The sequence below is a fragment of the Rahnella sp. AN3-3W3 genome, assembly GCF_003263545.1.
In the GTDB taxonomy this organism is placed as follows: Bacteria; Pseudomonadota; Gammaproteobacteria; order Enterobacterales; family Enterobacteriaceae; genus Rahnella; species Rahnella variigena.
The window spans coordinates 57,672-115,342 of sequence record NZ_JYDG01000045.1 but is presented as its reverse complement, the minus strand read 5'-3'; the positions used below and the strand labels follow the sequence as shown (position 1 = coordinate 115,342).

Here is a 57,671-nt window from a genome sequence, read left to right as displayed (position 1 = left end):
GAGCAATGCGCCTTGCTGACTGTTACTGAGATCCTGCAACAACGTCATCGCCAGCGTATTAAGACCAGTCAGCGCACCACGGTTATCCACCTGCGTTTGCTGGATATTAAGCTGGCTGGCCTGCACGGTGCCGCTGTTGGTCAGCCGGTTACCGTTCAGCGCGAGGTTGCCTTCACTGAGCAGGGAACCGCTGTTTTCCAGCGTTTCTGCGCTGATTTCCATCGCGCCATGGCTCATCAGTTTGCCGGTATTATCAAGCTGATGGCTGACCGTGGCCTCAAGTGATTGCTGCCCCAGCACGCTGCCACTGTTGGTAAAATCTGTGGCGAAGAGACGGGCGTTTTCACCCTGAATGATGCCGGCGTTGCCCAGTTGCGTCGCGCTGAGCCTCAGATCTGCGCCGCTCAGCAGACGACCCGACGCCGCATTGCCGAGCGTGTCGGCATGGATATCCAGCAGGGAAGAGCCCTGAATTGTGCCGGTGTTATTGAGTGAATCTGAGATCAGGGAGAAGCTGTCCGCCAGCAGCAAACCGGCATTATTGAGTTGTGGCAGAGTAAGATCGAGCGCGCCACCGGTGACAATCTGGCCGCTGCTCAGGTTATTCAGCGAGGCGACATCCAGTTGCATGGCGCTGTTGCCCTGAAGGATCCCGCTGTTGATGAGTGAATCCGTGCTCAGACGCAACGTCTCAGCCGACACGTTGCCGCCGTTACTCAGGTTTTCCGCGCGCAGGCTGGCATGTTGTGCCGCCGTTTGTCCCTTATGATTAAGCGTAACGGCCTGAACCGCCAGATTGTCCGCGGCGACCTGGGTCCCCTGCAAATCAGCCGATTCTTTCAGCGTTAAGGTCATGTCCTGTTGCGACTGCAATTGCGCCTGCGTGCCGGTCACCAGCCGGTCTGCGTTGAGTGTCAGCGTACCGAGTGAGGCCAGCTGGCCGTCAATTTGTGCATCGGACAGATGAAGCGACAACCCGCCGTCGCTGGTCAGTGAACTGTTCTGTGAACCGGTAAAACGATCGCCCTGAAGGGAGACCAGATTGTTTCCTTTGGCGGTACCGGCCAGAGAAAACTGACTGAACGTCAGCCCCAGATCATGTCCCGCAAGCAACTGCCCGTCAGCGTTCAGGCTCAGGGACGAACCGGTAAACGTGAGATCTTCTCCTGCGCTGACCATCCCGCTGAGCGCAGCCGTTTGTGCGTTTATCGCCAGCGACCCGCCTGACAGCAACTGTCCGGAATTATTCAGGGTGCTCAATTCCAGAGTAAAATCGCCCTGAGACTGAATTTTTCCGTTATTTTCCAGCGTGGTAGCGCGAAGGGCGGTGTTGCGGCTGGCGGTAATATTTCCCTGATTACTCAGCTTATTACCCGTGAGCCGGACATCCTGCCCGGCAGTCAGGTTACCCTGCAAGGCAAGGTCGCCGTTGCTGGTCAGCTCCACATCACGCTGTGCATCGATATGCGTACTGTTATCCGCCGTTAACCGGGCGCTTTGCATTTTCACCGTTTGACCAGAGGTTATCTGGCTGCCACTTGCCTGCAACTGACCACTGCTGGTCAGGGTGAGATTCTCGTTGCTGGTGATGGTGGCGTTTTGCAGCTGCATTTCGCCCTGGCTGTTCATCGCGAGGGACTGCGCCTGATGCTTTCCGCTGAGCTGAATGTCCTGCGCATTGGCAGCGAGCGAACCTGCCGTCGCGCTGTTGCTGAGTGTCAGCCTGCCATTGGCGTCAAGCTGCATATCGCCCTGACGCGCATTGATATTGCTGAGATTGACGCCGACGCCTTTATCGCTTGAAACCAGTTTAATGCGGTTGGCATACATGCCGCCCAGCGCGCCGGTGTCGATGGCGACACGCGGTGCGTCGCCTTTGCCCGCTAACGGCGTGACCTTGCCGCTGGCGTCAACGCGGTTGGCTCCTGCGATCACGGTCAGATCCTGCGCATTAAGTTGCGCATTGATTTCTGTTGCGCGGGAAATCAGAGAGAAATAGCCACTCTGGCTGGCGTCCAGCCCTTTGCCTTCAACGGTGATCGCGCCTTGCGTGACTTCCAGGGATTGCAGCTTGCCGTCAGCACCCAGTACCGGTTTACCGGTGGTCAGGGTGGCATTCGGCGTATTGATAAATCCGCAGCCGTTACAGGTGATGCCGTAAGGGTTGGCAACCATCACGCTGGCGCCTTTCCCCGCCACTTCCATATATCCGTTCAGTTGTGAACGGTTTGCCGACGTGACTTCGTTAATGATGGCTTTGGCTTCCTGCCCGGCCTTCAGATTAGGGTTGTTCTGGATCAGGCCGCCGAGCTGGCTTTGGGTCAGCCGGTCTGTGCCGTTATTGAGGATTAAGCCTTCGGTGCCGACGTTGAAATTCTGATACTGGTTATGGGATACGCCCGCCTGATTCGGTGTCGCGATGTTAACCACCGGCACGCCGTTTCCGGCCTGATCGACCTGCGTTGCGCCGTTTGCCACCTGCACACCTGCCGCCACGGCAGGCATCACCGGCTGAATGGCGAGAAAGGTCATCAGGGTGTAACTCATCAGACGACGCCAGACAGCGACCGGCGGTAACGTATTCTTTTCCATTTTCGATATCCTTATCAGAAATTACAGCACGACATTCAGGTGGTAATACACCGTGACGCGGTCAGGCGCTAAGTCGCCGGGGTAACGCAGGGGCCAGCCGACGGTAAACTGGCTGGAGAGATGACCGGCGCTGCTGCTGAGTCCTACCGCGCCGCCCCACAGCGTGCCTGCCGCGTTAACGTCGTGATTGTCATGATGCAGATATCCGCCATCCACGGCAGCCACCGCGCTGACTGCGCCCAGCAAAGGCATACTGAACAGCGCCGTGTTGAGTTCGTTGCGCCAGTAACCGCCGTTATCACCGGAAAGGTATTGCTCTTTGAAGCCACGCACCGAGCTTTCGCCGCCAATCGTCAGGCGTTCGTTGCCGTAAAGACGGTCGCCGGTCCACTGACCGTAAACGCTGGAAAGGAAGGTGACTTTCTGGCTGACCGGCTTGTAGTAACTGCCGGACAGTGACCATTTGGAGAACTCTGCTTTGGGCGCATCGTCAGGTTTATGCTGATCGTCTTCCGCGCCTAACCAGGGCACGCCGCGGCTGAATGTCGGGTTCAGCGTGGACAATCCGCCCCACAGTTTCTGGCTATGGTTGATGCCCACGCTGACATTGCTGAGCTTGCGGCTGCTGCTGGCCAGCGGAGCATCATTGAGATAGTTACGCGCCATATTGTTGCTGATCCCGACAGATACGCCGGTTTTGATATCGCTGTTTCGAAATACGACGCGCGAAAGATTGACGCGATGGGTTTGGGAATCGCCGGTTGACCGCCAGCCGAAGCCCTGAGAATTCACCGTGCTGAGATAATCGCTGTAGCTGTAACTGTAATTCATCAGCCAGTAGCCATAAGGCACGCTCATGCCAGCCTGCACGCTGCGGGCGTCGTGGCTGCTGGAGAAATCGCTGCTTTTCGCGCCGCTGACAAACCACTGATCTGCCAGTCCGAGCACATTACTGGCGATCAGCGAGCCGTTCATCTGGCCGGTGCCGGTGCTTTTTTGCCCGCTGTTATCGAATCCCACACCCAGGCTGAGTGGAAACTCCGGCGTGGCGGTTAAATTCACAATGGAGTAACCCGGTTGTTCAGCCGGAAGGATCTCTATCTGGACCGGTGTCTGGCGCAACCGGTTGATCTGTTCCATGCCCTGTTCGATATCGCGCAGATTGAGGATTTTGCCTTTAAGGCCAGGGAAAGCCATCACCAAAATACGTTCGCTGTGTTTATCTAATTGAATATCCTGAAGCTTGCCTTCCATCACGGTAATATTCAGCTCTCCCCGTGAGAGATCCTGCTCGGGAAGAAAAGCACGGCTGGTGATATAACCGCGTTCGATATAGGTATCAGATATTTCCTGCACGAGCTGGGTAATTCTCTTAATGCCTAAACACTTTCCAATTAAAGGTTTCGTTAACTTTTCTTGAGTGCTGGAAGATAAATGATTGGCTTGAGTAATATTTATGGTGGAAATAGTAAAGCACGGTTTTTCGTCAGCGTTAACCGGGGCGGGGGCGGGTAAAGAGAGCGTCTGGCTTCTTTCCAGCTCATCACGCTGCATTTGCTGTTGTTGCAGGCGATCTCTTTGTTGTTGCTCAATATTGTCCCTGTCTGCCGGACTGAGCAAAGCGGCATGCACCGGAAAGGTTGCCAGAACGATAGCCCAGCAGAGGGCTTTAATATTCATTGTAAATGTCCTTATTTACGAATCAATTAGTTTTAGTTATGCGTCAAAGGCCTGATGCCGTCTTTATATCAGTTTACGTTTCATTACACAAAACCTCATTTCTTAATATTTCTAAAACGCGGATTTTTATTTCAGATAAATAGAAAATCATTAGTATTCTTAGTATTTTATGGAAATGCTTAATTAAACGATTGAATAAAAAGATCTGATAACCGAAAAACAAAGTTAACTCTCCGGCGGGATGAGGATGTCTTCTGGCCCTGCCTCTTTTCTTTTCTGTCCTTTCAATCCTTTCCAAATCAACGCAAAATCTCAACCCTGACAGGCGATAACAAGGGATGCGGGCGTGAATTCAGGTTTGATGGTATTACACGGAAATCACTCAGAAGCGCTGAGGGACGTGCTGGTCTCGTGGATGGCGGCGCATCCGCTTTCACCGCTGGAAAACGAAGTGATTCTGGTGCAGAGCAACGGCATCAATCAGTGGCTGAAACTGGCGCTGGCGCGCGATGTGGCAGAAGGCGGTTGCGGCATTGCGGCGGCGCTGGATATCAAACTACCGGCGCGCTTTTTCTGGCAGGTTTACCGTGCGGTGCTCGGCAAAGAACAGGTGCCGGAATCGTCGCCGTTCGACCGTCCGCTGCTGACCTGGCGCCTGATCCGCCTGTTGCCCGAACTGCTTGCCGAACCGGTGTTTGCGCCGCTGGCCCGTTTCTTAAAAGATGACGGCGATATGCGCAAGCTGCATCAGCTTTCACAACGTCTGGCGGATTTATTCGACCAGTATCAGGTTTACCGCGCTGACTGGCTGGAAGACTGGGGCAACGGGCTGGACGTGCTGCGCACCAGCCGCACAGGCAGCGAGCCGTTGCCGGAAAACCTGCTGTGGCAGCCGCAACTGTGGCGTGCGCTGCTGGCGGATGTGCCTGAAAACGAGCGCAACACCAGCCGTGCGGCGCTGCATCAGCGGTTCCTGCAACACGCGCAAACCCTTCCTGAAGACCAGCGTCCGGCCGGTTTACCCGCGCGGCTGGTGGTGTTTGGCATCTCCTCGTTACCGCAACAATCTCTTGAAGTGCTGGCAGTGCTGGGCCGCTGGACACACATCTTCATGTGCGTGCATAACCCGTGCGAGCACGACTGGAGCGATATCATCGCCGATAAGGATCTGCTGCGTGCGGAACGCAAACGCCAGTTGCGTAAGCCCGGCATGCCGCAGGTGATGGCCGAAGATGAACTCCATCAGCATGCCCATCCGCTGCTGGCGGCGTGGGGCAAGCAGGGGCGCGACTATATCGGTCTGCTCAATGAATATGACAACCACGAATCCTATGCCTCGCAGCTGGCGCCGGTGATCCCGCGCATCGATCTCTTTACGTCGAACGGTACCGATACCCTGTTGCATCAGCTGCAGGAAGATATTTTGCAGCTGCGCCCGCTGGCTGAAACGATCGATGAATGGCCTCCGGCAGATGTTCAGCATGACGATTCCCTGCGTTTTTATATTACCCACAGCGCCCAGCGTGAAGTGGAAGTGCTGCACGACCGTCTGCTGGCGGCGCTGGCGGCAGATCCGACGCTGAAAGCCCGCGATATCATCGTGATGGTGCCGGATATTAACGGCTATGCACCGCACATTCAGGCGGTATTCGGCCTGACGGAGCGCAGCGATCCGCGCTACATCCCGTTCACCGTTGCCGATCAGGGACCGCGCCAGAACAATTCGTTACTCGGTGCGCTGGAAAGCCTGCTGGAACTGCCGCAGTCGCGTTTTGCGGTCAGCGATTTGCTGGATTTACTCGACGTACCGTCTGTGCGTCAGCGTTTCGGCATTGAGGAAGAACAACTCCCGCTGCTGCACCGCTGGATCCGCGCCGCCAATGTGCGCTGGGGGCTGCATGCGGAACAGCGTCAGAGCCTTGAACTGCCGTTATCGCCGGAACAGAACAGCTGGTTCTTTGGCCTGCAACGTATGCTGCTGGGTTACGCGGTAGGCAGTGGCGAAGCCTGGGAAAACATCGAGCCGCTGGATGAAATCGGCGGACTGGATGCGGCGCTGATCGGTCCGCTGTCGCATCTGCTGAACTGCCTTGATGACACCTGGCGTCAGTTGCGGGAGCCTGCCGCACCGCAGGTATGGGGCGAGCGCCTGCGTACTATTCTTTCTCAATACTTTGCCGAAGATGACGGAGAAGACGGCTTTATTTTAGTGCGTCTGCATGGCGAGCTGGAAACCTGGCTGGAAGCCTGCGAGAGCGTCGATCTGCAGGCCGAACTGCCGCTGTCGGTGGTGCGCGATCACTGGCTGGCGCAGTTTGACCAGTCCGGCCTGACACAACCGTTTTTCGGCGGCGCGGTGACCTTCGCCACGCTGATGCCAATGCGTGCCATTCCTTTCCGCCACGTCTATCTGCTGGGGATGAACGACGGTGATTATCCGCGTAACCGCGTGCCGATGGATTTCGATCTGATGGGGCGCGATTACCGCCCCGGCGACCGTTCGCGTCGTGAAGATGACCGCTATCTGTTCCTCGAAGCGCTGCTTTCAGCGCGTGAACGCTTACATATCAGCTGGGTAGGCCGCAGCATTCATGACAACACCGAACGCCCGCCGTCCGTGCTGGTGGCGCAGTTGCGTGATCATCTGGCGGCAGGCTGGAAAGCCGAAAACGGCGAAGATTTGCTGCATGCGCTGACCGTAGAGCATCGCCTGCAACCGTTCAACCGCGACTATTTCAGTCAGGAAAGTTCGTTGTTCAGCTATGCCCACGAATGGCGTGCCGGACTGGAAGCGGAAGCTGCGTCCGTGGCCGCACAACCGCTGCAACCGGTGGAACAGGAAGGTGCGCTGACGCTGCGTCAGTTGTCGGATTTTCTGTCGGATCCGGTGCGCAGTTTCTTCCGTCAGCGGCTGAATATCTATTTCGAACTGGAAGATCCCGGCAGTGAAGATCAGGAGCCGTTCGACATTAATGCGCTGGAAAACTGGCGCTTGCAGGACGAACTGATCCGCGCGCAGAAATGGGCGCTGGAAGCGGGTGTTTCGCGTCAGGACGTATTACGTCAGCAACTCGAACGCATTGAGCGGCGCGGCGAGCTGGCACCGGGGGAATTTGCTGCGGTGCTGAGTGAAGATCTGGCCGAGCCGATGGACACCTTGTTTGCCAGTTATCAGCAGGTGCTCGATAACTGGCCGCAACCGCTGGCAAATGAGGCGCTGGAAGATGACACCGGCGGCGTGATGTTCTCCGGCTGGCTGAGTGAACTGCGGGCAAATGCGGCGGGCGACCGTGCGCGCGTGGTGCTGGAAAGTATCGGCATCATGACGAAGGAGCGCAGTTACCGCTTCGACCGGCTGCTGCCTTACTGGGTCGCGCATATCGCGGGGCATCTCGACGGAAAGCCGATGCACACCGTGATTGTCAGTAAAAACGGCACGGCTGAATTGCCGCCGCTGGATATTGAACAGGCGCGCAATTTATGGGAAACGCTGATTGAAACGTGGAAAGCGGGTCAGCTGCGTCCGTTGCCGCTGGCAGTGAAAACCGGGTTTGTCTGGCTGAAAAAAGAGGGCACGGAGCACAGCGCACCCGACAGCGATGCCTGGTTTGCCGCCCGCGACAATTATGAAAATCATGACCCGGCGAACATGAAATTTGGTGAGCGTGACAGTAACGCCTATCTGGCCCGCGCGTGGCCGGATTTCGCCGCACTCTGGTCGGACGGTGAATTTGCCCGTCTCGCCGATACCCTGCTGGCACCGCTGAGAAATCACCTGGCACGCAGCAAAAAAGGAGCGAAGGAATGACGGAGCAGACGTTGCCATCCACCCTGAACGTGCTGAGTTTTCCGCTGACAGGCAGCCGCCTGATTGAAGCCAGCGCCGGTACCGGCAAAACCTTTACCATCGCCGCGCTGTATGTGCGGCTGGTGCTCGGGCACGGCGGGGATAATGCTTTCAGCCGTCCGCTGACGCCGCCGGAAATTCTGGTGGTGACCTTCACCGATGCGGCGACCAAAGAGCTGCGTGACCGTATCCGTGCGCGCTTGTCGCAAGCGGCGGGGTATTTTTTAGGTAATCCTGAAGCGGAAAAAGACAGCGACGAATTTTTGCAAAATTTGCGCGAGGAATATTCACCGGAGCAATGGCCGGGTTGTGCCCGTAAGCTGCAACTGGCGGCGGAATGGATGGATGAATCCGCCGTTTCCACCATTCACGGCTGGTGTAACCGTATGCTCGGCGAGCACGCGTTCGACAGCGACAGCCTGTTTACCCAGACGCTGGAAACCGATCAGACCGAACTGCTGATGAACGTGGTGCGCGATTACTGGCGCAGTTTCTATTTTCCGCTGAGTGAGCAGGAAATCCGCACGCTGCGTGGCTGGTGGCGTGCGCCGGAAGATTTACACCGCAGCGTGATGCCGTTGCTGGAATACGCTGAAGAGCTCGGCTCAGAGCAGACGCCAGCCGACGTGGTCGAAACGGTGAACAACCAGAAAGCGGCTGAACTGGCCGCGCTGAAACAAGACTGGCCGCAATGGACGCAGGAACTGCGCACCCTGCTGGAAGGCGCAGTGGCGGCGAAAGTGGTCGATGGCAAAAAAATTCAGGCGCGATTTTTCAATCCGTGGCTGGAAAAGCTGTACACCTGGGCAACCACAGATGACGTTAAACCTGATTTAGGCAAAGGCTGGGATCGTCTGACTCATGCGGGATTAAAAGATGCGTGGAAGCAGGGCGAACCGCCAGCGCATCCGGCGCTGACCGCGATGGAAACCCTGAAATCCCGCCTTGAAAGTTTGCCGGATGCGCGCAGCGGTTTGCTGCAACATGCCTGCCGCTGGATAAAAAATCGTTTTGACCTCGAGCAGCAGAAACGCGCGCAAATGGGCTTCAACGATTTACTGACCCGTCTGGATTCTGCCCTGCGCAGCGACAACGGTGCGCGGCTGGCGGAGATCATTCGCACGCAATTTCCGGTGGCGATGATCGACGAATTCCAGGACACCGATCCGCTGCAATACCGCATTTTTGATACCGTCTACGGTGTGGCAGAAAACGTGCCGGAGCAGGGACTGATCCTGATCGGCGATCCGAAACAGGCGATTTACGCCTTCCGTGGTGCGGACATTTATACCTATCTGCGCGCCCGCCGCGATACCGGCGGGCGCCACTACACACTGGCGACCAACTTCCGTTCCACCCGCGCCATGGTAGCGGCAGTTAATGAAGTGTTCGAATTAGCCGAAAACCGCCGCGCCGGCGAGGGCGCTTTCCTTTTCCGTCAGGGTGATGAAAATCAGGTGCCGTTCCTGCCGGTAGCAGCCAAAGGACGAGCCGACACGCTGGTCATTGACGATGCCGAAGCCACTGCGCTGACATTGTGGTATCCCGAAAATCAGACGGAAACGCTGCCTAAAACGCAATACGTTCAGCTGATGGCAGAAGGCTGTGCGGCGAAAATCGTCCAGTTGCTGCGCCTTGGCCAGCAGGGTTCCGCCGGTTTCGGTCAGCCTGGTGAAATATTAAAACCGGTGATGCCGGGGGATATCGCGGTGCTGGTGAATACCGGCCGTGAAGCGGCGGCGATACGCCTCGCGCTGTCGAAAAGTGGCGTGCGCAGCGTGTATCTTTCTGACAAAGAATCGATTTTTGAAAGTGCGCAGGCAGGCGAATTACAGTACTGGCTGGCGGCCTGTGCCGCGCCGGAAAACGATCGTCTGCTGCGCGCGGCTCTCGGGACGCCTTCGCTGAACCTGAGCTGGGAAGCGCTGGACCGGCTGAATCAGGATGAAAACGAGTGGGAACGCTACGTTCAGCAGTTTCAGGCATTGCGTACCTGCTGGCGCAAACAGGGCATTCTGCCGATGCTGCGCCGACTGATGTGGGAATTCGACGTGCCGCGCCGTCTGCTCGGGCGCGGTGACGAACGCGCGCTGACTGATTTGCTGCATCTTTCTGAACTGCTGCAACAGGCCAGCGTGCAGCTCGATGGTGAACATGCGCTGATCCGTTATCTGGCGGAGCAATGTCAGGACGAACATCAGGGCGGCGATGCCCGCAAACTGCGTCTCGAAAGCGATGCGGATCTGGTGAAAGTGGTTACCGTGCATAAATCCAAAGGTCTGGAATATCCGCTGGTATTCCTGCCCTTTGCCTGTGCATTCCGCGCCGTGAAAAAGCAGGATTCACCGCTGAAATGGCATACGCCTGAAGGTGAGCTGGAAGTGGCACTGAGTGCATCTGATGAGCAACTGGTGCTGGCTGACCGCGAGCGTCTGGGAGAAGACCTGCGTAAGTTTTACGTGGCGCTGACCCGTTCGCGTTACGCGCTGTGGCTGGGCATGGCCCCGCTGAAAGAGTTTGAAAAGAGCGCACCCGGTTATTTATTTTTCAGTGACCTTTTTAACGGCGGCGAGACGATGGATGCAGAGGCGCTTCCTGCCAGTTTGCAGGCACTGGAAACGGCGCATATTCGCGCTTGGCCGTTGCCGGTATCTGACGGCGCGGTGTATCGCAGCCAGCAGACATTACCGGAACTCGGGCCGCGTCCGCCGCTGCGTCTGCATAAAGGGCCGCGCTGGTGGGTGTCGAGTTTCTCCGGTCTGCAAATTGCGCCGGCAGGCACGTATATCATGCCGGAGACCCTGAACCGCGAGCCGCAGAGAGAAATCGAAAGCGCCGCGCAGGACAGTTATCTGGAAGATCAGAAAACGCAAAACAGTGCGAAGGAGCCAGTGAAGGATCCGCTGCATGAACTGTCGCAGCCTATGACCGGCGAGAATTTGTATGACTTCCCGCGCGGGCCTGCACCGGGTAATTTCCTGCACGGTTTGCTGGAATGGGCGGGTGACGAAGGGTTTGCGGCGCTGGCGGCAGACCCGGAAAGGATTGCCGATCAGGTTGCGCGACGTTGCAATACGCGTGGCTGGGAAAAGTGGATTGTGCCGCTGACTGGCTGGCTGACCGCGATGCTGACGCAGCCTTTACCGCTGCCGGGAGGCAATACGTTTACGCTGGCAAAACTGCCGCCGTATCAGGTTGAAATGGAGTTCTGGTTCTCGCTGACAAAGGTGCCGACACGACGTCTCGACACGCTGGTTCAGCAATATACGCTGGACGGTGCGGAGCGTGCGCCGTTACTGGCGGAAGACCTCAACGGTATGCTGAAAGGCTTTATCGATCTGGTGTTCGAACATGACGGGCGTTATTACGTGCTGGATTACAAATCCAACTGGCTCGGTGATGACGCCAGCGGCTACGACCAGGAAAATATGACGCAGTCCATGCGCGATCACCGCTATGACTTGCAGTTCTCACTGTATCTGTTTGCGCTGCATCGCCTGCTGAAATCCCGCATACCGGATTACGATTACGACCGGCATATCGGCGGCGCAGTCTATTTATTCCTGCGCGGCAGCCACGCGCCGGGTAACGGCGTCTGCGTTCAGCGACCGGATAAAGCCTTAATGGAACAACTCGACGCTCTGTTCAGCGGCACGGAGGAACACGCATGAAAATCAACAGCCGTGAAGCGCTTGCGCAACTGCTGGCGAGCTGGGTGGAATGTGGCTGGCTGCGGGAACTGGATCGCGCACTGGTGACGTTTCTGGCAAAAGAAGCACCGGAGGCGCATCCGTTGTTATTGCTGGCGACCGCACTGACCAGCTATCAGCTGGGGCGCGGGCATGTGTGTCTGGATTTGCAGGCCACGCTCGACGACAGCGCATTTTCACTCTCGCTGCCACCGGAAGGCGATCACGCTGACGGCGCGGTGATCCGCCCTGCGGCAGTGCTGGACGACCTGAGTTTGCAGGAATGGCTGGCGGCGTTGGCGCACCCGACACTGGTCGGGCACGGTGAGGGAAATTCTCCGCTGGTGCTGAGCGGGCAGCGCCTGTATCTGCGCCGTTACTGGCAGTACGAACAGAATGTGCGCGCAGCGATAGAACAGCGTCTGACCCGCAGTGCCCTGCACACGTTACCGGCGCAAACCTTACAGGCACCCCTGACGGCATTATTCCCGGCGGTGAATTCTGCCACCGTTAACTGGCAGAAACTGGCCTGTGCGCTGGCGGCGGTCAACGCGTTCAGCATCATTACCGGCGGACCGGGCACCGGGAAAACCACGACGGTGGTGCGTCTGCTGGCGCTGTTGCAAACACTGGCGCTGGAGGATACCGGCCAGCCGCTGCGTATCCGCCTTGCCGCACCAACCGGTAAGGCGGCGGCGCGTCTGAATGAGTCGATTGCCGGTGCGGTCTCTAAGCTGGATCTCAGCGGGCTCGGTAACGCCAATGATGTGCGTGAGAGTATTAATACGGAAGTGGTCACGCTGCACCGTTTGCTGGGCAGCCGCCCGGATACCCGCCATTTCCGCCATCATCCGGGAAATCCGCTGATGCTGGATGTGCTGGTGGTAGACGAAGCATCGATGGTCGATCTGGAAATGATGGCGGCACTGCTGGCGGCATTGCCAGATCATGCGCGCCTGATCCTGCTCGGTGATAAAGATCAGCTGGCGTCGGTAGAAGCGGGCGCATTGCTGAGTGAATTATGTCAGCGTGCGGCGGGCGGACATTATCTGCCGCAAACCCGCGACTGGCTGCAAAGTGCGACCGGTGAGCAGATCCCGGATACGCTGGTGGATCCGCAAGGCACAGCGATGGATCAGGCGGTCGTCATGCTGCGCCACAGTTACCGTTTTGATGCACAGAGCGGCATCGGTCAGCTGGCGGAAACGGTCAACGACGGGGACGTTAGCGCGCTGAGACAGGTCTGGAAACACGGATATGCCGATCTCGCACAACTGACGTTAAGCGCTGACGATGACAGCGAACTGCGCAACTGGGTGGTTAAGGGCAGCGCAGCACTGTTTCCTGCGGCGGCAAAACGCGAAGGCACCGAGCCGCCGGTCGGTTATCAGCATTATCTCAATGTGATGATCAGGGAGCGGCCTGCGGACAACGAACCGCCGGAAGCCTTCAACCGCTGGGCGACCAAAGTGCTGCTGGCCTACAGTCAGTTCCAGTTGCTGTGTGCCTTACGTGGCGGGCGCTGGGGCGTGGAAGGACTTAATAAGCGCATCGCTGAAATTTTGTATAAAGAAGGATTGCTCAAAGCTTCGATCGGCTGGTATCCGGGACGTCCGGTGCTGGTGACCCGTAACGATTACAGCCAGCGCCTGATGAATGGCGACATCGGCATCACGCTGGAAATTCCGCAACGGCTGGCAGACGGTTCTGTCGTGCCGGTGCTGCGGGTGGCGTTTCTGGCCGGAGACGGTACGCAGGATATCCGCTGGGTCATGCCGGGGCGTTTGCAGGCGGTGGAAACGGTGTTTGCTATGACAGTGCATAAATCGCAGGGATCGGAATTCACCCACACCGCGTTGCTTCTGCCGGAAAATCTGAGCCCGATTTTAACCCGCGAGCTGATCTACACCGGCATTACACGTGCGCGTCACTGGTTCAGTCTGGGATGTGCCGGAGGCGTGAATGCGGTATTGCCGGAGGCCGTGAAGCGGCGGGTGTTACGTGCCAGCGGATTGATCGAAAGCGAGTAAGGCTTTGCAGAAGAGAAGCAATCAGTATTCGTATGCGTGAATTCTGACGGGTTTACGCAGCGTGCGGGCCTTGTCGCCCGCCACTTTGGTGGCTTTGTCCGGATCGCCTGCGACAAATTCCAGCGTCGGTGAGTAATAAAAAGGCAGCCAGCCGCCGTATCCATTTTCCCACTCCCAGCGAACCGGGCAGGGCCACAGAATGTCTTCGTACATAATGTAATAGGTCCATCGCCCGTGTGGACGACGAGGTTTGCGGTTATTCATAAGCAGGCGGCAGGCTCTTAAAAAACACTAAGGATATTCTGGCTTGCGCAGCAGAAGGTTTCAAGCCCGCCGGCCGGGTTGTTGATTATTTAACCAGTGGTTATGGGGCAAATTTGCAAAACTTTACCCCCAGATCATCGCCGCCCAGCGCAACAGCATCAATGCGCCACAGATACACAGCAGTACTACAACCATTTTCCAGTGTTTGGTCATCATCCTTTTCGTTACCATAACTCCTCCTGCCATCAGGGCATTTTAGTGCGCCATGTGTTCATCCACATAGTGAATAACCTGCTCTTTCAGTTCAGGCACCGCCTGATCTGCCAGCCATTCGAACGCGATTAGCAGCAGGGCTGCGGCGAGAATCACTGACAAAAGTATAACGGCTTTATTACGTGCTTCCATTGTTCTCATTGTTTCTATTTTGCCTGTTTTTTAGTCTGCCAGAAAAAGTGGCTTCCGGCAGATATTCAGGCATCTGGTTCCGGAAAGGTTTAGGAAATTATACCTTTCCAGCCGTTTCTAAACTTTGATCCTGTTCCTGCTCATTAGGATTTTGTGCAGTTTTGTCATGGCGGGCACCGGGCATGAAGCCGTGCTTTTTAGCGCGCCAGGCAATAATCAGTCCTGCCGCCAGCAGAATCAGCATTGTCTGCGGAAAAGTTTTAACACCGGCGGTTTCCAGCAAAATCCCTCCGGTTAAGCCGCCGCCCGCAATCGCGAGATTCCACGCCACGACCACCATCGACTGCGCCATATCGGCGTGTTCACCGGTGGCATCTGCGATAGCCGTTTGCAGTAAGGTCGCCGCGCCGCCGAACGTCAGTCCCCACAGCGCCACGCATAAAACCACCATCACGGGAGTCTGACTGAAAAACACCAGCGTCAGCGAAATCAGTGCGAACAGCAGAAGGCTGAACAGCAGAGTCTGGCGTAAGCGCCGGTCAACCAGCAGGCCGGTGATACCAATGCCTGCCAGCGCGCCAATGCCGAAGACCAGTAATATCTGGTCTGCCCGTGCGCTAAGACCGGATAAGTGCAGGAACGGCACAATGTAGGTGTAGAGCAGATTGTGCGTCAGCATCCACAGCAGGATCACCAGCAAAATACTGCGCACGCCAGGCATCATCACCACATGAAGCAACGACTGGCGCTGACTGGCGGCCTGTCCGGGATAGTCCGGTACTTTTTTGATAACCCAGACCACCAGAAACAGCGTGAGTGCTGACATCACGCCGAACGCCATCCGCCAGCCGAGCAGAGAACCCATCCAGGTGCCGAGCGGGACACCCACGGACAGCGCCAGCGGTGTGCCGACCATCGCTACTGACAATGCCCGCCCTTGCTGCTCAACCGGCACCATCCGCCGCGCATAGCCTGCCAGCAAACCCCACGCCAGCCCGGCCGCTGCTCCGGCCATCCAGCGGGCAACAAGCGTCAGGATGTAATGCGTGGAAAAAGTGGTGAGGGTGTTGAAAACCAGAAAGCCGACGATGGCGGTCAATAACGCCGTGCGGCGGTTCCAGCTCCGGGTCAGCGCCGCAAGCGGGATCACCGCCATCAGCGAACCGGCGGCATACAGCGTGATTAACTGTCCGGCCATGGCCTGCGAAACATTCAGACCGGCGGCGATTTGCGGCAGTAATCCGGCGGGCAGGGTTTCGGTCATGATGGCGATAAAGCCAGTCAGCGCCATCGCCAGTAAAGCCGAAAGCGGCAGCGGGGATTTTTGTACAGCAGTATTCATGGCGTCTCTCAGTTTCTGAAAAAGTTAAATCACGATAGAGAACTCCCTGTTGCGGAAAAAGTAGGGTAGATTTCCAGAGTATGCGGACGCTGATGTCCGCAATCGGAGGTGAGGGTGGAAAGTCTTAGCAGCCTGAATACGTTTGTGCATGTGGCGGAAACCCGCAGCTTTGTCGCCGCCGGGCGTATCTTAGGGATTTCCGCGTCGGCGGTGGGGAAAAGCATTTCGCGGATGGAAACCAAACTGAATATGCGGCTGTTTCACCGCAGTACCCGCAGCGTCACGCTGACGGCGGAAGGTTCGCTGTTTCTCGAGCGTTGCCGGCGCATTGTGGCGGAGCTCGAAGCGGCAGAAAGTGAGCTGTCGCAACTGGCGGAATGTCCGCGCGGCAGGCTGCGGCTGAGTCTGCCGCAGGTCAGCACCCTGCTGTTGCCGGTGCTGGGCGAGTTTATGCGCCGTTATCCCGACATTGAACTGGATCTGGATTTCACCGATCGCATTGTTGACGTGGTGGAAGAAGGTTTCGACGCCGTGGTGCGGACGGGGCAGATGGCTGATTCACGGTTATCGATGCGCAAGCTCGGCACTTTCCATCATCTGCTGGTCGGCGCACCGGCTTACTTTGAGCAGTATGGCAGGCCTGCGAAACCGCATGATCTGGCCGATCACCGTTGTCTGCATTTCCGCTTTCCGAATAGCGGAAAACTCGAATCCTGGCCTTTGCCGGAATATCAGGATTTAGCGCTGCCTGTTTCGATGGTTTGCAATAATATAGAAACGCGTCATTGCTTTGCCCTGCAGGGGTTGGGCATCGCCTGTCTGCCGGATTTCAGTATCCGCAAAAAACTGGCCCGCGGGCAGCTGGTGACCGTGCTGGATGAGTACGTGAAGCGCAGTGCCGACTTTTTTATTTTGTGGCCGTCGGGCGGTTATATGACACCGAAACTTCGGGTATTGATCGACTTTTTCAGCGAGCGGGTATTCCCTGAAAACCCGGAGCTGGCACTGCTGTGTCCTAATTAAACTCAGGGAGTGTGCTATGAATCATTCTGTTTTAATTGAACGCTTTTCTGCCGCAGACCAGCGCGGCGTGATTGATGTGATTTTGCCGATTCAGAATCAGGAATTTGGTATTCCGATAAGCGAACAGCAGCAACCAGATTTGCACGATATTCCGCAGTTTTATCAGCGCGGAACCGGGGATTTCTGGATCGCCCGCTGTGACGGAAAAGTGGTGGGGACGCTGGGCCTGAAAGATATCGGCAATGCCCAGGCGGCGCTGCGCAAAATGTTTGTGAGCGCGCCTTATCGTGGCCGCGATTACGGCGTGGCGGCATTATTGCTGAAGGCGTTACTGCAACATGCACAGGCTGAAAAAGTGAAAGACGTTTTTCTGGGCACGACCGACAAATTTCTGGCGGCCCATCGTTTTTATGAAAAGAACGGTTTTCAGGAGATACAGGTATCCGCGTTGCCGGAAGCTTTTCCGCTGATGGCGGTAGACAGTAAGTTTTACCGGCTAACTTTCTGATCACTAAGGCTGTCAGCGGGCTGTCGCGTCTGTGTCAGGTTGCTGTCGTGTTGATTTCTGATCCGGCGTTGCATGCTGATTAGGTGTTCAACATTCACTCTAAGGATTAATTATGAATCAGAGCAAAATCAGGCAACTTCGGATTTCCCGTGCATGGTCTCAGGAACAACTGGCAGAGCTTTCTTCGCTCAGCGTTCGCACAGTGCAGCGCATTGAGAACGGCGAACAGGCCAGCCTCGACACGCTTGGTGCTATCGCAGCAGCGTTTGACATCAAAGTTTCAGAACTGACGGAAAACGATACGCGAGATGGCAATTCGCCGGAACACGCGCTTGACGATCAGATTGAAAGAGCCAGGCAACAGGTGGCGGAGGAAAGCAGTTTTTACCGCTCTGTTCTGTTGTGGGCGGTGGTCAATGCGGGTCTGTTCGCGCTTAACCATTACACCTCGCCGGATTCCTTCTGGTTCGCATGGCCACTATGTATCTGGGGTGGTATTCTGCTGCTGCGCGGTTTACGCATTTTTGTTTTCCGGGGAACTGTAGAGCGCTGGCAGAAGGCGCGTTTACAGAAGTTAATCCGCAAACCCTGAGCAGTAAAAAGGCCAATGTGCAATTTTTAATCGCCAGTAAAACCGTCCTGACTGCGGCATATCAAAACCATGAGTAAACATACTGCTATCCTCTGTAATATTCGTGGTCATTTGCTCAACGGACAGAGAATGCGGCAGCACCGGCGGTTTGCTTTTGATCTTAAGAGATTGATATTGCTTCTGGCGCTGGTGAGTACGGTTATTACCTTGCTCACCAGTTATCTGGCAATTTTTCAGGTAGAAAAAAAACTTCTCATCGAATCTTCATTGCGGGCGAGTCAGTCGTATGCGGCCAGACTGTCGCTGACGGCCGATCTGTTTTTCAATGCGGCAAAAAAACAGGTGGCCTACAGCGCGGACTTGCTGGGTGATGAATTTGATAATAGTGATGCCATCACCGAAGAAGCTGACCGTTTACAGGTACAGAGCAAGCGTTTCAGCTCGGTGCTGGTGGTGGATAAAACCGGTGTGGTGCGCGCGGCTTCCAGAAATTCGGCGGAGATGGTCGGTTTAAAACTGGTATCCGGCGCCAATACAGCAGCACTTTCAACCCAAAATCCGGTGCTCAGTTCGCCGTTTCGCACCGCGCAAGGCAATCACATCATGGTGCTTTCCTCGCCCATTCGTAATCCGCGCGGCGGTTATCTGGGGTACCTGGCGACTGAAATTGATCTCAGCAAAAGCAGTATCGTCGATACGCTGATTAATGCCCGCAATTACCGCAAAGACGCCTATATCTATGTCATAGACCGCGAGGGCGATGTGTTGTATCGCGACGCATCAGGATGGATCGAAAGCGTGCCGCAGAGCCATGTGAATAAGGCGCTGTTAGGCGATCGTGAGCAGGGTTTTCTGCTTATGGACAATCTGCAAGGCGAGGTGTCGCTGGCGGGTTTCGCCACCATAGAAGTGGCGGGCTGGACGGTGCTGGTGCTGCATCCCGCCAGGGCCGATGTGGTGCTGCTGTATAATGTGATGATGCAGGTATTGCTCTACACGCTGCCGATTGTGATTCTGGTGTTCATCTGCATCTGGTTGCTGACGCGCTATATTTCGATGCCGCTTCGTCAGCTCGCGTCACGTGCTGACACGATGGATTCAGAGGACGTTTCTCAGGAAATTGAGCAGATCAACGCCTGGTATTATGAATCGTCTAAGCTGAAAACCGTGATGTTGCAGGGGATACGACTGTTGCATCAGCGCATCGAAAAGCTCAGCACCGAAGCGCATACCGACCCGATGACCGGTCTGCTGAACCGGCGCGGTTTTTATGAGTTAGTGGATAAACAACTGACAGAGGTTTCACGGATTGCGGTCATTACGCTGGATATCGATCACTTCAAAAAAATTAATGACACTTACGGCCATGACGTCGGTGACGTGGTGATTACACAGCTTGCACGCCTGATTCTGGACAGCTCAAGGGAAGGGGATTTGCTGTGCCGCATGGGCGGCGAAGAATTCCTTTTACTGCTGCCCGGCGCGTCAGTCACGCAGGCTATCCAGCTGGCGGAACGGTTACGGCGTCAGGTCGAGTCTCATCATTTTGAGGGAGCGGGTAACGTCACGATTTCGCTCGGCGTGACGCATTTCTATCCCGGCAGGGATAACATCGACGGCGCACTGAAAGCGGCGGATAAAGCGTTGTATCAGGCCAAGAATGAAGGGCGTAATCGGGTAATCAATCTGTAATAGCGGATGGTTTTAATAACGGATAGCGATGAAAAGGCTCAGGCAGATTGCCCGGGCCTTTTTTGTGTTTTAGCGCGAGCCCGGCAACAAAGACTCTGTGCACTTGAAGACATCTTCGCGGAATTTACGCGAGGCTTCATCGAGATCTGCCTGATTCGCGACTTCAGCACGGTTGGCTTCCAGCGCCTGATTCACGGTGATAGTAAACGCGTTTTCCTGGCTGGCATTGAGCACATTGCCGACGCTGCCAAACAGCAGGCGCATGGCAGAAATCTGCACCAGAAGTTCACGGTTTACGCGCTCGAGCTGATCAACGCGTTTGTTCAGGGTATCGTCATTCATAGGTGTCTCCTTATTTAATTGCCGCACACCATAACAAAAGCACCGCCATGAAAAAACCGCCTTACGGCGGTCTGTATGCTGGCTGCGGGTTTAACGCACCATTTGTTGCATCTGGCGGCTCAGCTGCATCAGCTGCGCATTCAGCGGCACCAGCTTTTGCTGGATAGCATTGTATTTATCCAGTTGCTTCTGGTTGGCAAATTGCAGACGGTTGCCGGTGATGGTGACATTCTTACCCTGACTTTTGATGAAATCGGCTTTCTCGACAATCAGGTTCAGCACCTGCGGCAGTAAGTCGAATACCTGTCCGGTGATCGCCGAAGGCTGAACGATGGTTTTATCGTAAGCCTGGTCATAGACTTTTTTCAGATCATCAGGCTGTTTCAGTGCCGCATGTTGCGTGTCGGCCTGCGTTTTTAACAGCGTGATTTTTTCTTTCCATCTTTCGCTGCTGTCCGCCATTTTCTTTAAATCGTCGCGTTGTTCAAGCAGGTTATTGACGCTGTTCACGCCGTTCATCCCTGCAAACACCGGCACCAGCGAGGAATCCAGTTCAATATTCATCTGATGATGAAAGCCGGTGATGATGGCGTAATCTTTACTGTAATCGCCAAACTCTTTCTGCTGCGCCTCGGTCAGCTGCGGCACGGCAAGCACGGGTTTATCCAGAATACGGGTCTGAAGAAAATCGATGAATGCTTTTCGCTGTGCTGGCTCTTTATCGCCACAGCCGCTGAGGGCAAACATCATCAGTAACAGCATAAAAGGCAGCAAAAATACGCGGTGCAGGGGTGTTGTCCGGGTCGCAGAATGCATCATTTCCTTGTTCCTTTATCTCCATCATCAGAGCTTTAACCTTAACGCATAAAGATAATTTTTTGCTAGATCAGCATGGCTATCTTCGTTAACGTCACTCTCAGAGTCATTAATTCAGGGAATGTATAACTTTGAAGCATAAGTCATTTTCGATAAAACACATTGCGCCAGTGCTGGCTATGATGATCCTTGCCGGTTGTACATCAACGAAAAAAAGTGAGGCACCGGCGCAAAATCCGCATGATGTGAAAGCGGACATTGTGCGGTTGATGCCTGCCAGCGCGCCGGACAAAAAAGGCTGGGCGACAGACATTACCGCCGCATTCACCACGCAAAACATTCCGGCGACTACCGAAAACATCTGTTCGGTGCTGGCGGTTGCGCAGCAGGAATCCAATTTCAATACGGATGCGCCTGTGCCGGGCTTAGGCAAAATAGCGTGGAAAGAAATTGACCGTCGCGCCGATGCGGTTCATGTGCCTCATTTCCTGGTGCATACCGCGCTGCTGTTAAAATCGCCGAACGGAAAATCCTACAGCGAGCGGCTGGATAACGTAAAAACAGAGAAGCAACTGAGCGCGATTTTCGATGACTTCATTGATATGGTGCCGATGGGACAGACGTTGTTTGGTAACCTGAATCCGGTGCATACCGGCGGTCCGATGCAGGTCAGCATCGCGTTCGCTGAGCAGAATGCTAAGGGATATCCGTATAAAATTGACGGCTCAATTCGTCACGAAGTCTTCAGCCGTCGTGGCGGTGTGTGGTTCGGCGTGAAACATCTGCTGGGCTATCCGACCAACTACTCGCAATCACTTTACCGCTTTGCCGATTTCAATGCCGGCTGGTACGCCAGCCGTAACGCCGCGTTCCAGAGCGCGGTCAGTAAAGTGTCTGGCATTCCGCTGGCGCTGGACGGCGACCTGATAAACTACGGCACCGATAAGCCGGGCAGCACTGAGCTGGCGGTCCGCACGCTGAGTAAACGTCTGGATATCAGCAACGGCGCAATCCGTAAAGCGCTGGAGAAGGGTGAGCAGCTGGAATTCGAAGACACTAAACTCTATAAGCAGGTTTATGCACTGGCGGATAAAACCACCGGTAAACGTCAGCCGCGTGAAATGCTGCCGGGGATTACGCTGGAAAGTCCAAAAATTACCCGCAAACTGACCACCGCCTGGTTCGCAAAACGGGTAGACGGGCGACGTGCGGACTGTGTAAAACGCGCTAACGCCAGCTAATGTAAAGTAAAGATTCTTAAAGCCTGTCAGATATTGGCAGGCTTAATATCCTCCTGATCAGGCTGCAGCCACCGTCAGCGGCGGGCTGTGCGTTATTTCATACAGAAATACAAATCCCATGAATATAATTCCGATGAAATTAACGCTTGCTTAATAAATCCCACTATGTGTAAATAGCGTCAACGGTTTGTGGTTAAGACCTATTTATGTAAGACATTTTAGTAAAGCAGTTCCTGGTTCAAGTGATATAGCAAATCCTTTCTCCGACGAATTTCCTTCTCTGATGCATCCATAAGTATTTCAAATAAAAACAGACCTATATTGCCCTATGGCATCATAAAATAAAAACGAAGAAGGTATTTCCTATGTCTAATAAAATGACTGGTTTAGTAAAATGGTTTGACGCTGGTAAAGGTTTCGGTTTCATCAGCCCTGCAGATGGCAGCAAAGACGTGTTCGTTCACTTCTCTGCAATCCAGAGCAATGATTTCAAAACCCTGGACGAAGGTCAGAACGTTGAGTTCACCATCGAACAAGGTCAGAAAGGCCCATCAGCCGGTAACGTTGTCGTTCTGTAATGTCGCCAGATATTGAAGTGAATACTCTGCAATAGCGAAGATGGGTTAAACCCGGAGCAGACAGAATAAATATTTCAGTATCGACATACTCAATGACAAAAATAAGCCCTGGCCAACGCCGGGGTTTATTATTTAAAAGCTTCTGAATTTATTTCCAGGAGCCACAACAGAAAAGCCGGTTGAATTATTTATCTCTCAGTCGATTTTTCTGTTGTGAAAAGGCCGTGCTCAGGCCGTGCAATGTCGGAGTGTACGATGGACGCTTGCACCATAATATGACGGCCGGGAAAGCACCGGCACTTCTTCCCTTCATACTTCAAGCCGCAGGTGCGTTGGCCGCACTCAGTCACCCGAATCACTTACATAAGTAAGCTCATCGGGACTCCTTCTCTTGCCGCCTTCCTGCAACTCGAATTATTCGTGAATAAGAGCAAATCGCTCATCTCCCCAAATGTTTTGTAGATAAACTTTTTATCCAATCCAATCCAATCCAATCCAATCCAATCCAATCCAATTCAATTCAATCACAATGGCTGCTTTGCCGGAAAACAGCCAAAAAAAAGCCCGCACGCGGCGGGCAAAATAACAGGGTTCTACAGGGGTATTACACAGGGACATCACACAACATTTGATGGATTTAAGATATCAAACGCTGTGTATGGTTTTGTCATCACCCGGTAAGGTTAGTCCAGCAGATGTAAGGCTTATTTGTCGGCGTAATGTGAGATAACCTGATCGATTTTGGCGTCCGCCAGCGCAATTCCTTTCTGAATCAATGATTCAGAACCTATGCTTGCCAGTACAATGACGACGGCAACAATCATTAATCCTTTGTAGGTCATGTTTCAATCCTTCCGTTTTGACTGCTCAATGGCAGCATTATGCGGCGATACCGGTTGTATCGCCACGTGGCAAAACGGAAAACGGAAGAAAAAACGTTACGCGGCCAGGTGGGTGACAGTGAAATGCGTGACCAGACCGATGATGATCAGTAGCGCAATCGCAGCGGCGGTATAGAGGATAATGCGTTTAGGGCTGTAGAATTTCATTTAATATCCTTATTTTTCTGATGCATACAACGTTACAGGATTAGAGAAACTCCATCATCAAAGCCATCATGTAACCGATCCCGACAGAGCCTCCGGCCATCATTAACCAAAATGCAGTTGCCTTCATTTCACACTCCTTGTGTAGGTTTGATCATTCAGATAATCAATTCACCGCAGAAATTATATCAAACATAGAAATTATAGGGATAAATATCTGCTCTAATTTTGATCACTTAGTCTGAAAAATCTCATGAAGTGCGGTCAGGAGGACGTTTGACCGCAAAACACCGGGCAAGCGCAAAGGATTTATTTCAGGTAATCGCTGCTGGCGGTCAGTTTGGTATGCGAGCTGGCGTCGATGGTTGTGGAAGGGTGGGTACCGCTTTCACTGGCTTTACGGTTAATTTCGGAAGCCACTTCCTGTGCGCTTGAGGGATAAGCCTGGGCGAAACTGTTGAAAGTAGTCATTACGATTATCAGGCTAAAAAGAGCGAGGGTGGTGCGTTTCATTTTGCAGGTGTCCGGTCTGTTCACATTTTGTCATAAGGGTTGCGTGATTCAGCGGCCGATTTTAACTGTTTTATTCATAAGAAACGGGAGCAAATTGTGCTCCCGTTCATCATTTATTCTGCGATCAACTGCTGCTTTACACGTGCTGGAGCGTATTATGACCTGCTTCTGATTTATTCGGTAAGCGAATCGTGGCAGAAAGAATCAATGATACGATCAATAATACGGTGATGATGCTGAACGTCACTGCGAAGCCCCCGAACAGGGAAGCGACCAGGGAAGCAAAGATGCTGCCGATACCGAAGCCCAGATACAGCAGACCGTAGTTTTTGGTCATGTTGTTCAGGCCAAAGAAGTCGCTGACCAGTGACGGGTAAACCGTAATAGTCCCGCCGAAGCTGAAGGCGACGCAGGCGACGGAGAGGAAGAACATCATCTCGTTCATCTGAGTGAACAACATCAGGCTCATCCCTGCCAGTGACACAATCTGCGCGATGGAAATAACGCGGATACGCTGCATTTTGTCGGACAACACACCCAACACCAAACGACCACTCAGGTTGGCAATCGCAATCACGGTTACGGCGTTGGCTGCGGTCATTGCATCCAGTTTCACCAGGCTCTGACCGATATCTTTCGCCACACCAATCACATATAAACCGCTCATGCAGGCAGTCAGGAACATCAGTGCCAGCATCCAGTATTGCGGCGCGCGGATGGCTTCTGCCAGGGTGAAATCGCGGGTGTCATTGGTGCTGTCATTCAGGCTGTTTTCTTCGCGGGTGACGTCTGCGGTTTCCTGTTTCGGCGCATCTTTCATCATCATCGCACCGGCAATAACCATCACCATCGCGATGCCGCCCCAGATCATGAAGGTATTTTGCAGGCCTTCGGTCGCCAGCAGATGACCGCAAACGAATTTGAATAACAGACTGCCCAGACCGTAAGCGCCGATTGAACAGGCGGAGATCAGACCTTTGCGTTCAGGGAACCATTTCACGCAGTTGGTCAGCGTCAGCAGATAACCGGCACCGTCCGCCAGACCGACCAGCACACCGGCGCTGATGTAAAGCATCAGAACATTGTCAGAATGTGCAGTCAGTGCAAAACCGGCAGCCATCAGCAAACCTGCGGCAATGGTCACGGTGCGCACGCCAAAACGTTCCTGAAGTTTACCGGCGACGGAAGAGGCCAGCGCCAGACACAGGCTCAGGATCCCAAAGGTCAGTGCCACGCGGCTCACCGGTTCACCCAGTTTCTCAGACAACTGACCGTTAAACAGACTCCATGTATAAACGGAACCCAGTGCAAGCTGAGTCAGGATAGTGCCGATTAACGTCAGTACGCGTGTGCGGTTGTAATTCTGGATGCCAGATTTGTCACTCATAGTGGGTTCTCCCGAGCGAAGTAGATTCAATTAACTGTGGCTATGATAAGTCTGGCGATGTGGGGCGGCGCATTTGCGGAGTGAGATGCATGAGTTGCGGAATGAAATGCATCCATGACGGTATGAGTCGCCATTTTTGGGCTAAAAACACCCCGGAATTGGACTTAAAACACCGCTGCAGCCCTTGCGGGGCGCGGGTTTTAGTTGATCTGGATCACTAATCCGTCATTTAGTTTTTTCAGACCCGGTTACAAAGGTTTCGTTATTTCATTGGGCAGGTAACGCAGGGCTCACCGGAATCTGGTCTTACCCTTCCGGCACTCCTCATTTTTAGTTTCATGTGCTGGTTGAAAGCGCCGGTATACCGAAAAACATCAATCTGGCACTGCAATTGCGTTCTGCTCCTGAGCCCAAACAAGTCAGCCAGTTTGCGTACCTGCTTGAGCATCAGGAAGATATCACTGTGTTTCGTTATGACTTACAACGCCTGTGCATTCAGCGCGGTATTAATTGCCGCCGCCACACCCGTCGGGTTTTCCCACATCATCGAATGACCTGCCTGCGGCACGACAGCGGTCTGGATGCCATGCAGCGGCAGAACGGCGACATCAGGCTCCGGAAGTGAAAACTCACCAAACAATACGGTCGCGGGCATTTTCAGTTGATAAAGCTGTTCGCGCCACGACACCTTTTCGCCATTGACCAGCCCGACCGCCTGACGGTGGATCGCCAGCGGTGAGGCAATGCCCATGCATCCTGCCCAGATGTGATCATTTCCGCGAACCGCCACCTTAATCAGATGCCCGTGGCCTTCGCGCAGATAGTCTTCTTCAGAATACTGGGCAACTGCGCGGCTGAATATTCCGCCCCCGGCGTCCAGATTCGGCTCGGCGACAATCAGACGCTGGATCAGATCAGGGCGTTGCGCCGCCACCATAATGGCGATACTGCCGCCCATGCTATGACCGATTAAGTTGACCTGCGGTACGCCGAGGCTTTCAAGCCAGACAATCACGCAATCAACATGTGCCTGCAGGCTGTAGCTGAAATCATCGGGCTTATCGCTGTAGCCTGAACCTGCCAAATCGAGCAACAGTGAGCGGCGCGGACGTAATGACGCATCAGTCGCCACGCGCGGAAAATCGCAGGAAGACGCACATCCCAGACCGTGAATAAAAACCAGCGGAACCCCCATCCCGGACAATTCATGGAAGCGTAAATGCATTTGCGTACCGGGTACTTTAAACGATTTCATCTCGATCCCTTGCTGACGGCTCACGTACTATTTTGCTTAAGAACAATCTGGCTTAAGTACAATCTGCGAATTATAGGCAGAAACTTCCTTACCGGCAGTACAAATAATAAGTAAACAAACAGAGTACGAAAAAAGGCAAAAAGCTTTCCTTTTTTGTCCAGATAATCATCACATCACCGGTGCTCATTCAATAATTTGGCTTAAAGTATTTAGCCTGTGAATATTTCTTTGGCAGGCTCTTTCTATCAGCCAGACAAGTGATAGCATGGGCCTCTTGCTCACTTTATGGATTTATCTGATGGTCAGGTTAGGCAGTTGTGTGACGGTGATTTTGGCACTGGCGTCGTTTTCAGCATCGGCTGTCACGCAGTATCAGTGCGTGTTAACTCATCATACTCAGTCTGATGATGGCAATGATGTTTCTGAAGTCGTGAACAAAAATGCCCAGGTTTATGATGCGGGGAACACGTTCAGTTTCTCACCTGATGGCAGCAAAATGGTCACCAGTCCTGAACTGACGGATATCATCGGCAAAGATAATCAGCCTATGAAAGCGGGCGCGCAAGATAACCTGATGTATATTCACGTCAAAGACAGCTTTGTCGTGGCAACCCAGACAGAAGGGTATGTTTACGGTGATTGCAAAGTGAATACCGCGAAGTAAAAATCTTTATCCGGGCGTTTTCTGATCCCTGTGGGCGCATGAGCCATGTCTCAGCGCCCCGCAATATCGCACTGCAATAAATAGAAACACTCCTTCCAGTTCATTAGCACACTTCTTATAGTCGTCCGTGGCATGACGGGCTATCCTTTCGCACTTTTCCAGTCTCCGTTTATTCATTTCGCCCGCTTCAAGAAGCAGACAAAAAAGGTATTTGCCCGCTTATGGCCTTACTTAACGACGAAATTCGCGACCATACCGCCGAGTCCGTCCTTTTCGTTCGTCGTGCCGTGATTGCATTTTTGGTCGTGATCCTGCTGTCTTCTGCGCTGGTGTTCAATCTGTACCATCTGCAGGTGGGCATGCACGATTTTTACCAGACCCGCTCAAATCAGAATGACATCAAAATGCTGCCGATCGCCCCAAGCCGTGGGCTGATTATGGATCGCAACGGCGTGGTGCTGGCGCAAAACATCACCCTTTACCAGATTGAAGTGATCCCTGGCAAAGTGCCGGATCTTAACGCCACGCTGAACGCACTGAAACCGATTGTCGATCTCACACAAGACGATCTGGACAGTTTCCACGACGCCATGATCCACGGGCGTCGTTTTGCACAGATCCCGCTGAAGCTGGCGCTGACCGACGTGGAAGTCGCCCGTTTTTCCGTGAACCAGTTTGATTTCCCCGGCGTTTCCATCAGCACGTATCAGCAGCGTCGTTATCCTTATGGCGCGGAGCTGGCACACGTGGTCGGCTACGTGTCTAAAATTAACGATAAAGATGCCAAACGTCTTGATGCCGAAGGTATTTCGGAGAATTACGCTGCTGACCACGATATCGGTAAGCAGGGTGTTGAAAAGTATTATGAAAATATTCTGCATGGCCGTACCGGTTATCAGGAAGTGGAAGTGGATAACCACGGGCACGTGGTGCGCCTGCTCAAAGAGGTTCCGCCGCAGGCCGGACAAAATATCTATCTGACGCTGGATCTGGGGTTGCAGCAGTACATCGAGAAAGTCCTGAAAGGTCAGCGTGCGGCGGTCGTAGTGATGGATCCCCGGGACGGCGGCATTAAAGCCATGGTCTCCAGCCCGAGTTATGATCCGAATCCGTTTGTGAACGGAATTTCCACTAAGCAATACAGTGCGTTACTGAAAAACCCTGACCTGCCGTTGATCAACCGTGTTACGCAGGGGCTTTATCCGCCAGCTTCCACGGTCAAACCTTTTATGGCCACGTCGGCGTTGTTTGAAGGGGTGATCACACCGCAAACTACGTTCTTTGGTGCGCCTACCTGGACGCTGCCGGGCACCGAACGCCATTACCGCGACTGGCTGAAAACCGGCCACGGTATGCTTAACGTGACCAAAGCGATTGAGGAGTCTGCCGATACCTTCTTCTATCAGGTGGCCTATGAAATGGGCATCGATCGTATTCATACCTGGCTGAGTAAATTTGGCTACGGGCAGTCGAGCGGGATAGATCTCGACGAGCAATATAGTGGCGTGCTGCCAAGTCGTGAATGGAAAATGAAAGTCCATAAAAAAGTTTGGTATCAGGGGGATACGGTTTCTGTCGGCATCGGGCAGGGCTATTGGGTCGCGACGCCAATTCAGATGGTGCGGGCGCTCAGTGCGCTGGTGAATAACGGTAAGCTGGAAACGCCCCATCTGCTTTATTCAGCAAAAAGCGGCAAAGTGATTACGCCATATAAAATGCCGCCGACGCAGCAAATAGCGGATCCGAAATCGCCAATCTGGGGGATTGTGAAAAACGGCATGTTTGGCATGGCAAATTTCCCGAATGGTACCGGCTATAAATTATTCCACACGGCGCCTTATCAGATTGCGGCGAAATCCGGTACATCACAGGTTTTCAGCCTGCGTGAGAATCAGGTTTATAACGCTAAAATGACGCCGGTTCGATTGCGTGACCACATCTTCTACACGGCGTTTGCGCCGTACAAACATCCGACGGTGGTGATGGCGCTGATCATGGAAAATGGCGGCGGCGATGGTGTGGTGGCCGGGCCGACCGCGCGGGCGATCCTCGACCATATTTTCCTGCCGCCGCAGGCGGTGATGTGTGATCCGGCGAAAGCTGATAATCCGGCAGACTGCGAACAACCGGTGCCGGCGCCAAATTCACTCGGTTTCAGTGAGCATTGATCCGGGTGTGTGATCAGAGCATTTCAAAGGGCACGTTGTTGAGCCGGGCAACGTGTTTTCCAATCTCTTCCGTGGTCTTCATGTGACCAACAGGGACTTTACTGTAGTCAGGAAACGGCACATCATCGACGCCTAACACTCTCGTCACCCGGATGCTTTGAGTTGCGGGGAGCCCGGTATAAAGATTCAGACCCGGGCGGCCGATAATCAGTATTTCATTGTGGGTATATTCACGACGGATCGCTTTATCTTGCGTCATAAGAGCAGCGGGGGTCAAAAGTTGCTGATAGCCACCCTCGCATCTGACGCCACCTACCCCTATTCCGGTCCGAATGCAGTCCGCAAGTTCATAGGGGGCGATCAGCCGCCCCTGGGGGTGACCTCCTTCCCGTCCAGCATGGTTCATAAACGCCACGTCACGCGGGAATGTCCCGAGAATATTTTGTCGGGGAACGTCAAGAACCAGCGCGATGTTGTGGTACATCCCTGTGTAACGAGAAGACTGTGTCGTGAATTTTTTAATATCGTTTAAATCAACCAATGATGTGCTGAAGACATCCCAACTATTAAACAGGGAGGCTGCGTCCTGACGGCAGAACGGGCTTTCGTGCCGTTTAAAGGTATGGACCAAAACATGGCGCTCAGGGAGTACGGCCCAGCTTTGCAGTATGGCTGCTTTTTTCTTATCCCACGCTTTTCTTCTATTTAACAACTCATCCCGCTCAGCTAAATACATTGCATGCGTGTATGAGGGCGGGGTTTTCTTTTTGAAAAATGGCATGATATCAATCCTGAAATAGTCAATATTTTATTAAGCCTGCTTTCATCGTTATGGTGTTACATCAGGCGGGATCCTGTATTTATCGAAATTCCTTCAAACTATTTCGTATTCTAATTCGTTGATTTCCGCCACTTTAGCAGCGACTGTTTCTGGTGAGCCTGCATAATAGTCATACATGCTGTTACTCTCTGTCGGTTCGGCAACGACTATTTTGCGCACCCGGATCCTTTGTGTTGCCGGCAGACCTGCATATAACTTAACTCCCGGGCGACCAATAATGAGTACCTCATTATGTGATTCTATAGAGCGTGTTTTTTTATCTTCTGACAGAAGCGCCTGAGGTGTCAGCAGCCGTTGATATCCACCTTCACAATGGTAATCTTCTTTGCCTTCTCCCCGGAATATCGCCCGACTCAGGGCTGAAGCATCGATAATTCTTCCCCCTGCATAGTCATTTTCACGCCCGATATGATTAGGAAACCAGACGTCAGTCGGATGCGTCCCAAGAATATTTTGCACCGGGACATCCAGAATTAAGGCTGTGGTGCAATATATCCCGGTATAGCGTTTAATTTTGGTTAAGGGTTTAATATCTTTTAAGTCAACCAGTGAGGTGCTGATAATATCCCAACTGCTTAAAATAGACTCTGCGCGGTGCTGGCAAAAAGGACTTTCTTCACCCTCAAAGGCATGAACCAGCACATAATTTTCCGGCAGAGAACGCCAACTGCTGAGTATTTTTTCCTTCCCACCGGATAACTTATTAATATCCTGTTTTTTTATAAATTCAATTCCTGATTTTTTACGGGAAAACATAATGATCTCACGAATAAATTGAGCATGGTCACTGAAATATAACATGTGATTTTCTTGTGTTTTCTTAATTAGTCATTAAGAAATCCATGGTTGAAAATGTTATTTGAGAGATTCAGCGATCCACAATTTCTGTGTGCAGGCCTTACTGGCAGATTCTGATCAGGCGATGTACAGCCATAAACAGATCAGTAAAAAGGTTGTGATCAACCACTGACAGCCAGATGTCATAAAATGACGACAATGGACGTTATTGTTGTCTCTTTTTGGCGACATTTAATTTTATGATATTTAAAGGATATTTTTTTATTTCTCAATTGTGTTGTTTTTTAGCGACGCAAAGGTTGTTTATTCATCAACTTAACCGTGCTTTTGCCGGTGCCTGAAAATGATTTAACTAGAAATATCCTTTAAATACAGCTATATGATAATTTTTATTAAACATTGGCACGGAACGTGCTAGATTAGCGCAGTTGCTCATTCACCTGATTATGATTGGCTCACGCGAAAGCGTTGATATGCTCATAATGTCCGAATGACGCCAAAGAAACGGTGCCTATCGTTCACCCGACCGATAATCGTTGCGCAAGCACGTTATCAAACATCGAACGACACGTTGAGTGAGGCACCACCTCTTCCGGTTTGCTGAACATCCATCAGGATGTTCAGCAATACCCACCCTTCATACTTCTCATACTTCGCCCATTTAAACCCTTTTCGTATCCTCTCAGACACTAGCTGTTTAAACCGTTGTCCGCTAGCATGACTTTATCTGTGATAAATGAGATGAATGCGTTGAAAAGAGGACGTTTATTCCCCGGTTCGCTACGTCAGCTGGTGCTGATGGCTTTCCTGCTGGTGCTGCTGCCCTTGCTGGTGCTCGCCTATCAGGCCTATGACAGCCTTGATCAACTGAGCCGTCAGGCGGCGCGAATCAACCGGACTACGCTCAGTGACGCCCGCCGCAGCGAATCGATGTCCAGTATTGCGCTGGAAATGGAGCGCAGTTATCGCCAGTATTGCGTTCTCGACGATCCGACACTTTCCCGCCTTTATCAGAATCAGCACAAACAATATTCCCAGCTGCTGGATGCGCATGCCTCAGTGCTGCCGGATTTACGTTATTATCAGACGCTGCGCACCTTGCTGACGCAGCTTACACAGCCGACCTGCCAGAATAACTCCCCGGATAAAGATGCTTCTGCGCGTCTTGAGAATTTCTCGCGCACCAATGCCGAAATGGTACAGGCGACGCGGGAAGTCGTATTCTCACGCGGACAACAACTTCAGCGCGCGATTGCCGAACGCGGTCAGTTCTTTGGCTGGCAGGCGCTGGTGCTTTTCCTGCTCAGTGGCGCGCTGGTGCTGCTGTTCACCCGCATGATAATCGGGCCGGTAAAAGGCGTCGAACGGATGATTAACCGGCTGGGGGAAGGGCGTAATCTGGGGGATGTCACCCGATTTAAAGGGCCACGTGAAATCCGTTCTCTGGTGCAGCGCATCGTCTGGCTGAGCGAGCGTCTGGCATGGCTGGAATCGCAGCGTCACGAATTCCTGCGCCATATTTCCCACGAACTTAAAACCCCGCTCGCCAGCATGCGTGAAGGGACGGAACTGCTGGCGGATGAAGTCGCCGGTCCGCTGACGTCAGATCAAAAAGAAGTGGTGGCTATCCTCAACAGCAGCAGCCGCCATTTGCAGACGCTTATCGAACAACTGCTTGATTACAATCGCAAACTGGCTGATGTGCCGACGCTCAGTGTGGCCGTTGATCTGAAATCGCTGGTTGATGATGTCGTGACGGCTAACAGCCTGCCGGCACGCGCCAAGAAGATCCGCAGTGAGGTCACGATTGATGCGCCGACCTGTCTGGCTGAGCCGACATTATTGCGGCGCGTGGTGGACAATCTCTATTCCAATGCGGTGCACTACGGGGCTGAATCCGGTACTATTTGGGTCCGCAGCTGGGAATTACACGGACGGGTTATTATCGAGGTGGCAAACACCGGAACCCCGATCCCGCAGGCCGAGCGCGCGATGATATTTGAACCTTTTTACCAGGGTAGCCAGCAACGAAAAGGGGCTGTGAAAGGCAGCGGTCTGGGGTTGAGTATCGCCCAGGACTGTATTCGCCGCATGCATGGAGAGCTGCAACTGGTTGCCGTTGAAGATGCGGACGTTTGTTTCCGTATTGAATTACCCCTGACGGCTGAGAAGAAATAATAATGATGCTATTTGCTGACTGGTGCGTCTGATGAGCGCATTGTCTTTTATCACCCATATCACCACCCGTCTGGTGCGCGCCGTACTGCGCAGCCGGGCGTTTTTACTCAGTGCGCCACTGGCGCTGGCGGGCTGTGTCCCGCATTCTGCCGAAAACCGCTATTTCCAGCAGGTGTCTGATCAGGTCGTCCCTGACAGCAAAGTGATCGACTTTCGTATCGCTCCTTGTGAAACCCTCTGGACACTCGATGACAATGACGCCGTAACGAACTCACTGTACTGGTTACGGGCGATGGACTGCGCCGATCGTATGAGTGATGCGCAGGCGCGCTATCAGGCGCAGCAGATACAAGCGACGACCTGGGATCAGGTATTTAAACAAAGTATTCTGCTCTCCGGTGCGGATCCCGATCAGCAGCAGCGCCGTGCGTTACTGGCAAAAGTCAGCGCGTATCGTGGCCAGATGCCGGGACAAATTCGTCCGCTGGTGCAGTTATGGCGAGAACGTCAGAATTTACAAGTCGTGCTGGGGGATGAAAAAGCCCGTAATGCCCGCCAGCTGGCAGTGAATGAAGAAAAACTTCAGGCGATGACTGAACAGCAGCAGGTTCTGGAACATAATCTCGCCGATACCCGCCGTAAGCTGGAAAACCTGACGGACATTGAGCGACAGCTCTCTTCGCGCAAACAGATCCAGGGCGATTTGCCGGATAATGAGGCGACTGCGCCTGCTAAAGCGGCTTCGGATAATCCGGTAAAACCGGCCGAGACTTACACGCCACCGGCTAAGGATTCGAACGCAAAATGACGTTACGTAAAGCAGCCAGTTTATTGCTGGTCGATGACGATCCGAGCTTACTGAAGCTTTTGGGAATGCGCCTGACCAGTGAAGGTTTTCGTGTCACCACCGCCGAAAGCGGGGCGGAAGCGCTGCGTGTGCTGCACCGTGAACGTATCGATCTGGTGCTGAGTGATTTGCGTATGGATGAAATGGATGGCATGGCGCTGTTCGCCGAAATTCAGAAATTCCAGCCCGGAATGCCGGTGATTATTCTGACTGCGCACGGTTCCATTCCCGATGCGGTGGCCGCGACCCAGCAGGGTGTGTTTAGTTTCCTCACCAAGCCGGTCGATCGCGATGCGCTGTATAAAGCCATCGATGAAGCGCTGGCACAGTCCAGCCCGTCGGCTGATGAAAGCTGGCGCGAATCGATTGTTACCCGCAGCCCGATCATGCTGCGGTTGCTTGAACAGGCCAATATGGTCGCGCAGTCTGACGTCAGCGTGCTGATTAACGGGCAGAGCGGCACCGGTAAAGAAGTGCTGGCGCAGGCCATTCACGGGGCGAGCCCGCGTGGCAAGAAAGCCTTTATTGCCATTAACTGCGGTGCGTTGCCGGAACAGTTGCTGGAATCCGAATTATTTGGTCATGCCAAAGGTGCGTTTACCGGCGCGGTGAGCAGCCGCGAAGGGTTGTTCCAGGCGGCGACCGGCGGCACGTTGTTCCTCGATGAAATCGGCGATATGCCGCTGTCGTTGCAGGTGAAATTGCTGCGTGTGTTGCAGGAGCGCAAGGTGCGTCCGCTGGGCAGCAATCATGATGTGGATGTTGATGTGCGCATTATTTCTGCGACACACCGTGATTTGCCGAAAGCGATGGAGAAGGGCGAGTTCCGCGAAGACCTGTTCTATCGTCTTAACGTTGTCGGCCTGAAACTGCCGACCCTGAGCGAACGCTCTGAAGATATTCCGCTGCTGGCTAATCATCTGCTGCGCGTGGCGGCGCAGCGGCATAAACCTTTCGTTCGCAGCTTTTCAACCGATGCCCTTAAACGTCTGATGGCCGCCAGCTGGCCGGGCAATGTGCGCCAGTTAGTGAACGTGATCGAGCAATGCGTGGCGCTGACGTCTGCACCGGTGATCAGCGAAGCGCTGGTTCAGCAGGCGCTGGAAGGTGAAAACACCGCGCTGCCGACATTTGCCGATGCGCGTAATCAGTTCGAATTGAATTATCTGCGTAAATTGCTGCAAATTACCAAAGGCAACGTCACGCAGGCGGCACGTATCGCCGGGCGTAACCGCACTGAGTTTTATAAGTTGCTGTCACGCCATGAGCTGGAAGCGACCGATTTTAAAGAGTAACGGGAATTTACTTTCAGAGGCTGGAGGTACATTCCTGCGGCTGAACTATGATACCTTTAGCGCCTTCGCATGCCTCTGGCATCCGAAACCAGATTGTGAACCATGCTGCCGCTCAGGAAGGCGGAGAGCAAACGAATGATTATAAGGGTCCGCCATGAAAAAGATTGATGCGATTATCAAGCCATTCAAACTCGACGATGTCCGTGAAGCACTGGCTGAAGTTGGGATTACCGGGATGACCGTGACCGAAGTGAAAGGCTTTGGCCGTCAGAAAGGTCACACAGAACTGTACCGTGGTGCGGAATACATGGTCGATTTCCTGCCAAAAGTAAAAATCGAAATCGTAGTGGCGGATGACATCGTGGATACCTGCGTGGAAACCATTATGACCACTGCGCAGACCGGTAAAATTGGTGACGGTAAAATCTTCGTGTTCGATGTGGCGCGCGTAGTGCGTATCCGCACCGGCGAGCAGGACGAAGAAGCGATTTAATGTTTCATCAGGGCGGGTAATGTCATGTTACCGGCCCTGAGTATTTCCTCTGTTATTCTGCCTTTCCCTCCGATCTTGTTATACCAATCATTTTAAACCAATCACTTCTCAACTCATTGTTTATCCGGTTTTTAGCCGTTATTTCTGCTCATCAGCACCCAAAGTTCCTCTCCACCGGTAATCACAAAAAATGCTATTTGTTAGTTTTATGTGAAGTTTGTGGGGTTTTTATTGTGACTTCGTTGAAAAAGTGCGAGTAAAATCACGTTTGTTGTTATACCAGTTCGATAAACCTGTCAGATACGTTGTAATCACCGACTAAAACAATTCAGGGTGAAAGTATCTGGCTGCCGGAACTGGTGTGGATTGATCTCCGTTGATCGTGGTTTTCACACCCATTCAAAAGGCTTTGCAATGTCACAACCAGAAAAACCCATACGCATTTCCCGTCGCGTATTTTTAGGGGGCGCACTGGCGGCGCTTTCCGTTCCGCTGATGAACAAGCTTTTGCTCAGCCCGGTTTATGCCGCGCCGGTAGCGGGCTTGTCGCAGGCAAAACAGGATTTCACCCAACTCTCGCTGTATCTGACCGGTCATGACCAGCTGGATCCGGCCCTTTCTGAACGTTATTACCAGACTATGTTGCAGCTGTACCCGGACTTCACCGCGCAGGTTCAGGCGTTGCAGGCGTTTATCACGGCCAGTCACATTGATGCCGCTGACCTGCAAAAAGCGCTGGATACACAGCAGCCCGCGCTGGCGAAATTGCCGCGCAGCATTCTTCAGGCGTGGTATCTCGGCGTGGTCGGCGATGGCAAACAGGCGGTTTGTCTGGCGTATGAAAATGCGCTGATGAATGTTGCGGTTCGCGATCACCTCAATCCGCCGAGTTATGCCTACGGCGCTTACGGCACCTGGGCAAAACAGCCTGTCTGAAAATAACGTTCAAAAAGGGTTAAACAATGAGTGAACAACTTTCCGCTGACGTCGTCGTCATCGGCTCGGGGATCTGCGGCTCGCTGGTCGCACAGCGTCTGGCAAAACAGGGCATCTCCGTCATTATTCTCGAATCCGGCCCGCGTATTGATCGCGGTACGCTGACTGAAAACTTCCGTAATTCGCCGCGCAAAAAAGACTTTATGTCGCCATATCCGTACTCGGACTGGTCACCGCATCCGGTATATAAACCGGAAGATAATGATTATCTGCAACAGCAGGGGCCGTATCCGTTCCCGGCGGAATATATCCGCATTATGGGCGGCACCACCTGGCACTGGGCGGCGCAGGCGTGGCGCGTTTTGCCCAACGATATGAAGATCAAAACGCTGTACGGCGTCGGGCGTGACTGGCCGTTATCGTACGACGAGCTGGAACCGTTTTATTACGAAGCCGAAGTGAAAATGGGCGTGTCCGGCGCACCCAATAACGGTTCACCTCGTAACCAGCCGTTCCCGATGGAACCGGTCGCTGAATCCTGGCTGCAACAGCGTTTTCGCGAGCGTCTGGCGCCGGGCGGTTATGACGTGATCGTGAACACCACCGCACGTAACAGCCGTAACTACGACGGGCGTCCGGCCTGTTGTGGCAACAACAACTGCATGCCGATCTGCCCGATTGATGCGCAATATCACGGCGGTATCGCTGCGCAGGCTGCGGAAGCGGCGGGTGCAAAATTGATTACCAGCGCGGTGGTGTATCGCCTTGAGCATGACGAAAAGGGGCGTATTGTCGCCGCACATTATTACGATCCCGATAAAGGTGAGCATAAAGTCATGGCGAAAAACTTCGTTCTGGCTGCCAACGGCATCGAAAGCCCGAAACTGCTGCTGATTTCCGCCAGCGATAAATACCCGGACGGACTGGCAAACAGTTCCGGCACCGTCGGGCGTCACCTGATGGATCACCCAAGTAACTCGCTGACGTTTGAAACTGAAGAACCTCTGTGGGCGGGGCGCGGCCCAATGAGCCCGGCGTCCATCAACAGCCTGCGCGACGGCGATTTCCGCAAAGATTACGCCTCGTTCCGTATTGATATCGCCAACTCTTCACAAGTGCAGTCAGTGACGCAGGATTTGCTGGCGGAAGGCGTTTACGGCATCAGCCTGGATAACGAAATCCGTCGCCGTGCGTCGCACCAGACCAGCCTGAAAAACGTGATGGAACAGCTGCCAAACTACGATAACCGCATCATTCTCAGCGACAAAAAAGACAAACTGGGTATCCCTAAACCGGCAGCGATTTATCACATGGATGACTACGTGCATCGTGGTATGGCGCGCGCTGTGAAGGAATATACCGAGATCGCCAGACTGATGGGCGGCACCAATTTGCGTTTCAGTAAGCCGGGCGTTTACGGCAACAACCAGCACATTACCGGCACGATGAGCATGGGTCATGACCCGAAAGACTCCGTGGTGGATGCGTTCGGACGCACCCATGACCACGAAAATCTGTTCATCACCAGTACCGGCGTGATGCCGACATCGGCCACGGTCAACTCCACGCTGACCGCCGTCGCACTGGCTTTACGTACCGCTGATCATCTTGCCAAAACTGCGCTATAGGCTGACTGAAATGACTCTGAATCGTTTATCTCAAAAACGTCTGACGGGCGCATTGCTGGCCTTTGGCCTGAGCCTGATGGCAGGCACGGCTTATGCCGCGCTTTCGCCGGAACAGGATGCGCTGATCAAGAAAGGCGAATACGTCGCGATAGCCGGTGACTGTGTGGCCTGCCATTCCACCGAAGGCGGCAAACCGTTCGCCGGTGGCCTCGGGCTGGCAACGCCGCTGGGCACCATTTATTCGAGCAACATCACGCCATCTAAAAAAGACGGTATCGGTAATTACACGCTGGAGCAGTTTGAACACGCGGTGCGTGACGGTGTGCGCGGCGACGGCGCGAATCTGTATCCAGCAATGCCGTACACCTCGTATGCCAAAATCAGCGATGACGACATGAAAGCGCTGTACGCTTATTTTATGCAGGGCGTGCAACCGGTGGATGCCCCGTCAACGCCGACGGCGCTGCCGTTCCCGTTCAACGTGCGTTTGTCGATGGCTGGCTGGAATCTGCTGTTCCTCGAGAAAGGCGCGTTTAAAGCCGATCCGTCGAAAAGCGATCAGGTTAACCGTGGCGCGTATCTTGGCGAAGCGCTGGCGCACTGCAGCACCTGCCATACGCCGCGTAATGCGCTGATGGCGGAGCAGGGGGATAAAGCGCTGGGCGGCAGCAGTCTGGGCACCTGGTTTGCACCAAACATTACCTCGGACGCGGTCAGCGGAACAGGTAACTGGAGCACCGATGAAATCGCCGGTTACCTGAAAACCGGTCATGCGCCGGGCAAGGCGCAGGCGGCAGGGCCGATGGCGGAAGCGATCGACCACAGCCTCAGCCATCTGAGCGACAGTGATTTGCAGGCGATTGCCGTGTGGCTGAAACAAACCACGCCGGTCAGTCAGCAAGGGCAGGCGAGGGCAGCGGACCAGTTCGGCTCACCGGCGAATTATGTCGATACTTTGCGTGGCGTTCCGCGTCCTGCTGATGCTGACAAAATGACCGGCTGGCAGGTGTATGACGGCTATTGCGCCAGTTGCCATCAGCCCGACGGGCGTGGCAGCAAGGATGGCGGCTTGCCATCGCTCATCAATAACACTGCGCTGGGGCATCTGAACAGCGACAATCTGGTGATGGCGATTTTGCACGGCGTACAGCGCGGCGCGGAAAGCAAAGACGTGGCGATGCCTGCGTTTGAGCATTTATTGTCAGATACGCAGGTGGCCACGCTGAGTAATCAGTTGTTGCAGCAGTTTGGTAACGATCAGGCGAGTGTGACGCCGCAGCGGGTGAAAGAACTGCGCGCTGGCGGTAAACCTTCGCCGTTGCTGGAGCTGGCGCACTGGGGAATGGGCATTGCAGGGCTGCTGGTTATCCTGCTGATTGCGCTGTTCTTTGTTCGCCGTCGCCGTCGTCATTAATCCAAACTGGCGCAGCGATAAAAAAGGCTGACATTCTGTGTCAGCCTTTTTCTTTTCAGGGCAGGAATTAAATGACTTTATGCGGACCGAAGCATTCGTAGTGAATATTCGCTTCGCTGATGTTCATCGCCAGCAACTGTTTGGCCGCGAACTGCATAAAGCCGACGGGACCGCACAGGTAGAAATGCATCGCCGGATCATTCAGCTGTTCGCTGACTTTGCTCAGATCCATCAGCCCCTGATACTGAAAGTCCTCTCCCGGCAAATCATTTGCCTGTGGCTGGTTATACCAGACATGGCTCTCCAGCTGCGGCAGGTTTTTCTGCGCGCTTTTCACTTCACCGGCAAACGCATGAACCGCGCCGTTTTCAGCCGCGTGCAGCCACTGAACAGGCGCATGATGTCCGCGTTCTGCCAGCGTATTGAGCATACCTAACATCGGCGTCTGACCGACACCGGCAGAAATCAGCGCGACCGGCGTGGTATCGCTGATATCCATAAAGAAATCGCCGTGCGGGGCTGCCAGATGAATGATGTCGCCCGGCTGCGCAAAGTGATGCAGGAAGTTTGATACCGCGCCCTGGCCTTCGCGTTTAACGGCAATGCGGTAGGTTTTACCGTTCGGTGCCTGCGTCAGGGAATACTGACGGATTTCCTGATTTTCCAGCGAGGCATCGCGGATATACACCGCCAGATATTGTCCCGGCTGGAAATCCACCACCGGCAATCCATCGACAGGTTCCAGCAGGAAAGAGGTGATCAGTTCACTTTGCGGTTGTTTTTCGGCGATGCGGAATTCACGCGTACCGCGCCAGCCACCGGTTTTTTCTGCGCTGTCCTGATAAATCTCTGCTTCACGGTTGATAAACACATTCGCCAGCACGCCGTAGGCTTTGCCCCACGCATCCAGCACTTCCTGACCCGGGCTTAACATTTCATCCAACGTTGCCAGCAGATGTTCGCCGACAATGTTGTATTGATCCGGCTGAATGGTAAAGCTGGTGTGCTTTTGCGCGATGCGCTCCACCGCAGGTAATAATGCCGCCAGATTTTCGATATTGGCGGCGTAAGCACAGATGGCATCAAACAGCGCCTGACGCTGATCGCCGTTGCGCTGGTTGCTCATATTGAAAATGTCTTTGAGCTCGGGATTGTGCTCGAACATGCGGTCATAGAAGTGCGCGGTCAGTTTCGGACCGGTCGCTGCAAGCAAAGGAATAGTGGATTTAACGGTAGCGATAGTGGCTGAATCAAGCATAGTGAACTCCGTGTCTTTGTCGATTTCATTAAACATGTATTTTAAATGCATCTTATATAAACCCACAATTTCTGTAAACACCCCTAAAGGGGTAAGGGCTTTTTAAGGTGAAGAGTGTGATGGAACAGTGCGATGGGGGCTGAGTCACAAAGCTGAAATTTGTACATGTTCAGATGAATATTTATCCCTTGATTACGGGGAGAGGTTCGCAGATCAAAGCCTTGCTGTATCTGGAGCCAATCGTTTGCCTAAAAACCTCAAACTGACCCTATCCGAAGGGCGCTTAAACATTTACACTGTTGCGCAGAACCCGGAAGGGGCTTTTATTTTTAGTTTGTTGAGTCAGGAGATGCGGATGTTAAAGCGTGAAATGAACATTGCCGATTATGATGCTGAGCTGTGGGCAGCAATGGAAAAAGAAGTTGTTCGTCAGGAAGAACATATCGAGCTGATTGCGTCAGAAAACTATACCAGCCCGCGTGTTATGCAGGCTCAGGGTTCGCAGCTGACCAACAAATATGCCGAAGGCTACCCGGGCAAACGTTATTACGGTGGTTGTGAGTACGTCGACATCGTTGAACAACTGGCTATCGACCGTGCAAAAGAGTTGTTCGGTGCAGATTTTGCTAACGTTCAGCCACACTCCGGCTCACAGGCGAACTTCGCGGTTTACACCGCACTGCTGCAACCAGGCGACACCATTCTGGGGATGAACCTCGGCCATGGCGGTCACCTGACGCACGGTTCACCGGTTAACCTGTCCGGTAAACTGTACAACGTGGTGCCTTACGGTATCGACGAAAGTGGCGACATCGATTATGACGACGTAAAACGTCAGGCCGAACTGCACAAACCAAAAATGATCATCGGCGGCTTCTCCGCGTTCTCCGGTATCGTTGACTGGGCAAAAATGCGTGAAATCGCCGACAGCGTTGGTGCTTACTTCTTCGTCGACATGGCACACGTTGCCGGTCTGATTGCTGCGGGCGTTTACCCGAACCCGGTTCCGCACGCGCACATCGTGACCACCACCACGCACAAAACGCTGGCTGGCCCACGCGGCGGTCTGATTCTGGCGAAAGGCGGTGATGAAGAGTTCTACAAAAAACTGAACTCCGCTGTCTTCCCTGGTGGTCAGGGCGGCCCGCTGATGCACGTGATTGCCGGTAAAGCGGTAGCACTGAAAGAAGCGATGGAACCTGAGTTCAAAACCTATCAGCAGCAAGTGGCTAAAAATGCTCAGGCAATGGTCGCTGTGGTTCTGGAACGTGGCTACAAAGTGGTTTCCGGCGGTACGCACAACCACCTGTTCCTGATGGATCTGGTTGATAAAAACCTGACCGGTAAAGAAGCCGATGCCGCACTGGGTCGCGCTAACATTACTGTGAACAAAAACAGCGTGCCTAACGATCCGAAGAGCCCGTTCGTGACTTCCGGCGTGCGTATCGGTACTCCGGCTATCACCCGTCGCGGCTTTAAAGAAGCTGAAGCGCGTGAACTGGCTGGCTGGATCTGCGACGTGCTGGACAACGTGAACGACGAAGGTACTATCGAACGCGTTAAACAGAAAGTTCTCGACATCTGTGCACGCTTCCCGGTTTACGCGTAATATTTGCGAAGCCGTAAAGCTGCTAAAACCCGCTCCGGCGGGTTTTTTTATAGGCATGTATCAGAATTTGTGAGCTGGCAGACATTACTGGAGTATGAAAGCGTCTGCGGATTGCTAGCGATTGTGAGCTTTGTCAAAGTATTGGCCTCACACCGGAGGATTTATGGAATTGCGTTCCACGCGCTGGCTTGCACTCAGTTATTTCACCTATTTTTTCAGTTACGGTATTTTTCTTCCCTTCTGGGGCTTATGGCTTAAAGGCGAGGGTATTTCCTCCGAAAGCATCGGCCTGTTGCTCGGCGCCGGTTTAGTCGCCCGTTTTCTTGGCACGTTAATCATTTCTCCCTCCATCAAAGACCCTTCGCATCTCATCACCGGTTTACGCATCCTCGCGTTGCTCACGCTGGCGTTTGCCGTCGGGTTCTGGTTTGGCAACGGCTGGGCGTGGCTGATGATCAACATTGCCGGTTTCAGCCTGTTCTTTGGTCCGCTGGTTCCGCTGACCGATGCGCTGGCCGGTACGCTGCAACGCCAGATCAATATGGATTACGGCAAAGTGCGCGTCTGGGGCTCGATTGCCTTTGTGATTGGCTCGGCGGTCACCGGTAAACTGGTGGAGGTCTACGGGCACAACGCGATCCTCTATACGCTGACCGCAGGCGTGGCAGCCATGTTGCTGGGCATGTTACTGCGCCCAAGCGTAAAACCGGTGGGAGAACCGCGGACCAGCGGTGCGCCGGCCATTTCGTGGAAAGCATTACTCGGCGAAAAACCGGTCTGGCGGTTCCTGTTATGCGTAACGTTATTACAGGGCGCACACGCCGCGTACTACGGTTTCAGCGCGATTTACTGGCAGGATATCGGGTATTCTTCGACCACCATCGGCTATTTATGGTCGCTGGGCGTGGTCGCTGAAGTGCTGGTCTTCACTTTCAGTAAACAGCTGTTCAGCCGCTGGTCGGCGCGCAATATGTTGCTGCTATCCGCCGTGTGTGGCGTGGTGCGCTGGGGCATGATGGGCGCCTTTACCGCATTGCCGTGGCTGATCGTGATTCAGATTTTGCACTGCGGTACCTTCACGGTTTGCCATCTGGCGGGGATGCGGTTTATCGCGGCGCGTCCGCGTGATCAGGTTATCCGCCTGCAATCGGTGTATTCCGCGCTGGCAATGGGCGGCGGTGTGGCGGTGATGACCATGGTGTCCGGCTTCCTGTTCGAACATCTGCACGCCGGATTGTTCTGGGTGATGGCGCTGCTGGTGGTGCCGGCGATTTTCCTGCGTCCGCAGGTCACGCCGTCAGCGCCGGATGTGTCAGCCAGCTAGGGGGCTTCGAGCAGCGAGCGGATACGTTTTCGCTGCTCTTTGGCCAGTGGCAGTTGCGTGTGGATCACCAGCGGATCGGCGTCGGTGCTGCGGGTGGCGTAAGGTGTGACAATCATCGCCACGCCGCTCGGGGCACCAAATTTATAGAAATCCGCCAGCGTCTGATATTTGATGTTCAGCGGCAGCAGCGTCGCCTCGCGGATTTGCTGTTCGACCGCTTCTTCCAGTTCAGGGTTATCATGCGTAAGCAGCAGAATTTGTTTCTCCTGCAAGGCGTTACCCTGCATCAGCCATGCGCCGAAGGTGATCGCTACTAATCCGATTTCATCCTCTGAAAGCGTAATCAGATATTCGTGCTCAAACCCCGCCAACGCCTCACGGGTGGTGCGCACCAGACGCGGATACATGCGGTTTACTTCTTCCTGCATCAGATTGTCGATGCCAATGCCGAAATGACAGCGTTCAATCGCCGGACCCAGATGGGCGAAAAGCTGGCCGACCAGCCCTTCGTAGCTGCTGAACTTCATCCCAGCGATGTCCTGAAAACGCGCCACCATATTTTCAATTTCTAACAGCAGGCGCTGATCTTCCGTCGAACCGGAACTCTGATAACTGTGGTTTTTCAGCATCCGTAACATCAGGGTGAAAAACTCACATTCGCAGTCATCCAGCAGGCCGTTACTGAGTTCCTGTAACTGGATAAAAAGTTCACGGGCGGCAGCATATTCGGGCTTTTCGCGCAGCCAGCGCCGCTGTTGTTCGGTAAAGCGTAAACCGGTCTGATCATTGTTCTGCCACAGACAGTATTGAAGACAAATCAGCATCAGCTGACGGTCATGACCGCTCAGCGGTTTGGATAATAACGTGCCGCAGTCTTCCAGCATCATGCCCAGAAGATCGGTGCGCAGTGCCGCCTTCGGGCAGGTCTGACCTTCGAAGGCGATGTGCAGCCAGGGGATAAAATGGCGGGAAACGAAGTCCGGTGAAATGCGTAATGTGCGGCGTAATCCCTGAAATAAACACAGCCGCTGGGCGAGGGAGTCACCCTGAATGCGGCATTCTTTTTCGCTGTATTGCAGCACATCAAGCTGATGGATGCGCTGAATTTCGCAGGTCACTTCTGCCAGATCGTCCCAGGTGGTGGCTAATCCGACGCCGTTAATTTCGCTGATGATCTCCAGCTGAACTGCCGTCAGCGGCGCGTACAGCATCAGCAACACGTGGCAGCGGCGTTGCGTAGCGGAAAGCGCTGGGGAGGGCTGTTTGTCTGGATTCATATCACCTGCCGGAAAGGTATCGCCTGAAATTATTAGTCAAGCATAGCAAAGCGAAAGCCCGCATTAGGGGGCGGAGATTGGGTTTTACTCCGGCTTACAACTCAGATCACAGATATTTTTGACGACCGCTTAAATGCACAGCAAAATAGTGTTACTTAGTAACAATATATGGCGCTGATATGGAAATGACGTTACACCAGGCCCGGAACCGGCCTTTTTCCCGTTACGGCAAATGGCTGGGAGTTGCGCTGTTCTGCCTGCCCGCCACGGTCATGGCGCACCCGCACAGTTTCATCGATATGCAGACGACGCTGGTGGCGAATGACACCTCGCTGACCGGGCTGAAAATGGTCTGGACGATGGACGAAATTACATCCGCAGATTTGCTGTACGACGCGCAGAACGCCAAACCCGGTTCAGATATCTGGAAAAAACTGGCGGCGGAAGTCATGGCGCGGGTGCTCAGTCAGCATTACTTCACTGACTTTTATCGCGAAGGTAAACCGGTTAAATATCTCGACTTGCCCAGCGAATATCAGCTGTCGCGTAAAGGCGATCAGGCGGTGCTGGAATTCGTGTTGCCGCTGGCGAAGCCTCAGGCTCTGGCCGGTAAACCGATGGAATTCTCTACCTTCGATCCTTCGTATTTTGTTGATATGACGTATAAGGATAAAACCGCACTGCATCTGCCGCCGGAACTGGAAAAACGTTGCACGCTGGCGCTGTTTACGCCCAAGCCTGATGCCTCGCTGCAAAACTACGCGCTGTCTCTCGATAAGGCTGATGCCCCGCCGGAAGATATGGATCTTGGTCAGCAATTTGCTCAGAAGGTCACGCTGGAATGTCATTAATCTCCACACCACCGAAAACACTGTCATGGCGCGATCTGTGGCCGCTGGCGATATTTCTGTTGCTGCTGGCGGGCGGCATTTTTCTTCTCATCCATTACTGGCCGAGGATTTTGCTGAGCAGCATTATCTGGCAGCGGGAATTGCATCAGGAACTGGCCGGGCTGTTGCGGCAGGTGAAAGAAAATCCGATGCAGTCGGGCATGACGCTGGCCGGTTTCAGCCTGATTTATGGCGTGATCCACGCCATCGGGCCGGGGCACGGTAAAATTGTCATCACCACCTATCTGGCAACCCATCCTTCGCGACTGAAAAGCAGCCTGAAACTGACGTTTGCCTCGGCGATAGTGCAGGGACTGGTGGCGATATTGCTGGTCAGCGTGGTGCTCGGTGTGCTGCAACTTTCCTCGCGTCAGCTGCATCAGAGCAGTTTCTGGATGGAGCGGGGCAGCTTCATTCTGGTGATGTTGCTCGGGTTATTGCTGTGCTGGCGTGCGCTGAAACGGGTGTGGCAGACGATAAAAAGTCTGCGTCCTGCGCCGGCAATGAAAATCCACAGCCTGTCGCCGATGGGCAGTGAAACACATGTCCACGATGAACATTGCGGCTGCGGACATCAGCATGTACCGAGCGATCAGCAACTTCAGGCGGGCGGCGATTTACGCACACAGATAGCGATAGTGCTGGCGATGGGATTACGCCCGTGCTCCGGTGCGATCATGGTGTTGCTGTTTTCCAAAGTGATTGGCGTGTACAGCTGGGGCGTGATTTCAGCCATTACGATGGCTATCGGCACCTCGCTCACCGTCTCGCTGATTGGCGTACTGGTGTTTTACAGCCGTGCGCTGGCGGTGAAACTGAGCGCAACCCGTACGCCTGCGGCCTGGCAGCGGATCACCTGGTCGCTGCTGGCGCTGACCGGCGGGATGGGATTGCTGGTGGCAGGAATATTGCTCTACAGCACCGGCGGCGGAGACGTTTCGCCAATCACCGGCGGACCTTTCCGGGGATAAGTTCCGGGGCGCAACCTCCAGGGGATAAAAAGCAGACATAAAAAAACGGACGCCCGAAAGGACGTCCGTTTTTCTTTGTATTTCTTTCTATCAATAACCGGCGAAATTAACGCTTCAGCGCTTCGCTCAGTTCATCACGCATGGTCATCAGAATACCTTTAACGACGCGTGGGTTGCCTGCAACGATGTTGCCAGACGAGAAGTGGTTATGGCCGCCAACGAAGTCAGTCACAACGCCGCCAGATTCACGAACCAGCAGTTCGCCACCGGCGAAATCCCAAGGCTTGAGGGCGATTTCGAAGAAACCATCAACGCGGCCAGCCGCCACGTAAGCCAGATCCAGCGCAGCAGAACCGGTGCGACGGAAATCTGCACATTCGGTGAACAGTTTGCCAACCACATTCATGTAGCTGGTCGCGTGTTGTTTTGCTTTGAACGGGAAGCCGGTCGCCAGAATGGTGCCGTCGAGATCTTTCGCGTTAGTACCGCGCAGACGATAACCGTTCAGCTGTGCGCCCTGACCACGGGTTGCGGTGAACAGTTCGTTACGCATTGGGTCGTAAACTACCGCGACTTCAGTGCGGCCTTTGATGCGCACGGCGATAGAAACAGCGAAGTGTGGGAAGCGTTTAACGAAGTTGGTGGTGCCATCCAGCGGGTCGATAATCCATTGTACGTCTTTGTCTTCGCCTTCCAGCTCGCCACACTCTTCACTGATGATGGTGTGTTTTGGATAGGATTTGCGAATGACATCGATAATCATGTGTTCTGCATCGCGGTCTACGTTGGTAACAAAATCGTTGGTACCTTTTTGTGTCGATTCTACAGAGTCTGGCGTTTCGTAATGTTTGGCAATCAGGTTACCGGCCTTGCGCGCAGCGCGCACGGCGATGGTGAGCATCGGATGCATGGATATCTTCCAACTAGGATGTTAAAGAACGGGAATACGGGAAACGGCGCGCAGTATAGCAGGGGTTCTGAAAATTAACTACCGTTGTGTTAGGCTGTTGTGATTTTCCGTCTGGCTAAGAGTTCCTATGCTGCCCAATATCCGCATTGTATTAGTAGAAACGTCTCACACTGGCAATATGGGCTCTACCGCCCGTGCCATGAAAACCATGGGTTTATCAAGTCTTTATCTGGTGAATCCGCTGGTAAAACCTGACTCTCAGGCTATCTCTTTGTCGGCCGGTGCCAGTGATGTCATCGGTAATGCGACGATTGTTGATACCCTCGACGAAGCGCTGGCCGGTTGTAGTCTGGTGATCGGCACCAGTGCGCGTTCCCGCACACTGCCGTGGCCGATGCTTGAGCCGCGTGAATGTGGTGAGCACAGTGCGAAAGCGGCACAAACTGCGCCGGTTGCGCTGGTGTTTGGCCGCGAACGCGTCGGGCTGACTAACGAAGAACTGCAAAAATGTAACTACCACGTGTGTATTCCGGCGAACCCTGAATACAGCTCGCTGAATCTGGCGATGGCCGTGCAGATTATTGCCTATGAAGTGCGCGTTGCGCATCTGGCGTTGCTGGAAGCGGCAAAACCGCAAATCGAATACGAAGAAACGCCGTATCCGCTGGTCGACGATCTCGAACGTTTCTATCAGCATCTGGAAAAAACCTTGCTGGAAACCGGCTTTATTCGTCAGGCTCATCCGGGTCAGGTGATGAGCAAATTACGCCGTCTGTTTACCCGTGCGCGTCCTGAATCTCAGGAATTAAACATCCTGCGCGGTATCCTGACGTCGATTGAAAAGACAAATAGCAACAAAGAATAAGCGAAGGGATTTGTTTATAAAAACAGTATTCAGTTTTTAATCAAAAGGTTATGTGTTGTTCGTGAATGACAAAATTAGTGCGAAATGGCCGGGTTTGTAATACTTGAGTAAAACAGTAGGTTAAATAGTTGACTGTTTTACTCGGGAATGGCAGACTCGTTTGCATGTTCCGCACTATTGAATTTTTAAGTCATTTTAAACAGGTAACCATGCTATGAGACTGACATCCAAAGGCCGTTATGCCGTGACCGCTATGCTCGACGTTGCACTGCATTCACAGGAAGGACCAGTACCACTGGCTGACATTTCTGAGCGTCAGGGTATTTCCCTTTCTTACCTGGAGCAGCTTTTCTCGCGCTTACGCAAAAATGGTCTGGTTGCCAGTGTTCGCGGTCCGGGCGGTGGTTATCTGTTAGGCAAAGATTCTGGCGATATCGCGGTAGGTGCAGTGATTACTGCCGTTGACGAATCTGTCGATGCGACGCGTTGTCAGGGTAAAGAAGGCTGCCAGAATGGCGAACGTTGCCTGACTCACACGTTGTGGCGTGATCTCAGCGAGCGCATCAGCGGCTTCCTGAACAACATTACACTGGCAGAGCTGGTCAACAACCAGGAAATCCTGGAAGTGGCCGACCGTCAGAACGGTGAAATTCGTCGTCAGCCGAATGGCCGCCAGATGGAAACTATCAACGTCAATCTTCGAGCCTAATCCCCGTCATCCTTCGCGCCGCCTCGGCGTTGGCTGCTGTCGCAAACCCCGGTCACATACTATTGTATGCCCCGGGGATTTGCTCCGTTGCCGCCTTGATGCGACACGAATGATTTAGGGGATGCATGTGAATTTTTACGTTACTAAAAGCCCGCGGAAATGCAGATTTCCGCGGGCTTTTGCTTTTCAGGCGTCAATTCTTACCGATTAGTGCCCGCAAAGTGTCATTTCCCTTTTAAGAATCTGTGAACCCGTTTTAAACTGGTTGTCGTTTTTTCAATTCTTTCGTTCGAAGCCGAACGCGCAGTCCGGAGCTTACCTGCCATGAAATTACCTATTTATCTCGATTATTCTGCTACCACGCCGGTTGATCCGCGTGTTGCGAAAATGATGATGCAGTGTTTAACACTCGACGGTACTTTCGGTAATCCGGCCTCCCGTTCTCACCGTTTTGGCTGGCAGGCCGAAGAGGCGGTGGATGTGGCGCGCAACCAGATTGCCGAGCTAATTAATGCCGACCCGCGTGAAATTGTCTTCACCTCTGGCGCGACAGAATCGGACAATCTGGCGATTAAAGGTGCCGCCCACGCGCAGCGTGAGAAAGGCAGACACATCATCACCAGCCAGACGGAGCACAAAGCGGTGCTGGACACCTGTGCTCAGCTGGAAACCGAAGGCTTCGACGTCACCTATTTAGCGCCTCAGGCTGACGGTTTTATCCCTCCAGCTATGATTGAAGCGGCACTGCGCCCGGACACCATTTTGGTATCCATCATGCAGGTAAATAATGAAATCGGCGTGGTACAGGATATTGCGACAATCGGTGAGCTGTGCCGCAGTCGTGGCATTCTTTTCCATGTGGATGCAACCCAGAGCGTGGGCAAGATTGCGATTGATGTCAGTGAGCTGAAAGTTGATCTGATGTCATTTTCCGCGCATAAAATCTACGGTCCGAAAGGGATTGGCGCGCTGTATGTCAGCCGTAAACCGAAAGTGCGGATAGACGCGCAAATCCACGGCGGCGGTCATGAGCGCGGTATGCGTTCAGGTACCTTGCCGGTGCATCAGATTGTCGGTATGGGCGAAGCGTATCGTATCGCCAAAGAGGAAATGACCACGGAAGTAGCGCGTCTGAGCGCATTGCGCGATCGGTTGTGGAAAGGCATTCAGCAGCTTGATCAGGTGTTTCTCAACGGTACGCCGAAACATGCCGCGCCAAACATTCTTAACGTCAGTTTTGCCGATGTTGAAGGTGAATCCCTGATTATGGCGCTGAAAGATTTGGCGGTGTCGTCCGGTTCTGCCTGTACGTCTGCCAGCCTTGAACCTTCCTACGTTTTGCGAGCCATAGGATTAAGCGAAGAGCTGGCACATGGCTCAATCCGTTTTTCCCTCGGGCGCTGGACAACGGAAGAAGAAATTGATTATGCGATTGCGCTGGTGGTGAAATCAGTCCGCCGCCTGCGTGAGTTGCCCCCTGTTTATACGAAATGAAGTGCCACCCGCCGAACGGGTGATTTGCCTGTCATTGATAATGAATATTCATTGAAGATAAAAACAATCAGGAGTCCTGTTATGAGTTCCGAAGTAACGACCAATGAAGCGATGTCCGTCTTCCTTTCCTCTGAGCCAGCTGATGCACGCTGGGGCGAAAAGGCAACACTGAGCACGGATTCCGCCGGTATGACCATTCACCTGAAAGACGGCGAGGCGCTGACGGCTATTTCCCGCGCTGCCCGCCGCATCGACGGTCAGGGCATTAAAAACGTCAAACTGGCGGGTGAAGGCTGGGATCTTGAAAACAGCTGGGCATTCTGGCAGGGCTTCCGTGGTCCGAAAGGCACACGCAATGTTGAATGGGCTGAACTGTCTGAAGATGACGCGAACACGCTGAAACAACGTCTGAAAATTATCGACTGGGTGCGTAACACCATCAATACTCCGGCAGAAGATTTGTCTCCTGAACAACTGGCGACCCGCGCCGTTGATCTGATGTGTGAATTTGGCAACGAAAAAGTCAGCTACCGCATCACCAAAGGCGACGATCTACGTCAGCAAAGTTACATGGGGATCCACACCGTCGGTCGTGGTTCTGACCGTCCGCCGGTCCTGCTGGCACTGGATTACAATCCGAGCGGCGACGCGGATGCCCCGGTTTATGCCTGTCTGGTCGGCAAAGGTATCACCTTCGATACCGGTGGTTACAGCCTGAAACCAAGCGCTTCCATGGATTCCATGAAAGCCGATATGGGCGGCGCAGCCACCCTGACTGGCGCACTGGCGCTGGCGGCGGCTAACGGCCTGAACAAGCGCGTGAAACTCTACCTGTGCTGCGCGGATAACATGGTCAGCGGCAACGCGCTTAAACTCGGCGATATCATCCGTTACCGTAACGGCAAAACCGTAGAAGTGATGAACACCGACGCCGAAGGCCGTCTGGTGCTGGCCGATGGCCTGATCGACGCGTCTGCGCAAAATCCTGAACTGATCATTGATGCGGCAACGCTGACGGGTGCGGCAAAAACGGCACTGGGCAACGATTACCACGCGCTGTTCAGCTTTGACGATGCACTGGCAGGTGAACTGCTGGAAAGCGCGAAAGCTGAACACGAACCGTTCTGGCGCCTGCCGCTGGAAGAGTTCCACCGTTCACATCTGCCGTCTAACTTTGCAGAGCTGAACAACATTGCCGGTCCTGCACACACTGCGGGCGCGAGCACGGCGGCGGCGTTCCTGTCTCATTTCGTCACTGAATATAAGAAAGGCTGGCTGCACATCGACTGTTCTGCGACTTATCGCAAAAGCGCAGCGGATCAGTGGTCTGCCGGTGCAACCGGTCTGGGTGTGCGTACCGTGGCTAACCTGTTGTTAGCTAAAGCGAAGTAAGTTTCAGAAAGCAATGCATACATGATGCACAACGGGGCGCTTAACGGCGCCCCGTTTTATACTACTACCGGAGTCAAGAATCATGAGTGTCCCACACGATCATCTTCCTGCTGGCGCGGCGGCTACTGACGGTGAAAACGAGCTGGAGCGTCTGCTTCGCCTGTCTGTCACCGCACCGGCATGGCGTCCGGCGTTTTATCAAACTTTGCTGGAATCCACCGTTTTTGTGCTGGGTGATGCAGGGCAGGATGACGCTGAAAAGCAGGGCAGTGTGGCGATCACCGCAGGCAGTGAACTGAATATTTTGCACTGGGAAAAGCAGGATGGCAGTTCGATTATTCCTTTCTTTTCTTCGGTTGATGTCCTGGAAAAAGCCAGTGCCGGTGAAAGCCCGGTTGAACAGGCATTTGTCGCGCTGCCTGCCCGTGTATTGTTTGAAATGACACAAGGGGAAGAATTGTTTCTGAATCCCAGGTCGGAATACGGCAAAGAATTCACCCCAAATGAAGTCACGCTGTTGCTGAGCAATGGCGGACTGAATGCGCCGTCGGAGCTGGTGCTGGATAAAGAAAGCCAGCTGCTGATTGGTCAGCCGGAGGAATATCCTTCCGCTATGATCGACGCGCTGACCACACTGTTCACGCAGAAAAAGCCGGTGCGCCGGGCCTTTATGGCACTGATCCATGATAAAGCCGTGGACGATCAGCCGAACCTGTTAATTGGTGTTGAGGCTGACGGTGATGAGCAGGAAATCGATGCGCTGATCCGCGAGGCGGGGAATGTGGCGAGCGAAACGTCACCCGATGATCGTCCGGTGGATTTCTGTATCGTTTCCGAAAAGGAGCGCGGTATCAGCCATTATCTGATCAGCCACACGCAGCCGTTCTACCAGCGCAAGTGGGGAAGCTGGTTACGGAACATTATTCCGTCGTCCGGTCAGGCATAAAATCAGGGGATAAAGCAGGGCAGAACGCCGTTTTGCCCTTGTTTTGTTTAAGGGAAATAGGCGGTTTAGGTTCGATAGTGAATCAATCACACATTTTTTTAATTAAATGTTGTGATTCGGGTAGGCAATCTTAACTTCGCTCCCTATAATCACCGCCATTTTACGGCAGGTATAACATTAAATTAACCGGCCCTACCTATAAAAGTCAGACAGAGGTTTTTTCATGACTATCGAACGTACTTTCTCCATCATCAAGCCAAACTCCGTAGCTAACAATGACATCGGTGCTATCTACGCACGTTTCGAACGCGCTGGTTTCACTATCATCGCGTCTAAAATGCTGAAACTGACTAAAGAACAAGCTGAAGGCTTCTACGCAGAACACAAGGGCCGTCCTTTCTTCGACGGTCTGGTTGAGTTCATGACTTCTGGCCCGATCATGGTTCAGGTTCTGGAAGGCGAAAACGCAGTTCAGCGTAACCGTGACATCATGGGCGCAACTAACCCGGACAACGCTCTGGCAGGCACCCTGCGTGCAGATTTCGCTGACAGCTTCACGGCTAATGCGGTTCACGGTTCTGACGCTGTAGAATCTGCACAACGCGAAATCGCTTATTTCTTCACCGAAAGCGAAATCTGCCCGCGTTAAGATTTTTGGGTGAGCTTTGCTGGAAGATGTGCCGCAAATTCGTAAGAATTTTGTAACAGGCGCCTACCAAACATGGCAACCGTGCCCTAAAATTTGTACAATGTTGCGCCCCGAATGAGCCAGCCTCTTCGGGGCGCAATTTATTTGCAGGCCGTCTGTTTGTACTGATTGCACTATATGTAAAAGATATATGTAAAAGATACATCCGGCTCTGCACTTCCAATACGCCATAACGTGTAACAACGAGGCCATTTTTTCATGTCAGAATTCAACACGCCCGAGCAAACCTTGTCTGAGACTACCCAAGCTTCCGCAGAAGCCGTCGCCGTTGTCGCGCCTGCTGCCGCAAAAATTAACCTTCTTGACCTTAACCGCAAACAAATGCGTGAGTTCTTCATCAACATGGGCGAAAAACCGTTCCGTGCTGATCAGGTCATGAAGTGGATGTACCACTACTGCAGCGATGATTTCGAGCAAATGACCGATATCAACAAAGTGCTGCGTGAAAAGCTGGCCCGCGTTGCCGAAATTCGTGCACCGGAAGTCGCTTCAGAACAACGTTCCACTGACGGCACCATCAAATGGGCCATTCAGGTAGGCGGACAACTGGTCGAAACCGTGTATATCCCGGACGGCGACCGTGCGACGCTTTGTGTTTCCTCTCAGGTTGGTTGTGCGCTGGAATGTACTTTCTGTTCCACGGCGCAACAGGGCTTTAACCGTAACCTGCGCGTGTCCGAAATTATCGGTCAGGTGTGGCGTGCGGCAAAAATTATCGGTGCCGCGAAAGTGGCCGGTACGCGTCCTATTACCAACGTGGTGATGATGGGCATGGGCGAACCTCTGCTGAACCTGAATAACGTGGTTCCGGCGATGGAAATCATGCTCGACGATTTCGGTTTTGGTCTGTCAAAACGTCGCGTAACGCTTTCCACATCAGGCGTCGTGCCTGCGCTGGATAAACTGGGCGATATGATTGACGTCGCACTGGCGATTTCCCTGCACGCGCCGAACGACACCATTCGTGACGAAATCGTGCCGATTAACCGCAAATACAATATCGATACCTTCCTGGCAGCGGTTGAGCGCTATATTGGTAAATCTAACGCCAACCAGGGGCGCGTCACCATCGAGTACGTTATGCTGGATCACATCAATGATGGCACCGAGCATGCGCACGAACTGGCAGAGCGTCTGAAAAACACGCCATGCAAGATTAACCTGATCCCATGGAACCCGTTCCCGGGCGCGCCGTATGGCCGCAGCTCCAACAGCCGTATCGATCGTTTCTCTAAAGTGCTGATGGATTATGGCTTTACAGTTATCGTGCGCAAAACACGTGGCGATGACATTGATGCCGCGTGTGGTCAGCTGGCCGGTGATGTTATCGACCGTACCAAACGTACATTGAAGAAAAAAATGGCAGGCGAGCAACAGATTTCCGTAAAAGCCGTCTGATCCCAATGGGCTTCGCCACGGTATTCCGTCGAAGCCCGCTGTTTTATTGTCGCTGGCAGGGTAAAGGGAATTAAGCATGACAATGAAGGGCAGTGTGAAAATGTTAATAGCTGCAGGCATGTCGGTGGCTTTGCTGGCAGGCTGTTCCAGTTCACCCAAGGAGTCGCAACCGGCCAGTGGCGCAGCACAAACGCGCCTGGAGTTGGGTATGGCTTACCTGAATCAGGGGAACATGGACGCGGCAAAACAGAATTTGCAGAAAGCCGTTGACGGTGCGCCGCAGGATTATCGGACGCAGCTGGGCATGGCGCTTTACGAGCAAAAAAACGGCAATCAGAAAGCCGCAGAAAGCCGCTACCAGCAGGCGCTGAAGCTGGCGCCGCAAAATGGGACGGTGTTAAATAATTACGGTGCGTTTTTGTGTAGTTTAGGGCAGTATGTACCGGCACAACAGCAGTTTAGCGCCGCAGCTAATGCGCCTGATTACGGTCAGGTTGCTGACAGTCTGGAAAATGCAGGCTACTGTTTTCTGAAGGCCAATCAGAATGAGGAAGCGCGAGTGTTACTGAGCCGGGCATTGAAAGTTGATCCCGATAAAGGCGCACCCTTGCTGACTGAGGCAACCAAAGAATTTGGGGAAGGGAACCGCGCTCAGGCGAAACTTTTACTGGATGTATATCAACATGTTCTGCCAGCCACCGCTGAGAGTCTCATGTTGCAAATTCGATTCGCTGCGTTAGCGGGCAATCCGGATAGCGTTCAACGCTACGGTAAGCAACTTGCGCGTAGTTATCCACAATCTAAACAGTACCAGCAGTTCTTAGCCAATGAATACTGAAGCCCCTCAAGAAAATAATGCAAAACTGACAACAGGCGAACGTCTGCGTCAGGCTCGTGAACAGTTAGGTCTTAGTCATCAGGCCGTTGCAGAACGCCTGTGTCTGAAAGTCTCGACTATTCGCCAAATTGAAGAAGAAACGACGCCGGCCGATCTTGCGCCGACTTTCCTGCGTGGTTATCTCCGTTCTTATGCCAAGCTGGTTCATGTACCTGAAGAAGAATTATTAGGTCTGATCGGCAAACAAGCGCCGATCAAAGTGCCTAAAGTGGCGTCAATGCAAGGGTTCTCTCTCGGTAAGTCTCGCAAAAAACGCGATGGCTGGCTGATGGGCTTTACCTGGCTGGTGGTGTTTGTCGTGATTGGCCTGACGGGGGCGTGGTGGTGGCAAAATCATCAGGCGCAGCAGCAGGAAATCGCCACCATGGCCGATCAGTCATCGGCACAGCTGAATCAGGATAACGGCCAGGGGCAGACCATTCCTCTGGGCGATAACGCAAATTCTGCACCGACCACAGACGATACGGCTTCTGAGCCAGCGACTGCTGCAAATGCACCGCAAGCACAGAACAGCATTCCGTTGAACACGGCACCGGCGGCGACCGCCAACAGTGCGCCAGCGACGACGACTGCGCCAGCTGAACAGGCACCTGCTGCCGTTTCTACCAGCCAGCCAGCAGCCACCGCTGAAAACGGTCTGCCAACCGGTGATGCACAAACTGCTGCGGCAGCGGCTGCGGATCCACAAGCGGTCACTTTTACCTTTAAAGCTGACTGCTGGTTCCAGATTGATGACGCGTCAGGCAAAACCCTGTTCAGCGGCATGAAGAAAGGCGGTGAAACCTTCAGCGTGAAGGGCACTGCGCCGTATAAACTGAAAATCGGTGCGCCGGGTGCAGTAGATATCCAGTTCCAGGGCAAACCGGTTGATTTAAGTCGTTTTGTAAAATCAAGCCGTGTTGCGCGCCTGACCTTAG

Annotated in this window: 48 protein-coding genes (2 of these 48 cut by a window edge); 31 read left to right on the top strand and 17 right to left on the bottom strand. The window is 53.5% G+C overall.

Features of this window, described 5'->3' with window-relative positions:
• Together UC15_RS13735 and UC15_RS13730 are read right to left on the bottom strand one after the other, a co-directional pair.
• Positions 1 to 2,592, bottom strand: part of the annotated coding region (locus UC15_RS13735; RefSeq protein WP_112288964.1) for a hemagglutinin repeat-containing protein (this coding region is incomplete at its 3' end). The annotated region extends 5,137 nt beyond the left edge of the window; 2,592 of its 7,729 annotated nt are in view.
• A 21-nt stretch (positions 2,593 to 2,613) separates the two neighbouring features.
• The gene (locus UC15_RS13730; protein ID WP_112288963.1) at positions 2,614 to 4,272 is read right to left on the bottom strand and encodes a ShlB/FhaC/HecB family hemolysin secretion/activation protein; all 1,659 of its coding nucleotides are present in this window, start codon (positions 4,270 to 4,272) and stop codon (positions 2,614 to 2,616) included.
• 346 nt (positions 4,273 to 4,618) lie between these two features.
• Here UC15_RS13730 and recC point away from each other — a divergent pair, with 346 nt between their 5' ends.
• The 3 genes from recC to recD are packed head-to-tail and all read left to right on the top strand — an operon-like array spanning position 4,619 to position 13,838.
• The gene (recC, locus tag UC15_RS13725) at positions 4,619 to 8,080 is read left to right on the top strand and encodes an exodeoxyribonuclease V subunit gamma (RefSeq protein WP_112288962.1); all 3,462 of its coding nucleotides are present in this window, start codon (positions 4,619 to 4,621) and stop codon (positions 8,078 to 8,080) included.
• Positions 8,077 to 11,790 carry an exodeoxyribonuclease V subunit beta gene (recB, locus tag UC15_RS13720; RefSeq protein ID WP_112288961.1) on the top strand — a complete coding sequence of 1,238 codons (3,714 nt, stop codon included), beginning with the start codon at positions 8,077 to 8,079 and terminating at the stop codon, positions 11,788 to 11,790. The genes recC and recB overlap by 4 nt, the downstream gene beginning before the upstream one ends.
• Positions 11,787 to 13,838 carry an exodeoxyribonuclease V subunit alpha gene (recD, locus tag UC15_RS13715; protein WP_112288960.1) on the top strand — a complete coding sequence of 684 codons (2,052 nt, stop codon included), beginning with the start codon at positions 11,787 to 11,789 and terminating at the stop codon, positions 13,836 to 13,838. Before recB ends, recD begins: the two co-directional genes overlap by 4 nt.
• Positions 13,839 to 13,859: 21 nt before the next feature.
• Here the strand turns inward: recD and UC15_RS13710 are convergent, their stop codons facing one another.
• The 4 genes from UC15_RS13710 to UC15_RS13700 all read right to left on the bottom strand — a co-directional run bounded on the left by UC15_RS13710 (position 13,860) and on the right by UC15_RS13700 (position 15,849).
• Positions 13,860 to 14,102, bottom strand: coding sequence for a hypothetical protein (locus tag UC15_RS13710; RefSeq protein ID WP_198659710.1), 243 nt, complete (start codon positions 14,100 to 14,102; stop codon positions 13,860 to 13,862).
• A gap of 123 nt (positions 14,103 to 14,225) precedes the next feature.
• Complete coding sequence (gene yniD, locus UC15_RS13705) at positions 14,226 to 14,333, bottom strand: small membrane protein YniD (protein WP_013574326.1); 108 nt, start codon at positions 14,331 to 14,333, stop codon at positions 14,226 to 14,228.
• A 24-nt stretch (positions 14,334 to 14,357) separates the two neighbouring features.
• Positions 14,358 to 14,507 carry a hypothetical protein gene (locus UC15_RS25775; RefSeq protein WP_165353117.1) on the bottom strand — a complete coding sequence of 50 codons (150 nt, stop codon included), beginning with the start codon at positions 14,505 to 14,507 and terminating at the stop codon, positions 14,358 to 14,360.
• A gap of 97 nt (positions 14,508 to 14,604) precedes the next feature.
• On the bottom strand, positions 14,605 to 15,849 hold the full coding sequence (locus UC15_RS13700) for an MFS transporter (RefSeq protein WP_112288958.1): 1,245 nt from the start codon (positions 15,847 to 15,849) through the stop codon (positions 14,605 to 14,607).
• 114 nt (positions 15,850 to 15,963) lie between these two features.
• On the opposite strand from UC15_RS13700, the gene UC15_RS13695 reads away from it, so the two are divergent.
• The 4 genes from UC15_RS13695 to UC15_RS13680 all read left to right on the top strand — a co-directional run bounded on the left by UC15_RS13695 (position 15,964) and on the right by UC15_RS13680 (position 19,664).
• Positions 15,964 to 16,872 (top strand): LysR family transcriptional regulator, encoded by a 909-nt coding sequence (locus UC15_RS13695; RefSeq protein WP_112288957.1) that lies wholly within the window; start codon positions 15,964 to 15,966, stop codon positions 16,870 to 16,872.
• Positions 16,873 to 16,888: 16 nt separating this feature from the next.
• Entirely contained in the window at positions 16,889 to 17,380 is a 492-nt protein-coding gene (locus tag UC15_RS13690; RefSeq protein ID WP_112288956.1) for a GNAT family N-acetyltransferase, read from the top strand.
• A gap of 112 nt (positions 17,381 to 17,492) precedes the next feature.
• A complete protein-coding gene (locus tag UC15_RS13685) occupies positions 17,493 to 17,972 on the top strand; it encodes a 2TM domain-containing protein (RefSeq protein ID WP_112288955.1) in 480 nt (159 codons plus the stop codon).
• 69 nt (positions 17,973 to 18,041) lie between these two features.
• Positions 18,042 to 19,664 (top strand): sensor domain-containing diguanylate cyclase, encoded by a 1,623-nt coding sequence (locus tag UC15_RS13680; RefSeq protein ID WP_232829880.1) that lies wholly within the window; start codon positions 18,042 to 18,044, stop codon positions 19,662 to 19,664.
• Positions 19,665 to 19,733: 69 nt separating this feature from the next.
• Here the strand turns inward: UC15_RS13680 and UC15_RS13675 are convergent, their stop codons facing one another.
• Entirely contained in the window at positions 19,734 to 20,006 is a 273-nt protein-coding gene (locus tag UC15_RS13675; protein WP_112288953.1) for a hypothetical protein, read from the bottom strand.
• 90 nt (positions 20,007 to 20,096) lie between these two features.
• On the bottom strand, positions 20,097 to 20,825 hold the full coding sequence (locus UC15_RS13670) for a DUF3053 domain-containing protein (RefSeq protein WP_112288952.1): 729 nt from the start codon (positions 20,823 to 20,825) through the stop codon (positions 20,097 to 20,099).
• 176 nt (positions 20,826 to 21,001) lie between these two features.
• Here UC15_RS13670 and UC15_RS13665 point away from each other — a divergent pair, with 176 nt between their 5' ends.
• Both UC15_RS13665 and cspA read left to right on the top strand, forming a co-directional pair.
• A complete protein-coding gene (locus UC15_RS13665) occupies positions 21,002 to 22,063 on the top strand; it encodes a DUF1615 domain-containing protein (RefSeq protein ID WP_198659711.1) in 1,062 nt (353 codons plus the stop codon).
• Between the two features lie 365 nt (positions 22,064 to 22,428).
• Positions 22,429 to 22,641, top strand: coding sequence for an RNA chaperone/antiterminator CspA (gene cspA / locus UC15_RS13660; protein WP_056781364.1), 213 nt, complete (start codon positions 22,429 to 22,431; stop codon positions 22,639 to 22,641).
• Between the two features lie 704 nt (positions 22,642 to 23,345).
• On the opposite strand, the gene UC15_RS25770 is transcribed toward cspA, so the two are convergent.
• The 4 genes from UC15_RS25770 to UC15_RS13645 form a co-directional block, all read right to left on the bottom strand.
• Positions 23,346 to 23,483 carry a hypothetical protein gene (locus UC15_RS25770; RefSeq protein WP_162940740.1) on the bottom strand — a complete coding sequence of 46 codons (138 nt, stop codon included), beginning with the start codon at positions 23,481 to 23,483 and terminating at the stop codon, positions 23,346 to 23,348.
• Between the two features lie 513 nt (positions 23,484 to 23,996).
• Positions 23,997 to 24,158 (bottom strand): hypothetical protein, encoded by a 162-nt coding sequence (locus UC15_RS13655; RefSeq protein ID WP_232829879.1) that lies wholly within the window; start codon positions 24,156 to 24,158, stop codon positions 23,997 to 23,999.
• A gap of 178 nt (positions 24,159 to 24,336) precedes the next feature.
• Positions 24,337 to 25,587 carry an OFA family MFS transporter gene (locus tag UC15_RS13650; protein WP_112288949.1) on the bottom strand — a complete coding sequence of 417 codons (1,251 nt, stop codon included), beginning with the start codon at positions 25,585 to 25,587 and terminating at the stop codon, positions 24,337 to 24,339.
• Between the two features lie 478 nt (positions 25,588 to 26,065).
• The gene (locus UC15_RS13645; RefSeq protein ID WP_112288948.1) at positions 26,066 to 26,842 is read right to left on the bottom strand and encodes an alpha/beta fold hydrolase; all 777 of its coding nucleotides are present in this window, start codon (positions 26,840 to 26,842) and stop codon (positions 26,066 to 26,068) included.
• Positions 26,843 to 27,107: 265 nt separating this feature from the next.
• On the opposite strand from UC15_RS13645, the gene UC15_RS13640 reads away from it, so the two are divergent.
• Complete coding sequence (locus UC15_RS13640; RefSeq protein ID WP_232829878.1) at positions 27,108 to 27,506, top strand: hypothetical protein; 399 nt, start codon at positions 27,108 to 27,110, stop codon at positions 27,504 to 27,506.
• A gap of 221 nt (positions 27,507 to 27,727) precedes the next feature.
• Positions 27,728 to 29,674 carry a penicillin-binding protein 2 gene (gene mrdA, locus UC15_RS13635; protein ID WP_112288947.1) on the top strand — a complete coding sequence of 649 codons (1,947 nt, stop codon included), beginning with the start codon at positions 27,728 to 27,730 and terminating at the stop codon, positions 29,672 to 29,674.
• Positions 29,675 to 29,687: 13 nt separating this feature from the next.
• On the opposite strand, the gene UC15_RS13630 is transcribed toward mrdA, so the two are convergent.
• Entirely contained in the window at positions 29,688 to 30,455 is a 768-nt protein-coding gene (locus tag UC15_RS13630) for a hypothetical protein (RefSeq protein WP_112288946.1), read from the bottom strand.
• Between the two features lie 93 nt (positions 30,456 to 30,548).
• Positions 30,549 to 31,316 carry a hypothetical protein gene (locus tag UC15_RS13625; protein ID WP_232829877.1) on the bottom strand — a complete coding sequence of 256 codons (768 nt, stop codon included), beginning with the start codon at positions 31,314 to 31,316 and terminating at the stop codon, positions 30,549 to 30,551.
• A 738-nt stretch (positions 31,317 to 32,054) separates the two neighbouring features.
• On the opposite strand from UC15_RS13625, the gene UC15_RS13620 reads away from it, so the two are divergent.
• From UC15_RS13620 to UC15_RS13590, 7 genes are all read left to right on the top strand, one after another.
• Positions 32,055 to 33,491: a HAMP domain-containing sensor histidine kinase gene (locus UC15_RS13620; RefSeq protein WP_112288945.1), complete on the top strand. Its 1,437-nt coding sequence runs from the start codon at positions 32,055 to 32,057 to the stop codon at positions 33,489 to 33,491.
• A gap of 31 nt (positions 33,492 to 33,522) precedes the next feature.
• A complete protein-coding gene (gene qseG, locus UC15_RS13615; protein WP_112288944.1) occupies positions 33,523 to 34,299 on the top strand; it encodes a two-component system QseEF-associated lipoprotein QseG in 777 nt (258 codons plus the stop codon).
• On the top strand, positions 34,296 to 35,633 hold the full coding sequence (gene glrR, locus UC15_RS13610) for a two-component system response regulator GlrR (RefSeq protein ID WP_112288943.1): 1,338 nt from the start codon (positions 34,296 to 34,298) through the stop codon (positions 35,631 to 35,633). Before qseG ends, glrR begins: the two co-directional genes overlap by 4 nt.
• A gap of 154 nt (positions 35,634 to 35,787) precedes the next feature.
• On the top strand, positions 35,788 to 36,126 hold the full coding sequence (gene glnB, locus UC15_RS13605; RefSeq protein WP_013574351.1) for a nitrogen regulatory protein P-II: 339 nt from the start codon (positions 35,788 to 35,790) through the stop codon (positions 36,124 to 36,126).
• 414 nt (positions 36,127 to 36,540) lie between these two features.
• A complete protein-coding gene (locus UC15_RS13600) occupies positions 36,541 to 37,062 on the top strand; it encodes a sorbitol dehydrogenase family protein (RefSeq protein ID WP_112288942.1) in 522 nt (173 codons plus the stop codon).
• Positions 37,063 to 37,088: 26 nt separating this feature from the next.
• On the top strand, positions 37,089 to 38,690 hold the full coding sequence (locus UC15_RS13595; RefSeq protein ID WP_112288941.1) for a GMC family oxidoreductase: 1,602 nt from the start codon (positions 37,089 to 37,091) through the stop codon (positions 38,688 to 38,690).
• A 10-nt stretch (positions 38,691 to 38,700) separates the two neighbouring features.
• Entirely contained in the window at positions 38,701 to 40,104 is a 1,404-nt protein-coding gene (locus UC15_RS13590; protein WP_112288940.1) for a cytochrome c, read from the top strand.
• Between the two features lie 67 nt (positions 40,105 to 40,171).
• Here the strand turns inward: UC15_RS13590 and hmpA are convergent, their stop codons facing one another.
• Positions 40,172 to 41,413 carry an NO-inducible flavohemoprotein gene (gene hmpA, locus UC15_RS13585; RefSeq protein WP_198659709.1) on the bottom strand — a complete coding sequence of 414 codons (1,242 nt, stop codon included), beginning with the start codon at positions 41,411 to 41,413 and terminating at the stop codon, positions 40,172 to 40,174.
• Positions 41,414 to 41,717: 304 nt separating this feature from the next.
• Here hmpA and glyA point away from each other — a divergent pair, with 304 nt between their 5' ends.
• On the top strand, positions 41,718 to 42,971 hold the full coding sequence (glyA, locus tag UC15_RS13580; RefSeq protein ID WP_112288939.1) for a serine hydroxymethyltransferase: 1,254 nt from the start codon (positions 41,718 to 41,720) through the stop codon (positions 42,969 to 42,971).
• Positions 42,972 to 43,134: 163 nt separating this feature from the next.
• A complete protein-coding gene (locus UC15_RS13575) occupies positions 43,135 to 44,295 on the top strand; it encodes a 3-phenylpropionate MFS transporter (protein ID WP_112288938.1) in 1,161 nt (386 codons plus the stop codon).
• On the opposite strand, the gene csiE is transcribed toward UC15_RS13575, so the two are convergent.
• A complete protein-coding gene (gene csiE, locus UC15_RS13570; protein ID WP_112288937.1) occupies positions 44,292 to 45,572 on the bottom strand; it encodes a stationary phase inducible protein CsiE in 1,281 nt (426 codons plus the stop codon). The two genes, UC15_RS13575 and csiE, sit on opposite strands and share 4 nt — an antisense overlap.
• Positions 45,573 to 45,757: 185 nt before the next feature.
• Here csiE and UC15_RS13565 point away from each other — a divergent pair, with 185 nt between their 5' ends.
• On the top strand, positions 45,758 to 46,423 hold the full coding sequence (locus UC15_RS13565; RefSeq protein WP_369964362.1) for a DUF1007 family protein: 666 nt from the start codon (positions 45,758 to 45,760) through the stop codon (positions 46,421 to 46,423).
• Entirely contained in the window at positions 46,414 to 47,433 is a 1,020-nt protein-coding gene (locus tag UC15_RS13560) for a nickel/cobalt transporter (protein WP_112288935.1), read from the top strand. Before UC15_RS13565 ends, UC15_RS13560 begins: the two co-directional genes overlap by 10 nt.
• A gap of 106 nt (positions 47,434 to 47,539) precedes the next feature.
• On the opposite strand, the gene suhB is transcribed toward UC15_RS13560, so the two are convergent.
• Complete coding sequence (gene suhB, locus UC15_RS13555) at positions 47,540 to 48,343, bottom strand: inositol-1-monophosphatase (RefSeq protein WP_112288934.1); 804 nt, start codon at positions 48,341 to 48,343, stop codon at positions 47,540 to 47,542.
• A 127-nt stretch (positions 48,344 to 48,470) separates the two neighbouring features.
• Between suhB and trmJ the strand changes: the two genes are divergently transcribed.
• The 9 genes from trmJ to rodZ form a co-directional block, all read left to right on the top strand.
• On the top strand, positions 48,471 to 49,208 hold the full coding sequence (gene trmJ / locus UC15_RS13550; RefSeq protein WP_112288933.1) for a tRNA (cytosine(32)/uridine(32)-2'-O)-methyltransferase TrmJ: 738 nt from the start codon (positions 48,471 to 48,473) through the stop codon (positions 49,206 to 49,208).
• A gap of 214 nt (positions 49,209 to 49,422) precedes the next feature.
• Complete coding sequence (iscR, locus tag UC15_RS13545; protein ID WP_101076364.1) at positions 49,423 to 49,917, top strand: Fe-S cluster assembly transcriptional regulator IscR; 495 nt, start codon at positions 49,423 to 49,425, stop codon at positions 49,915 to 49,917.
• Positions 49,918 to 50,241: 324 nt separating this feature from the next.
• Complete coding sequence (locus tag UC15_RS13540; protein ID WP_112288932.1) at positions 50,242 to 51,411, top strand: IscS subfamily cysteine desulfurase; 1,170 nt, start codon at positions 50,242 to 50,244, stop codon at positions 51,409 to 51,411.
• Between the two features lie 81 nt (positions 51,412 to 51,492).
• A complete protein-coding gene (gene pepB / locus UC15_RS13535) occupies positions 51,493 to 52,803 on the top strand; it encodes an aminopeptidase PepB (protein WP_198659708.1) in 1,311 nt (436 codons plus the stop codon).
• A gap of 82 nt (positions 52,804 to 52,885) precedes the next feature.
• Entirely contained in the window at positions 52,886 to 53,749 is an 864-nt protein-coding gene (gene sseB, locus UC15_RS13530; RefSeq protein WP_112288931.1) for an enhanced serine sensitivity protein SseB, read from the top strand.
• Positions 53,750 to 53,972: 223 nt separating this feature from the next.
• The gene (gene ndk / locus UC15_RS13525; protein ID WP_013574367.1) at positions 53,973 to 54,398 is read left to right on the top strand and encodes a nucleoside-diphosphate kinase; all 426 of its coding nucleotides are present in this window, start codon (positions 53,973 to 53,975) and stop codon (positions 54,396 to 54,398) included.
• Between the two features lie 258 nt (positions 54,399 to 54,656).
• A complete protein-coding gene (locus UC15_RS13520) occupies positions 54,657 to 55,856 on the top strand; it encodes a bifunctional tRNA (adenosine(37)-C2)-methyltransferase TrmG/ribosomal RNA large subunit methyltransferase RlmN (protein WP_255563945.1) in 1,200 nt (399 codons plus the stop codon).
• Positions 55,857 to 55,956: 100 nt separating this feature from the next.
• Positions 55,957 to 56,694: a type IV pilus biogenesis/stability protein PilW gene (gene pilW / locus UC15_RS13515; protein WP_181955543.1), complete on the top strand. Its 738-nt coding sequence runs from the start codon at positions 55,957 to 55,959 to the stop codon at positions 56,692 to 56,694.
• Positions 56,684 to 57,671 carry the 5' portion of a cytoskeleton protein RodZ gene (rodZ, locus tag UC15_RS13510; RefSeq protein WP_112288929.1) on the top strand. The gene runs 11 nt beyond the window's last position, so 988 of the gene's 999 nt are visible here — the first part of the coding sequence; it begins with the start codon at positions 56,684 to 56,686; the stop codon falls past the right edge of the window. The genes pilW and rodZ overlap by 11 nt, the downstream gene beginning before the upstream one ends.

Bases quoted from the DNA above. Each gene is read 5' to 3' on its own strand.
- UC15_RS13655 (WP_232829879.1), bottom strand. From the start codon at position 24,158: ATGACTACTTTCAACAGTTTCGCCCAGGCTTATCCCTCAAGCGCACAG.
- glrR (WP_112288943.1), top strand. From the start codon at position 34,296: ATGACGTTACGTAAAGCAGCCAGTTTATTGCTGGTCGATGACGATCCG.
- UC15_RS13685 (WP_112288955.1), top strand. From the start codon at position 17,493: ATGAATCAGAGCAAAATCAGGCAACTTCGGATTTCCCGTGCATGGTCT.
- trmJ (WP_112288933.1), top strand. From the start codon at position 48,471: ATGCTGCCCAATATCCGCATTGTATTAGTAGAAACGTCTCACACTGGC.
- UC15_RS13690 (WP_112288956.1), top strand. From the start codon at position 16,889: ATGAATCATTCTGTTTTAATTGAACGCTTTTCTGCCGCAGACCAGCGC.
- UC15_RS13675 (WP_112288953.1), bottom strand. From the start codon at position 20,006: ATGAATGACGATACCCTGAACAAACGCGTTGATCAGCTCGAGCGCGTA.
- UC15_RS13595 (WP_112288941.1), top strand. From the start codon at position 37,089: ATGAGTGAACAACTTTCCGCTGACGTCGTCGTCATCGGCTCGGGGATC.
- UC15_RS13625 (WP_232829877.1), bottom strand. From the start codon at position 31,316: ATGTTATATTTCAGTGACCATGCTCAATTTATTCGTGAGATCATTATG.
- cspA (WP_056781364.1), top strand. From the start codon at position 22,429: ATGTCTAATAAAATGACTGGTTTAGTAAAATGGTTTGACGCTGGTAAA.
- UC15_RS13620 (WP_112288945.1), top strand. From the start codon at position 32,055: ATGAATGCGTTGAAAAGAGGACGTTTATTCCCCGGTTCGCTACGTCAG.
- UC15_RS13540 (WP_112288932.1), top strand. From the start codon at position 50,242: ATGAAATTACCTATTTATCTCGATTATTCTGCTACCACGCCGGTTGAT.
- UC15_RS13680 (WP_232829880.1), top strand. From the start codon at position 18,042: ATGAGTAAACATACTGCTATCCTCTGTAATATTCGTGGTCATTTGCTC.
- glyA (WP_112288939.1), top strand. From the start codon at position 41,718: ATGTTAAAGCGTGAAATGAACATTGCCGATTATGATGCTGAGCTGTGG.
- sseB (WP_112288931.1), top strand. From the start codon at position 52,886: ATGAGTGTCCCACACGATCATCTTCCTGCTGGCGCGGCGGCTACTGAC.
- recB (WP_112288961.1), top strand. From the start codon at position 8,077: ATGACGGAGCAGACGTTGCCATCCACCCTGAACGTGCTGAGTTTTCCG.
- glnB (WP_013574351.1), top strand. From the start codon at position 35,788: ATGAAAAAGATTGATGCGATTATCAAGCCATTCAAACTCGACGATGTC.
- UC15_RS13575 (WP_112288938.1), top strand. From the start codon at position 43,135: ATGGAATTGCGTTCCACGCGCTGGCTTGCACTCAGTTATTTCACCTAT.
- UC15_RS13650 (WP_112288949.1), bottom strand. From the start codon at position 25,587: ATGAGTGACAAATCTGGCATCCAGAATTACAACCGCACACGCGTACTG.
- csiE (WP_112288937.1), bottom strand. From the start codon at position 45,572: ATGAATCCAGACAAACAGCCCTCCCCAGCGCTTTCCGCTACGCAACGC.
- mrdA (WP_112288947.1), top strand. From the start codon at position 27,728: ATGGCCTTACTTAACGACGAAATTCGCGACCATACCGCCGAGTCCGTC.
- iscR (WP_101076364.1), top strand. From the start codon at position 49,423: ATGAGACTGACATCCAAAGGCCGTTATGCCGTGACCGCTATGCTCGAC.
- UC15_RS13630 (WP_112288946.1), bottom strand. From the start codon at position 30,455: ATGCCATTTTTCAAAAAGAAAACCCCGCCCTCATACACGCATGCAATG.
- UC15_RS13670 (WP_112288952.1), bottom strand. From the start codon at position 20,825: ATGATGCATTCTGCGACCCGGACAACACCCCTGCACCGCGTATTTTTG.
- hmpA (WP_198659709.1), bottom strand. From the start codon at position 41,413: ATGCATTTAAAATACATGTTTAATGAAATCGACAAAGACACGGAGTTC.
- UC15_RS13730 (WP_112288963.1), bottom strand. From the start codon at position 4,272: ATGAATATTAAAGCCCTCTGCTGGGCTATCGTTCTGGCAACCTTTCCG.
- UC15_RS13600 (WP_112288942.1), top strand. From the start codon at position 36,541: ATGTCACAACCAGAAAAACCCATACGCATTTCCCGTCGCGTATTTTTA.
- UC15_RS13565 (WP_369964362.1), top strand. From the start codon at position 45,758: ATGACGTTACACCAGGCCCGGAACCGGCCTTTTTCCCGTTACGGCAAA.
- qseG (WP_112288944.1), top strand. From the start codon at position 33,523: ATGAGCGCATTGTCTTTTATCACCCATATCACCACCCGTCTGGTGCGC.
- pilW (WP_181955543.1), top strand. From the start codon at position 55,957: ATGTTAATAGCTGCAGGCATGTCGGTGGCTTTGCTGGCAGGCTGTTCC.
- ndk (WP_013574367.1), top strand. From the start codon at position 53,973: ATGACTATCGAACGTACTTTCTCCATCATCAAGCCAAACTCCGTAGCT.
- suhB (WP_112288934.1), bottom strand. From the start codon at position 48,343: ATGCATCCGATGCTCACCATCGCCGTGCGCGCTGCGCGCAAGGCCGGT.
- UC15_RS13590 (WP_112288940.1), top strand. From the start codon at position 38,701: ATGACTCTGAATCGTTTATCTCAAAAACGTCTGACGGGCGCATTGCTG.
- UC15_RS13665 (WP_198659711.1), top strand. From the start codon at position 21,002: ATGATGATCCTTGCCGGTTGTACATCAACGAAAAAAAGTGAGGCACCG.
- UC15_RS13710 (WP_198659710.1), bottom strand. From the start codon at position 14,102: ATGAATAACCGCAAACCTCGTCGTCCACACGGGCGATGGACCTATTAC.
- UC15_RS25770 (WP_162940740.1), bottom strand. From the start codon at position 23,483: ATGACCTACAAAGGATTAATGATTGTTGCCGTCGTCATTGTACTGGCA.
- pepB (WP_198659708.1), top strand. From the start codon at position 51,493: ATGAGTTCCGAAGTAACGACCAATGAAGCGATGTCCGTCTTCCTTTCC.
- UC15_RS13700 (WP_112288958.1), bottom strand. From the start codon at position 15,849: ATGAATACTGCTGTACAAAAATCCCCGCTGCCGCTTTCGGCTTTACTG.
- recD (WP_112288960.1), top strand. From the start codon at position 11,787: ATGAAAATCAACAGCCGTGAAGCGCTTGCGCAACTGCTGGCGAGCTGG.
- UC15_RS25775 (WP_165353117.1), bottom strand. From the start codon at position 14,507: ATGGAAGCACGTAATAAAGCCGTTATACTTTTGTCAGTGATTCTCGCC.
- UC15_RS13560 (WP_112288935.1), top strand. From the start codon at position 46,414: ATGTCATTAATCTCCACACCACCGAAAACACTGTCATGGCGCGATCTG.
- UC15_RS13520 (WP_255563945.1), top strand. From the start codon at position 54,657: ATGTCAGAATTCAACACGCCCGAGCAAACCTTGTCTGAGACTACCCAA.
- UC15_RS13645 (WP_112288948.1), bottom strand. From the start codon at position 26,842: ATGAAATCGTTTAAAGTACCCGGTACGCAAATGCATTTACGCTTCCAT.
- yniD (WP_013574326.1), bottom strand. From the start codon at position 14,333: ATGGTAACGAAAAGGATGATGACCAAACACTGGAAAATGGTTGTAGTA.
- UC15_RS13640 (WP_232829878.1), top strand. From the start codon at position 27,108: ATGGGCCTCTTGCTCACTTTATGGATTTATCTGATGGTCAGGTTAGGC.